44 protein-coding genes (1 of these 44 only partly in view) are annotated in these 54,390 nt (G+C 72.3%); 34 read left to right on the forward strand and 10 right to left on the reverse strand.

Annotated features, from left to right (window positions below):
• Both ligA and ACF1AG_RS30420 read left to right on the forward strand, forming a co-directional pair.
• Positions 1-157, forward strand: partial view of an NAD-dependent DNA ligase LigA gene (gene ligA / locus ACF1AG_RS30415; RefSeq protein WP_391810712.1) — the end only. The gene continues 2,039 nt to the left of window position 1, outside the view; 157 of the gene's 2,196 nt are visible here — the last part of the coding sequence; the start codon falls outside the window, past its left edge; the stop codon is at positions 155-157.
• 260 nt (positions 158-417) lie between these two features.
• On the forward strand, positions 418-2,670 hold the full coding sequence (locus ACF1AG_RS30420; RefSeq protein ID WP_359601809.1) for a bifunctional diguanylate cyclase/phosphodiesterase: 2,253 nt from the start codon (positions 418-420) through the stop codon (positions 2,668-2,670).
• A gap of 197 nt (positions 2,671-2,867) precedes the next feature.
• On the opposite strand, the gene ACF1AG_RS30425 is transcribed toward ACF1AG_RS30420, so the two are convergent.
• Positions 2,868-3,683, reverse strand: coding sequence for an NAD(P)H-binding protein (locus ACF1AG_RS30425; RefSeq protein ID WP_391810713.1), 816 nt, complete (start codon positions 3,681-3,683; stop codon positions 2,868-2,870).
• An 85-nt stretch (positions 3,684-3,768) separates the two neighbouring features.
• Between ACF1AG_RS30425 and ACF1AG_RS30430 the strand changes: the two genes are divergently transcribed.
• Positions 3,769-4,191: a helix-turn-helix domain-containing protein gene (locus tag ACF1AG_RS30430; RefSeq protein WP_359601807.1), complete on the forward strand. Its 423-nt coding sequence runs from the start codon at positions 3,769-3,771 to the stop codon at positions 4,189-4,191.
• A 392-nt stretch (positions 4,192-4,583) separates the two neighbouring features.
• On the opposite strand, the gene ACF1AG_RS30435 is transcribed toward ACF1AG_RS30430, so the two are convergent.
• Positions 4,584-5,780 carry an NAD(P)/FAD-dependent oxidoreductase gene (locus tag ACF1AG_RS30435; RefSeq protein ID WP_391810714.1) on the reverse strand — a complete coding sequence of 399 codons (1,197 nt, stop codon included), beginning with the start codon at positions 5,778-5,780 and terminating at the stop codon, positions 4,584-4,586.
• A gap of 518 nt (positions 5,781-6,298) precedes the next feature.
• On the opposite strand from ACF1AG_RS30435, the gene gatC reads away from it, so the two are divergent.
• The 4 genes from gatC to gatB are packed head-to-tail and all read left to right on the forward strand — an operon-like array spanning position 6,299 to position 9,862.
• Positions 6,299-6,595 carry an Asp-tRNA(Asn)/Glu-tRNA(Gln) amidotransferase subunit GatC gene (gene gatC, locus ACF1AG_RS30440; RefSeq protein WP_006130840.1) on the forward strand — a complete coding sequence of 99 codons (297 nt, stop codon included), beginning with the start codon at positions 6,299-6,301 and terminating at the stop codon, positions 6,593-6,595.
• A gap of 6 nt (positions 6,596-6,601) precedes the next feature.
• Positions 6,602-8,098 (forward strand): Asp-tRNA(Asn)/Glu-tRNA(Gln) amidotransferase subunit GatA, encoded by a 1,497-nt coding sequence (gene gatA, locus ACF1AG_RS30445; RefSeq protein ID WP_359601805.1) that lies wholly within the window; start codon positions 6,602-6,604, stop codon positions 8,096-8,098.
• Positions 8,095-8,334: a hypothetical protein gene (locus tag ACF1AG_RS30450; RefSeq protein ID WP_033276008.1), complete on the forward strand. Its 240-nt coding sequence runs from the start codon at positions 8,095-8,097 to the stop codon at positions 8,332-8,334. Before gatA ends, ACF1AG_RS30450 begins: the two co-directional genes overlap by 4 nt.
• 16 nt (positions 8,335-8,350) lie before the next feature.
• Complete coding sequence (gene gatB, locus ACF1AG_RS30455) at positions 8,351-9,862, forward strand: Asp-tRNA(Asn)/Glu-tRNA(Gln) amidotransferase subunit GatB (RefSeq protein ID WP_387798700.1); 1,512 nt, start codon at positions 8,351-8,353, stop codon at positions 9,860-9,862.
• Between the two features lie 66 nt (positions 9,863-9,928).
• On the opposite strand, the gene ACF1AG_RS30460 is transcribed toward gatB, so the two are convergent.
• Complete coding sequence (locus ACF1AG_RS30460; protein WP_359601803.1) at positions 9,929-10,732, reverse strand: methyltransferase domain-containing protein; 804 nt, start codon at positions 10,730-10,732, stop codon at positions 9,929-9,931.
• 188 nt (positions 10,733-10,920) lie between these two features.
• Here ACF1AG_RS30460 and ACF1AG_RS30465 point away from each other — a divergent pair, with 188 nt between their 5' ends.
• The 7 genes from ACF1AG_RS30465 to ACF1AG_RS30495 all read left to right on the forward strand — a co-directional run bounded on the left by ACF1AG_RS30465 (position 10,921) and on the right by ACF1AG_RS30495 (position 18,885).
• Positions 10,921-11,391, forward strand: coding sequence for a hypothetical protein (locus tag ACF1AG_RS30465; RefSeq protein WP_391810715.1), 471 nt, complete (start codon positions 10,921-10,923; stop codon positions 11,389-11,391).
• Between the two features lie 191 nt (positions 11,392-11,582).
• Positions 11,583-13,829: an MMPL family transporter gene (locus tag ACF1AG_RS30470; RefSeq protein WP_359601801.1), complete on the forward strand. Its 2,247-nt coding sequence runs from the start codon at positions 11,583-11,585 to the stop codon at positions 13,827-13,829.
• Positions 13,807-14,376 carry a GNAT family protein gene (locus tag ACF1AG_RS30475; RefSeq protein WP_359601800.1) on the forward strand — a complete coding sequence of 190 codons (570 nt, stop codon included), beginning with the start codon at positions 13,807-13,809 and terminating at the stop codon, positions 14,374-14,376. Before ACF1AG_RS30470 ends, ACF1AG_RS30475 begins: the two co-directional genes overlap by 23 nt.
• A 35-nt stretch (positions 14,377-14,411) precedes the next feature.
• Positions 14,412-14,960, forward strand: a complete 549-nt coding sequence (locus ACF1AG_RS30480; RefSeq protein ID WP_359601799.1) for a hypothetical protein — start codon at positions 14,412-14,414, stop codon at positions 14,958-14,960.
• 181 nt (positions 14,961-15,141) lie between these two features.
• Complete coding sequence (locus ACF1AG_RS30485; RefSeq protein ID WP_359601798.1) at positions 15,142-15,321, forward strand: hypothetical protein; 180 nt, start codon at positions 15,142-15,144, stop codon at positions 15,319-15,321.
• A gap of 152 nt (positions 15,322-15,473) precedes the next feature.
• Positions 15,474-18,578 (forward strand): AAA family ATPase, encoded by a 3,105-nt coding sequence (locus ACF1AG_RS30490; protein ID WP_391810720.1) that lies wholly within the window; start codon positions 15,474-15,476, stop codon positions 18,576-18,578.
• A gap of 43 nt (positions 18,579-18,621) precedes the next feature.
• Positions 18,622-18,885: a DUF6191 domain-containing protein gene (locus ACF1AG_RS30495; protein WP_359607818.1), complete on the forward strand. Its 264-nt coding sequence runs from the start codon at positions 18,622-18,624 to the stop codon at positions 18,883-18,885.
• Here ACF1AG_RS30495 and ACF1AG_RS30500 read toward each other — a convergent pair.
• Together ACF1AG_RS30500 and ACF1AG_RS30505 are read right to left on the reverse strand one after the other, a co-directional pair.
• Complete coding sequence (locus ACF1AG_RS30500) at positions 18,878-20,020, reverse strand: PQQ-dependent sugar dehydrogenase (RefSeq protein WP_359607824.1); 1,143 nt, start codon at positions 20,018-20,020, stop codon at positions 18,878-18,880. The genes ACF1AG_RS30495 and ACF1AG_RS30500 overlap by 8 nt on opposite strands.
• A gap of 124 nt (positions 20,021-20,144) precedes the next feature.
• Entirely contained in the window at positions 20,145-21,143 is a 999-nt protein-coding gene (locus ACF1AG_RS30505; RefSeq protein ID WP_359607820.1) for an aldo/keto reductase, read from the reverse strand.
• A 75-nt stretch (positions 21,144-21,218) separates the two neighbouring features.
• Here ACF1AG_RS30505 and ACF1AG_RS30510 point away from each other — a divergent pair, with 75 nt between their 5' ends.
• From ACF1AG_RS30510 to serA, 6 genes are all read left to right on the forward strand, one after another.
• Positions 21,219-22,169, forward strand: a complete 951-nt coding sequence (locus ACF1AG_RS30510) for a 2-hydroxyacid dehydrogenase (protein ID WP_359607822.1) — start codon at positions 21,219-21,221, stop codon at positions 22,167-22,169.
• A 394-nt stretch (positions 22,170-22,563) separates the two neighbouring features.
• On the forward strand, positions 22,564-25,626 hold the full coding sequence (locus tag ACF1AG_RS30515; RefSeq protein ID WP_387798694.1) for a putative bifunctional diguanylate cyclase/phosphodiesterase: 3,063 nt from the start codon (positions 22,564-22,566) through the stop codon (positions 25,624-25,626).
• 231 nt (positions 25,627-25,857) lie between these two features.
• The gene (locus ACF1AG_RS30520) at positions 25,858-27,708 is read left to right on the forward strand and encodes an acetolactate synthase large subunit (protein ID WP_359603302.1); all 1,851 of its coding nucleotides are present in this window, start codon (positions 25,858-25,860) and stop codon (positions 27,706-27,708) included.
• 21 nt (positions 27,709-27,729) lie between these two features.
• Positions 27,730-28,254 (forward strand): acetolactate synthase small subunit, encoded by a 525-nt coding sequence (gene ilvN, locus ACF1AG_RS30525; RefSeq protein ID WP_006130824.1) that lies wholly within the window; start codon positions 27,730-27,732, stop codon positions 28,252-28,254.
• Between the two features lie 117 nt (positions 28,255-28,371).
• Positions 28,372-29,370 carry a ketol-acid reductoisomerase gene (gene ilvC / locus ACF1AG_RS30530; protein WP_190005673.1) on the forward strand — a complete coding sequence of 333 codons (999 nt, stop codon included), beginning with the start codon at positions 28,372-28,374 and terminating at the stop codon, positions 29,368-29,370.
• A gap of 267 nt (positions 29,371-29,637) precedes the next feature.
• The gene (serA, locus tag ACF1AG_RS30535) at positions 29,638-31,227 is read left to right on the forward strand and encodes a phosphoglycerate dehydrogenase (RefSeq protein WP_359603304.1); all 1,590 of its coding nucleotides are present in this window, start codon (positions 29,638-29,640) and stop codon (positions 31,225-31,227) included.
• Between the two features lie 18 nt (positions 31,228-31,245).
• Here serA and ACF1AG_RS30540 read toward each other — a convergent pair whose 3' ends face one another.
• On the reverse strand, positions 31,246-32,787 hold the full coding sequence (locus tag ACF1AG_RS30540) for an MFS transporter (protein WP_359603306.1): 1,542 nt from the start codon (positions 32,785-32,787) through the stop codon (positions 31,246-31,248).
• Between the two features lie 84 nt (positions 32,788-32,871).
• Here ACF1AG_RS30540 and ACF1AG_RS30545 point away from each other — a divergent pair, with 84 nt between their 5' ends.
• Positions 32,872-33,474 (forward strand): TetR/AcrR family transcriptional regulator, encoded by a 603-nt coding sequence (locus ACF1AG_RS30545; RefSeq protein ID WP_359603308.1) that lies wholly within the window; start codon positions 32,872-32,874, stop codon positions 33,472-33,474.
• Here the strand turns inward: ACF1AG_RS30545 and ACF1AG_RS30550 are convergent.
• Positions 33,455-34,693 carry a helix-turn-helix domain-containing protein gene (locus ACF1AG_RS30550; RefSeq protein WP_359603310.1) on the reverse strand — a complete coding sequence of 413 codons (1,239 nt, stop codon included), beginning with the start codon at positions 34,691-34,693 and terminating at the stop codon, positions 33,455-33,457. The two genes, ACF1AG_RS30545 and ACF1AG_RS30550, sit on opposite strands and share 20 nt — an antisense overlap.
• A gap of 138 nt (positions 34,694-34,831) precedes the next feature.
• Between ACF1AG_RS30550 and ACF1AG_RS30555 the strand changes: the two genes are divergently transcribed.
• The 5 genes from ACF1AG_RS30555 to ACF1AG_RS30575 all read left to right on the forward strand — a co-directional run bounded on the left by ACF1AG_RS30555 (position 34,832) and on the right by ACF1AG_RS30575 (position 40,389).
• Positions 34,832-35,758: a proline dehydrogenase family protein gene (locus ACF1AG_RS30555; RefSeq protein ID WP_359603312.1), complete on the forward strand. Its 927-nt coding sequence runs from the start codon at positions 34,832-34,834 to the stop codon at positions 35,756-35,758.
• Between the two features lie 36 nt (positions 35,759-35,794).
• Complete coding sequence (gene pruA, locus ACF1AG_RS30560; protein WP_359751356.1) at positions 35,795-37,426, forward strand: L-glutamate gamma-semialdehyde dehydrogenase; 1,632 nt, start codon at positions 35,795-35,797, stop codon at positions 37,424-37,426.
• Positions 37,427-37,749: 323 nt separating this feature from the next.
• On the forward strand, positions 37,750-37,881 hold the full coding sequence (locus ACF1AG_RS30565; RefSeq protein WP_093768038.1) for a hypothetical protein: 132 nt from the start codon (positions 37,750-37,752) through the stop codon (positions 37,879-37,881).
• 88 nt (positions 37,882-37,969) lie between these two features.
• Positions 37,970-39,046 (forward strand): 3-isopropylmalate dehydrogenase, encoded by a 1,077-nt coding sequence (locus ACF1AG_RS30570; protein WP_359603315.1) that lies wholly within the window; start codon positions 37,970-37,972, stop codon positions 39,044-39,046.
• Between the two features lie 254 nt (positions 39,047-39,300).
• Positions 39,301-40,389, forward strand: a complete 1,089-nt coding sequence (locus ACF1AG_RS30575) for a branched-chain amino acid aminotransferase (protein WP_359603317.1) — start codon at positions 39,301-39,303, stop codon at positions 40,387-40,389.
• A 56-nt stretch (positions 40,390-40,445) separates the two neighbouring features.
• On the opposite strand, the gene ACF1AG_RS30580 is transcribed toward ACF1AG_RS30575, so the two are convergent.
• Complete coding sequence (locus ACF1AG_RS30580) at positions 40,446-41,879, reverse strand: cytosine permease (RefSeq protein ID WP_391810716.1); 1,434 nt, start codon at positions 41,877-41,879, stop codon at positions 40,446-40,448.
• A 154-nt stretch (positions 41,880-42,033) separates the two neighbouring features.
• On the opposite strand from ACF1AG_RS30580, the gene ureA reads away from it, so the two are divergent.
• From ureA to ACF1AG_RS30615, 7 genes are all read left to right on the forward strand, one after another.
• A complete protein-coding gene (gene ureA / locus ACF1AG_RS30585) occupies positions 42,034-42,756 on the forward strand; it encodes an urease subunit gamma (protein ID WP_359603321.1) in 723 nt (240 codons plus the stop codon).
• Positions 42,753-44,465, forward strand: a complete 1,713-nt coding sequence (locus tag ACF1AG_RS30590) for an urease subunit alpha (protein WP_391810717.1) — start codon at positions 42,753-42,755, stop codon at positions 44,463-44,465. Before ureA ends, ACF1AG_RS30590 begins: the two co-directional genes overlap by 4 nt.
• An 8-nt stretch (positions 44,466-44,473) precedes the next feature.
• Complete coding sequence (locus ACF1AG_RS30595) at positions 44,474-45,523, forward strand: agmatine/peptidylarginine deiminase (RefSeq protein WP_391810718.1); 1,050 nt, start codon at positions 44,474-44,476, stop codon at positions 45,521-45,523.
• 9 nt (positions 45,524-45,532) lie between these two features.
• The gene (locus ACF1AG_RS30600; RefSeq protein WP_359603326.1) at positions 45,533-46,048 is read left to right on the forward strand and encodes a hypothetical protein; all 516 of its coding nucleotides are present in this window, start codon (positions 45,533-45,535) and stop codon (positions 46,046-46,048) included.
• A 56-nt stretch (positions 46,049-46,104) separates the two neighbouring features.
• Positions 46,105-46,650 (forward strand): TetR/AcrR family transcriptional regulator, encoded by a 546-nt coding sequence (locus ACF1AG_RS30605; protein WP_359603338.1) that lies wholly within the window; start codon positions 46,105-46,107, stop codon positions 46,648-46,650.
• 341 nt (positions 46,651-46,991) lie between these two features.
• Entirely contained in the window at positions 46,992-48,593 is a 1,602-nt protein-coding gene (gene cimA / locus ACF1AG_RS30610) for a citramalate synthase (protein WP_359603327.1), read from the forward strand.
• An 89-nt stretch (positions 48,594-48,682) separates the two neighbouring features.
• Positions 48,683-50,035, forward strand: a complete 1,353-nt coding sequence (locus ACF1AG_RS30615) for a hypothetical protein (RefSeq protein WP_391810719.1) — start codon at positions 48,683-48,685, stop codon at positions 50,033-50,035.
• Positions 50,036-50,148: 113 nt separating this feature from the next.
• Here the strand turns inward: ACF1AG_RS30615 and ACF1AG_RS30620 are convergent, their stop codons facing one another.
• A complete protein-coding gene (locus ACF1AG_RS30620; protein WP_359603330.1) occupies positions 50,149-50,751 on the reverse strand; it encodes a YceI family protein in 603 nt (200 codons plus the stop codon).
• Between the two features lie 193 nt (positions 50,752-50,944).
• Positions 50,945-52,444 carry a hopanoid C-3 methylase HpnR gene (hpnR, locus tag ACF1AG_RS30625; protein WP_359603332.1) on the reverse strand — a complete coding sequence of 500 codons (1,500 nt, stop codon included), beginning with the start codon at positions 52,442-52,444 and terminating at the stop codon, positions 50,945-50,947.
• 290 nt (positions 52,445-52,734) lie between these two features.
• On the opposite strand from hpnR, the gene ACF1AG_RS30630 reads away from it, so the two are divergent.
• A complete protein-coding gene (locus ACF1AG_RS30630) occupies positions 52,735-53,574 on the forward strand; it encodes an SDR family NAD(P)-dependent oxidoreductase (RefSeq protein WP_359603334.1) in 840 nt (279 codons plus the stop codon).
• The last annotated feature ends 816 nt before the right edge of the window (positions 53,575-54,390 follow it).

The raw sequence follows: 54,390 nt of genomic DNA on the forward strand, positions 1-54,390 counted from the left end.
GAAGACGTCGTTCGTCGTCGTGGGTGACAACCCCGGGTCGAAGTATGACAAAGCGATGCAGTTGAAGGTGCCGGTTCTGAACGAGGACGGGTTCCAGGTGCTGTTGGAGGAGGGACCCGAAGCCGCGGCCGACGCCGCCCTTTCGGCCGAGGAGTAGCGGTTGAAGACCCCCCGATCGGCGCATATCAGATGCATACGGGTGGCTGGGGCGCATTCGGGCAACCGTCGGCGACCGGTGCCCGTACAAGCCTTCCGCGGCCTACTGTTGAGATGTGCGCCTGCCGTGCCCAGTTGCGGTCGGGGCAACCCCCGTACCCGTGACGGGTCCGGGGAAGGGCTTTCCACGGCGGAGGCGCTGAGGGATGTCGGGCATCGGGCCGCGTGGCGTGGGCACCGCCGGCTGTGAGAGGGACGGGAATGGAACCGACCGAGAGCGCCGCCCCGGGCTCACGGCTGCGCCTGGGCCGCCTTGCGGTCGTCCGGCGGCGCGGCCGTGAGGACGGGCGGCCCGCGGAGCGACCGGGCGCGCGGGGGCGCACCGGGGCACGCGCCGCGGACGCGCGCGATGCCGGCGCGGCACGCCCGGCCGGCGGGCACGGCATCGGAGAGGCCGCGACGGAGACCGAACGGCACCCGTCCTGGCCCGCGTTGCCCACCGCGGTCGTCGCGGCCGCCGGATTCGTCCTCGGCGCGGGCTTCCTGCGCGCCTTCACCGGCGGCCACGCCCTCTTCCCGTCCGGCACGGTCGGCTGGTCGCTGGCCGTGCTCACCGGCATCATCGTCGGCCACCTCGTGATGCTGGGCCGCTCCCGCTGGTGGGGCGGCACCGGCTCCGGCGCGGCCCTCACCCTCGCCGTGCTGCTGCTCTACGGCTGGGTCCCGGCGGGCATGGTCAGCCTCACCGTCGTCGTGCTCGTCGGCATAGCCCGCCGGGGCCGCTGGCGGCAGGGCGTGCTGCACGGCGCGGTCGACCTGCTCGGCATAGGCGCCGGAGCGCTCGTCCTCGCCGCGTTCGGCACCGTGCCGTCCGTCGAGTCGCCGTCCACCCCCGACACCTGGACCCTCTACACCGGTCCCGGGGTGGTGCTCGTCGCCGCCGCCTATCTCGCGGTCACCCGCACCCTGTTGTGGTACCTGCACACCCCGCGCTCGGGTCTGCCCACCGTCGCCCGCACCGCCCTGGTCCGCCAGGGGCTCGTCGCGGTCGCCCTGCTCGGCATCGCCCCGCTGGTGTGCGTGGTCGCCGACGCCAAGCCCGTGCTGCTGCCGCTGTTCTCCATCCCACTGATCGCCCTCGACTCCACCCTGTGGATAGCCCGCGCGCGGGCCGAGGAGCAGCTGCGCGACCCGCTGACCGGGCTGCCCAACCGGCAGTGGCTCCAGGAGCGCATCTGGACCGCGCTGGACGACGCCGAGCGGGCCGGCTTCCGCGCCGCGCTCATGCTCATCGACCTCGACCGCTTCCGTTCGGTCAACGACACCCTCGGCCACCTCGCCGGGGACCGGCTGCTGCTGCAGATCGCCGACCGGCTGAGAGCGGCCCTGCCGCGCGGGGCGGAGGCCGCGCGGCTCGGCGGCGACGAGTTCGCCGTGTTACTGCCCGTCGCGGACTCCACGACGTCCGCGACCCGCGCCGCCCGCGGACTCGTCGCGGCCCTCAGCTCCCCGCTCGACCTCGACGGGCTCACCCTCGTCCTGGAGGCCAGCGCGGGAGTCGCCGTCTTCCCGGACCACGCGTCCGACGCCGAAGGACTGCTGCGGCGCGCGGACGTGGCGATGTACCAGGCCAAGCGGGACCGCACGGGAGTCGAGGCGTACGAGTCCAAGCGGGACTCCAACACCCCCGACCGTCTCGGGCTGCTGGGCGATCTGCGCCGCGCCCTCGACGCGCACGAGGTGGAGCTGCACTACCAGCCCAAGGTCCGCTTCGACGGCCAGGTCTCGGGCCTCGAGGCGCTGGTGCGGTGGGTGCACCCGGAGCGCGGACGGGTCCCCCCGGACGAGTTCATAGCGATAGCCGAGTCGTCGGGGCTGATGCCCCAGCTCACCGAGTACGTGCTGGAGACCGCGCTCGGGCAGGTCGCCGCGTGGCGCTCCCAGGGGCTGTTCGTGCCGGTCGCCGTCAACGTCTCGCCGCGCGACGTCCACAGCCCCGGCTTCGCCGGCTCCGTCGCCGCGCGCCTGGCCCGGCACGGGGTGCCCGCGGGAGCGCTCCAGCTGGAGATCACCGAGCACGTGCTGCTGGAGGACCCCACGCGGGCCGCCGACACCCTCAACGCGCTGACGGGCCACGGTGTGAAGATGTCCCTCGACGACTTCGGCACCGGTTACTCCTCGCTGGTGCACCTGCGACGGCTGCCGGTGAGCGAGCTGAAGATCGACCGCTCGTTCGTGGCCCGGCTGGCGGTCGACACGGAGGACGCGGAGATCGTGCGCTGCACGATCGACCTGGCCCACTCGCTGGGCCTGCTCGTCGTCGCCGAGGGCGTCGAGGACGACGAGACATGGGAACGGCTGCGGGATCTGCGGTGCGACGCGGTCCAGGGGTGGCTGGTCGCGGCCGCGATGCCGCCGGACGAGACCACTGCGTGGCTGCTCGCGCGGGGGTCACGGGGATGGCAGCGGCCGGCGGCCGCGTTGCCCGCGGCGACGGGTACGGCGGAGGACTAGGCCCACGACGTCAGGCTGTCGGCCACGCCATCTCGAAGTCGGGCCGCCGGGGGACCGGTTCCCGACGGAGGTGTGGGCCGGTGGTGGTGGTCGTGGATTTCCGGACGCCGAGAGCCTCGCGGCGTCGGTCTTCCGATGTCCGGGTGCGGGCGCGCGGGAACGCTCGGAGGGACGGGCGGCGCGGTGAACCGTCCGCGTCAGCGTGCGCCGGGACGCATCGTCGCCGCGGTGTCCGCCGCGACGGCCAGCGCGTCGGTGAGCGGTCGGTCGAGCAGTCCCGCGAGGTCGGGACCGGAACCGCCGAGGAACCCGTGGCGGACGCTGGTGGCGATCGAGGCGAGCATCGGCGGCTGGAACGGCAGCAGCGTGTCGTCCGCGAGAAGCCGGGCGCGGTACTCGCCGAGCCCGATCGTGCGGTGGACGATGTCGAGACGCATCGCGACGTCGCCGGCGGTGATCGGGTCGCCGACCAGATCGTAGGTCCTGCCGGCGTGTGCGGCCGGGTGGCCGGCGACGACCGCCGCGGCTGCGGCCAGGTCCGTCCGAGCCACCGCGGAGAGGGCGCCGTCGCCGAAAGCCGACTCCAAGCCGGCGGGGGTCCACGTCAGCAACGCTCCGAAGAGCTCGGCGTAGAGTCCGTTGCGCAAGATCGTCCATCCGAGGCCGCTGGTTCTGACCAGGTTCTCAGTGGCGCGGTGGGCGAGTGCGAACGCCAGGTGATCCCCGGCGCCGGTCAGGCTGGTGTAGATCACGTGCGCGACGCCGTCACGCACCGCGGCGTCGACAAGCGCCCGGTGCCGGGCGATGACCCGGTCGTCCTCGGCGTACCCGGCCGAGACCAGGACCAGCGTCGAGACACCGGTGAGGTCCAGGCCGGCGGGATCGTCGAAGTCCAGGTGACGTTGCCCGTCCGCGGGGGTTCGACTGGCGCCGAGGGCGGGCACCCGCCGGTCGGCCAGATCCTGGAGCGTGAGGGAGGCGAGCTGTCCGTTCGCGCCGGTCACCATGATCATTGCGGTTCGGTCTCCTGCCGTGGTTCTCTTCCGTAACTACGGCGATCCTGAACCGGCCGTATCCGGCCCACAAGGAGGCAGTTTCATGTCAGTGACGCACACTGATGTAACCGCTGGAGCCGCGGAGCTGGAACCGTGCGGGCAGCCGGACCACCCCGACTGCGGTATCCGCGACGTCCTCGACCGCGTGGGCGACAAGTGGTCCGTCCTCGTGATCGTCGAGCTGGCGAACGGGGCGCGGCGCTTCCGGCAGCTCCAGCGCGCCGTCGACGGCATCTCCCAGCGGATGCTGACATTGACCGTGCGCCGGCTGGAACGCGACGGCCTGGTACTGCGGACCGTCTACCCGACCGTGCCCGCCCAGGTCGACTACCGGCTCACCGAGACCGGCGCAAGCCTCACCCACCTGGTCAAAGCGCTGGCCGACTGGTCACTCGAGCACCGGGACACCATCGCCCGTGCCCGCCAGGCCTACGACGCGGAACATCCCGGCAACGACATCCGATGACCGCCGGCGTCGCGACGTCACGGCCCGCAACAGTCGTCCCGGGCGCGCGGCAGCCACGGGCGGCAGGGACATCGGCGCACTGTCCTCCACGGCCGGAGCATGCGCGGACCCGCGTGCGCGAGGCGACCGTGCACCAGTCCCGGCCGCCCCGGACGGACCGGAGCAGAAGAACGGCCCGGAGACGAGGAACGCGGAGCCGGTCACCGTGACCCGTCGGTGTGTGCTCCTTCGGGACGATGCGCGCGTGACGGCAACGCGTCCGGCCCGCCGGGCCGGTGGCGTCTCCCCCTCGGCTCCTGCGGCGGCCCTCCGGTGCCCCGCGGTCGGCCGCGCCGGCCGACCGCGTGCGCGCGTCACGCGAGGATCCCAGCGGGGCCGGGCCGGACCGCGCGTCAGGGCAGGACCGCTTCGCCGCCCTGCCGGGCCCGCAGCAGTTCCCGGCGCTTGGCGACGCCTCCTGGAACACGGTGCAGCCGGAACGTGCCCGGCCGCTTCGCCTCCTTGACCAGATGGCCGAGGATGCCCGTGCAGACCGATTCCTTGATCCTTGCGCCCAGGCCGGCGCCGATGTGGAGTCCCACCGCAACGTCGGACCTGGTGGCGAACTGGTAGACGCCCGCCTTCCGGCCCAGGCTGATGCACTGGGCGTAGAGGCCCTGGTGCAGAGGGTCCGGCTGCTTGCCCGCGAGCCGGCTGAGCACCGTGTCGGCGGCCCGCGCCCCGAGCGGTGTCGCGTTCAGGCAGCTCATGCGCAGTGGCAGATCCGACGGGGCTGCCGAGTCCCCGGCCGCGAGGACACGTTCGTCGTCCACGCTCGTCAGCGTCTCGTCCGTCAGCAGACGGCCCAGCGCGTCGGTGCTCAGCCCGCTGCGGGCGGCCAGGTCCGGCACAGCGAAGCCCGCAGTCCAGATGGCGACCTCGGTCGGCAGCTCACGGCCGCTCACGAGCCGCACGGCGTCGGGGGTGACGGCGCTCACCTCGGCGCCGGAGCCCTCGAGGACCGTCACCCCCAGCTCGGCCAGTCGCCCGGCGACCGAGCGCCTGCCCCGGTCGTGCAGGTACGGACCGAGAGTGCTGCCGCAGACCAGGGTCACGGCGCGGCCCTCCTCCGCCAGCTCGGCGGCGGTCTCGATGCCGGTGGGGCCGGCGCCGACCACCGTCACGCGGGCTGTCGCGGGCATGCGGTCGAGGACCGCCCGCAGCCGCTGCGCCTCGTCCAGGACGGACATCGGGTAAGCGAACTCGGTGGCCCCGGGAACACTCGGTTCGGCACTCCTGCTGCCCACTGCGTAGATCAGGTAGTCGTAGCCGAGCCGGTCACCGGCCGCCAGTGTCACGCGGCGTCCGGCCGCGTCGATCCGGGTGACGGTGTCGGCCACCAGCCGGACCCCCTCGGCCAGGACGTCCCGATAGGCGACGAGCGCGTCGTCGGACCCGCCCACCAGCTGGTGCAGGCGGACCCGGTGGACGAGTTCCTCGCGTGGGTTGATCAGCGTCACGCTCACGTCGTCGCGCTGTGTCAGCCGGTTCGCGGCCATGACGCCCGCGTAGCCTCCGCCGACCACCACCACATGCGTGCTCCCCGTCATGGTGCCTCCTCCGTCTCAAGGTGTCGGCCTCAAGACGCCGCGCTCCGGGCCGTTGTGACGTGGTGTGACACACGTCTCACTGCTGCCTGTCGGGGGCGCACGCTGCGTCGGCCCGCCGGGCGCCGGGGGGTCGTGCTGGTTCCTCCGGTCCCGGCCGGTCCCGGTCAGACCCCGGCCGGGTCCTGGGAGACGGGCAGGCGCGGGGAAAGGGGCGGACGGCCGCGCGGTCGCCTGCGGCGGTCGGCGGGCAGCGTGGTCAGGTCCCGCAGCCGCCCGTCCTCGCCCGCTCCACCACGGCACCGGGCCCCGCCCTGCTCCTGGCCCGTTCCGAACCGGATCCGCACGGAGAACCCCTGGTACGCCCGAGGAACGGGACCTGCGGGAGCCGTTGGGGCCGCCGTTCGTGAGGGCCCGGTCCGCAGTGCCGCCCGGTGCCGGGCAAAGGGTTTCACGGGCATGGGCGCACGCCCCATAGGATTGGTCCCAAACCACACACTCTCACCCCAGAGGATCGCTGCATGCCTGGCATCACGCGCGAGGAGGTCGCCCACCTCGCCCGGCTGGCGCGTCTGGAGCTGAAGCCCGAAGAGCTCGACCACTTCGCGGGCCAGCTCGACGACATCATCGGCGCGGTCGCCCGCGTCAGCGAGGTCGCCGACCAAGACGTACCGCCGACCTCGCACCCGCTCCCGCTGACGAACGTCATGCGGGCCGACGAGGTCCGTCCCTCGCTCACCCCCGAGCAGGCGCTCTCCGGCGCCCCGGCCCAGGAGCAGCAGCGTTTCAAGGTGCCGCAGATCCTGGGGGAGGAGTAAACCGCCATGAGCGATCACATCATCAGGCTCACCGCGGCCGAGACCGCCGCGAAGATCGCCTCCGGCGAGCTCACCGCGGTCGAGGTCACCGAGGCCCATCTGGCTCGTATCGAGGCCGTCGACGAGAAGGTGCACGCCTTCCTGCACGTCGACCGTGAGGGCGCCCTCGCGCAGGCCCGCGCCGTCGACGCCAAGCGCGAGCGCGGCGAGAAGCTCGGCCCGCTGGCCGGTGTGCCCCTCGCGCTGAAGGACATCTTCACCACCGAGGGCATCCCGACCACCGTCGGTTCCAGGATCCTCGAGGGCTGGATCCCGCCGTACGACGCGACGCTCACCCAGCGCCTCAAGGCCGCCGACGTCGTCATCCTCGGCAAGACCAACATGGACGAGTTCGCCATGGGGTCCTCCACCGAGAACAGCGCCTACGGCCCGACCGGCAACCCGTGGGACCTCACCCGCATCCCCGGCGGCTCCGGAGGCGGCTCCTCCGCCGCGCTCGCCGCGCACATGGCGCCGCTCGCCATCGGCACCGACACCGGCGGCTCCATCCGTCAGCCGGCCGCCGTCACCGGCACGGTCGGCGTGAAGCCGACGTACGGCGCGGTGTCCCGGTACGGCATGGTGGCGTTCTCCTCCTCCCTGGACCAGGGAGGCCCCTGCGCCCGCACGGTCCTGGACGCGGCCCTGCTGCACGAGGTGATCGCCGGTCACGACCCGATGGACTCGACGTCGATCGACGAGCCGGTCCCGCCGGTCGTGGAGGCCGCCCGCAACGGCAGCGTCCAGGGCATGCGCGTCGGCGTCGTCAAGCAGTTCCGCGGCGAGGGCTACCAGGCCGGCGTCGTCCAGCGGTTCGACGAGTCGGTCGAGCTCCTCAAGGAGCTGGGCGCCGAGATCGTCGAGCTGGACTGCCCGTCCTTCGACCTGGCGCTCTCCGCGTACTACCTGATCGCGCCGTCCGAGTGCTCCTCCAACCTCGCCCGCTTCGACGGCCTGCGCTACGGCGCGCGCGTCGGCGACGACGGCACGCACTCCGCCGAGGAGGTCACCTCGCTGACCCGCGAGGCCGGCTTCGGCGACGAGGTCAAGCGCCGCATCATGCTCGGCACGTACGCGCTCAGCTCCGGCTACTACGACGCGTACTACGGCAGCGCCCAGAAGGTCCGCACGCTCATCAAGCGGGACTTCGACAAGGCCTTCGAGCAGGTCGACGTGATCGTCTCCCCGACGACCCCGACCACCGCCTTCCCGATCGGCGAGCGCGCCGACGACCCGATGGCGATGTACCTCGCGGACCTGTGCACCATCCCGACCAACCTGGCGGGCAACGCCGCCATGTCGCTGCCCTGCGGCCTCGCGCCGGAGGACAACCTGCCGGTCGGCCTGCAGATCATCGCCCCGGTCATGAAGGACGACCGCCTCTACAAGGTGGGTGCCGCCGTCGAGGCCGCCTTCGTGGAAAAGTGGGGCCACCCGCTGCTCGAGGAGGCTCCGTCGCTGTGAGTGCACTGACCAAGGCCAAGGGATTCAAGAAGTCCCGGTCCGGTACGTACCTGTCCATGGCCGCCACCGCGTTCGGCGCGTTCGGCGTCGCCAAGCGGCTGAAGACGGCGCGCGCCGAGAAGGACACCCTGGTCCTGATCGACGCGACCGTGTCCGCCGCCGCCATCGTCACCGGCCTCGCCATCCTCTACCGCGAGCTGAAGCGGCTGGGCGACGACGACGTCCTGCTGGGCTGAGAGGGAAGTTTTCACCGTGACCACCACGACCGACCTGGTGTCGTACGAGGACGCGCTCGCGTCGTACGACCCCGTCATGGGCCTCGAGGTCCATGTCGAACTCGGCACCAACACCAAGATGTTCTGCGGCTGTTCGACGGCCCTCGGTCAGGACGCCAACACCCAGACCTGCCCGGTCTGCCTCGGCCTGCCCGGCGCGCTCCCGGTCGTCAACGCGACCGGCGTCGAGTCCGCGATCAAGATCGGCCTCGCGCTGAACTGCGAGATCGCCGAATGGTGCCGCTTCGCCCGGAAGAACTACTTCTATCCGGACATGCCGAAGAACTTCCAGACCTCCCAGTACGACGAGCCGATCGCCTTCAACGGCTACCTCGACGTGCAGCTGGAGGACGGCGAGGTCTTCCGCGTGGAGATCGAGCGCGCCCACATGGAGGAGGACACCGGCAAGTCGACGCACGTCGGCGGCGCCACCGGCCGTATCCACGGCGCGTCCCACTCCCTGCTGGACTACAACCGCGCGGGCATCCCGCTCATCGAGATCGTCACCAAGCCGATCGTGGGCGCGGGCGAGCGGGCTCCCGAGGTCGCGCGGGCGTACGTCCGTGAGCTGCGTGAACTCATCCGTGCGCTGGGCGTGTCCGAGGCCCGCATGGAGATGGGCCAGATGCGCTGCGACGTCAACCTGTCGCTGCGCCCGCACGGCACCGAGAAGTTCGGTACGCGTTCGGAGACGAAGAACGTCAACTCGCTGCGTTCCGTCGAGCGCGCCGCGCGCTTCGAGATCCAGCGGCACGCGGCCGTGCTGTCGTCCGGCGGCACGATCGTCCAGGAGACCCGGCACTTCCACGAGGACACGGGGTCCACGACCTCGGGCCGCGTGAAGGAGGAGGCCGAGGACTACCGGTACTTCCCCGAGCCGGACCTGGTGCCGGTCGCCCCGGCCCGCGAGTGGGTCGAGGAACTGCGCGCGGGCCTGCCCGAGCTGCCGCTGGTGCGCCGCAGCCGGCTCCGCGAGGAGTGGGGTGTCTCCGCCACCGACATGCAGGCGATCCTCAACGCCGGTGCGCTGGACCTGATCGTCGCCACGATCGACGCCGGCGCCGACGCGGCCTCCGCCCGCAAGTGGTGGATGGGCGAGCTGGCCCGCGCGGCCAACGAGTCGCAGAAGGCGCTGGACGAGCTGGCGATCACCCCGGCGCAGGTGGCCCGCGTCACCGAGCTGGTGGCCAAGGGCGACCTGAACGACAAGCTGGCCCGTCAGGTCATCGAGGGCGTCCTCGCGGGTGAGGGCACCCCGGACGAGGTCGTCGAGAAGCGCGGCCTGAAGGTCGTCTCCGACGAGGGCGCGCTCACCGCCGCCGTCGACGAGGCGATCGCCGGCAACCCGGGCGTCGCGGACAAGATCCGCGGCGGCAAGGTCGCGGCGGCCGGCGCGCTGGTCGGCGCGGTCATGAAGGCCACGCGCGGTCAGGCGGACGCGGCCCGGGTGAAGGAGCTGATCCTTCAGAAGCTGGGCGTCGAGGGCTGAGCCCGTACGGCACGAGGGAAGGGGGCGCACCCGCGGGGTGCGCCCCCTTCCCGTGTCACGAGCGGGTCAGCGGCGGCGGCCCACCACGCGGGTGAAGCCCAGTGTGCGGCCCTGGTCGGCGCGCACCAGTCGCGCGTTCTCCCGGCTCATCCGCACATGGAACTCGTCCGGGTGGTGCTCGGCGACGGCCTCGCTCCACAGCAGCCACTCCCGCCAGCCGTCCTCCAGCCAGTCGGCCGCCAGGACGTCCACGGCGCCGCTGCGGGTCCAGTGGCGGCGCCACCAGGCAGGGCTGTGGAAACACCAGAACGCGGGCTCCCAGAAGGGCAGCAGATGCTCCGGCGGCTCACTGCCCTCGATCTCCTCGGACAGGGACGGGACGACGACCCCGATCCGCCCGCCCGGCTTCAGCAGCCGGGTCAGCGTGGGCAGGTACAGGTCGTCGGTGCCGAAGTACTGGTAGGCGTCGACCGAGACGATCGCGTCGAAGGTCTCCGCCCCGAAGGGCAGGTCGTGCGCCTCCGCGAGGACGGGCTGGACGCGGTCGGCGACGCCGGCCTCGGCGATCCGGACGGCGTTCTCGTCCGGCTTGATCCACAGGTCGGCGGCGGTGACCTGGACGTCGTACTCCCTGGCGAGGAAGACGGACGTCATGGCGCGGCCGCAGCCCAGGTCGAGCACCCGGGCGCCGGGACGCAGGGTGTCCAGGCCGAGGGCGGGGGCCAGCCACTCCAGCAGCCACAGGGCGTGCGGGCCCATGTGGTTGTCGACGGTCCACTGCGGGTCGTAGGCGCTGCTGCGCGGGTAGCGGGGCAGACTCAGGCGGCTAGCGAGGTCGTCGTGCGAGGTGTTCGGTGTGATGTCCGACATCGGTGAACGGGCTCCTTGAGGCCGTGAAGAGGGAAGGGGTCGCGTCGGAGGTCGGACGGACAAGCATCAAAGCACCTGCTTCGGCCGGCGGCGGAATGCCGCGGGGGTGTCGGACCGTCGGACGCTAGCAGCCGTCCGGGCGGACCCGCATCTGTGTTTCCGGAGGTGAGGCGCTACGCTCCGGCGCCATGAGTGGACGCCCTTATTCCGACCTGCCCCCGGACACTCAGACCGCAGAGGACCTCCCCGAGAGTTTCGCCGAGACCGAGACCGAGACCCAGACCGGGACCGGGACCGGGACCGGGACCGAGACCGGGACCGGGACCGAGCCAGGGGCAGGGACCGGGACCGGGACCGGGCCAGGGGCGGGGGCGGGGACCGAGGCCGAGCTTCCCGACGACGACCTCCTCGACGAGCAGGCCCGCCGCGCCCGCTGGGCCGCCGTCGGCACCGGCGTCGTGCTCGCCCTCGCCGGAACGGCCGCCGCCGTGCTCCGCGCCTCCGGGGCCGCCCCGGCCCTCGTCCCCGTCGCGTACGCCTGCGGGGCGGCCGTCTGCGCCCTCGCGGCTGTGCTGGGCGCGCGCGGACGCACCCGCAGGGCGCTGTGGGCCGCCGTCGCGGGCGTCATGATCATGGCGCTGGGCGACCAGTTCGACTGAGACGAGCGGTCGGCGAACCGCCTGTGACCGGCCCGAAGAATAAATGTGACTTAGTCAACGAAGGCGACAAACGATCATTTTCGCCTGCAACAGTGGCAGGGCATTGCTCATGCGTTCTTTGCGGGCCGTTCGGCCGTCCGCCACCGGTGCCCGCTCAAAGATCCACCCCGAGCCATACCGGGAGCACGCCTGTGGCAGCCCTTGCACGCTGGTGCGTCCAGCGCCGTCTCTCCACCGTTCTGCTGTGGCTGCTCGCCCTGGTCGGAATCGCGGCCGGCGCCTTCGTCGCCGGTTCCGCCTACTCCAACGACTACAAGGTCCCCGGCACCGAGTCGGGGCGCGCCACCGAGCTGCTGAAGGAAGGCTTCCCCTCACTGGGGGGCGACAGCGACAGCGTGGTCTGGCACACATCCTCCGGCACCGTCCGGGACAGCGGCGTCGAGCAGACCATGACGCGCACCCTCGACCGGATCGAGGAACTGCCCGGCGTCGCCTCCGTGAGCGGCCCGTACGGCGACGGGGGCGCCGGACGCATCAGCGCCGACGGCCGTACCGCCTACGCCACCGTGACCTTCGAGCACTCCGGCAAGGACATCACCAGCGGTGAGGCCGGGGCTGTGGTCAAGACGGCGAAGGCCGCCGAGTCCGACGGGCTGGACGTCGAGCTGGGCGGCAGCGCCGTCGAGCTGAGCGAGCCGTCCGGCGGGCACACCGCCGAGATCGTCGGCGTGGCCGTCGCCGCCGTCGTGCTGTTCCTCGCCTTCGGCTCCCTCGCCGCCTCCCTGCTGCCCATCGCCACCGCGCTGGTGAGCGTGGGCACCGCCTACGCGGGCATCGTGCTGCTCGGCCATGTGATGACCGTCGCGGACTTCGCGCCGATGCTCGGCCTGCTGATCGGGCTGGGCGTGGGCATCGACTACGCGCTGTTCATCGTGACCCGACACCGGCGCGGACTGAAACGCGGCCTGAGCGTCACCGAGGCAGCCACCAACGCCGTCGCCACCACCGGCCGGGCCGTCGTGTTCGCGGGTGCGACCGTCTGCATAGCCCTGCTCGGCATGCTGATCCTGCGCCTGAACTTCCTCAACGGCGTCGCCGTGGCCGCCTCGCTCACCGTGGTGCTCACCGTCGCGGCGTCCGTCACCCTGCTACCCGCCCTGCTGTCGCTGATCGGCACCCGCGCCCTCAGCCGCAAGGAGCGGCGCCGGCTCGCCGAGCACGGACCGGAACCCGAGATGCCCACCGGGTTCGCCGCCCGCTGGTCGGCGTTCGTGGAGCGCCACCCCAAGCTGCTCGGCGCGGTCGCCGTCGTCGTGATGGCCGTCCTCGCGCTGCCCACCTTCTCGCTGCACCTGGGCACCTCCGACCAGGGCAACGACCCGAAGACATCCACCACCCGCCAGGCCTACGACCTGATCGCCGACGGCTTCGGGCCGGGCGTGAACGGACCGCTCACCCTCGTCACCGAGGTCGGCGACGCCCAGGACCGGCTCGCCCTGGACAACCTGGGCTCCACCCTGCGCACCACCGAGGACGTCGCCTCCGTGTCGCCGGTGACGTTCAACCAGGCCGGCGACACCGCCTTCCTCACCGTCGTGCCGGAGTCGTCCCCGCAGTCGAAGCAGACCAGCGACCTGGTGGACCGGCTGCGCGAGGACGTGCTGCCGCGCGCCGAGTCGGGCACCTCGCTCGACGTGCACGTCGGCGGCGTGACGGCCGGCTACGACGACTTCGCCTCCGTCATCGTCGAGAAGCTGCCCCTGTTCGTCGGGGTGGTGATCGGCCTGGGCTGTCTGCTGCTGCTCCTCGCCTTCCGCTCCATCGGCATCCCGCTCAAGGCCGCCGCGATGAACGTGGCCGCGGTCGCCGGCGCGTTCGGCGTGGTCGTCATGATCTTCCAGTGGGGCTGGGGGAGCGACCTGCTCGGCCTCGGCAGAGCGGGCCCCATCGAGCCCTTCCTGCCCGTGATCATGGTGTCGGTGCTGTTCGGGCTGTCCATGGACTACCAGGTCTTCCTGGTGAGCCGCATGTACGAGGAATGGCTGGAGACCGGCGACAACCGGCGGGCCGTGCGCGTGGGCCTCGCCGAGACCAGCCGCGTGATCAACTCGGCCGCCGTCATCATGATCTCGGTCTTCCTCGCCTTCGTGCTCAGCGGCGACCGCGTGATCGCCATGTTCGGCATCGCCCTCGCCGCGGCCGTGGCCCTCGACGCCTTCGTGCTGCGCACCCTGCTCGTGCCCGCGCTGATGCACCTCCTCGGGGGCGCCAACTGGTGGCTGCCGAAGTGGCTGGACCGGATTCTGCCCCGGATCAGCATCGAACCGCCCGAGTGCCGTGCCGCCCATGAGAGGCTGGCCGCCGTCACGGACGCCGAGGTCGCGGACGTGCTGGCGGAGGAGGAGCGGCAGCGGGATGTACGCGATACGACTGGGTGACGACGGCGCGGAGATGCGCCCCCTGGAGGTCTGGCACGCCGAGGAGTTCCTCGCGCACCTGGAGCGGGGCCGTGAGTTCATCAACCGGTTCGTCCCCTTCGGCTCCCGTGCCACCGACCCGGACAGCGCGCGGGAGGCGCTCCAGCGGTACGCCGACCTGCGCGCCGCCGACACGGCCTCCCTGCACGGGCTGTGGCTCGACGGCACACTGGTCGGCGGGGTCCTCACCCTGAACTTCGACGCGGCGGCCGGCACCTGCGAGGTCGGCTGCTGGCTGGAGCCCGCGGGCACCGGACGCGGACTGGTCACCCGCGCCATGCGCGTCCTGATCGACTGGGCCGTCGAGGAGCGCGGCATCCACCGCGTCGAATGGGTCGCCGCGTCCGGCAACACCGCCAGCGTCGCCGTCGCCCGCCGGCTCGGCATGACCCGCGACGGCGTCCGCCGCGAGGCCCACCTCCACCACGGCGTACGCCACGACCTGGAGGTCTGGTCCCTGCTCGCCCCAGAGTGGCGCGTTTCGCGCGAACAGCTCGAAAGGCATTAAGCGGAATCTCAGACGGCATCCGTACGGTGCGGAGCATGGCTGAGAAAACAGAGGACGAGACCGTAACCGGAACCACCACCGCGACGGCGTTGGAACCCGATGCGCAGACGGCGGAGCGGCCCGAGGACGCCGCCGCCGGGCCGGACGACAGCGCCGGCGAGAAGCACGCCGAGCCGGCCGAGGCCCCTTCCGGGACCGGACAGGGCGCGGCGGCGGTCGTCTCCGCGGCGCTCGGCCTGGTCTCCCTCACCGGTGGCTGGCCGGGTACGGTGGCCGCCGCCCGCGAGACCCTGGTGGGCCAGCTGCGCACCGCCGCCGACGCGAGCGTCGCCACCCAGATCAAGGAGGTCTACGGCGACGCCTGGGACACCACCGCCCTGTGGGGCGGCCTGTTCGCCCTCGTCGCGCTGATCACCGGCGCGGTGGTCCTGGTCCGGCCCGCGTTCGGCGCCCCCGGCCGCACCGCGCAGGCGCCGTGGATCAAGTCGGTCGCCTGGGCCGGCGTCACCCTCGGCGTCATCGGGCTGCTGCTCGCGGTGCTCAAGTACACGGGCGTGCTGCTGGGTCTGCCCGCCGCCTCCTGAGGGGCCTTAGGCACCCTCTTAGACGCCGGCTCCATGGTGCGCGCGCCTCACGGCGCGACTTCTAAGGCGTCAGCGCCCGCGAAGATATGGAACCCTCCCGATGCGGCTCAACCGCCTTGGAGACGAAGGTGGAGGCATCGCAGAACGCGATACCGACACCGGATCCGAGGGGGAAACCATCATGTTCGAGATCGAGCTGCACCGGCTCCGCCACGACGAACTGGTCCGCCGGGCCGAGGCGGAGCGCCAGGTCCGCGAGGCGGTACGGGTCCGCCGCGCCGCCCGCCGGGGAGCCGCCGCACGCCACGCCGGACCCGGGAGCCATACCCGGCGCCGGTCCTGGTTCGCCCGGGCCGCATGAACACCGCCCGGGGCGGCGGCCGCACGGAAGCGGCCGCCGCCCCGTCGTCGCTGCGCACGGCCGGGGGAGACGTCCGGCACAAGAGGGAAGGGGGCGCCGTGCCGGTGCACCAGGAGACGAAAACCGCTGCGCCGTCGCCGCGGGCGCGTGCGATGCTCGGGGACGTGGAGACCAAGTCCGTCAGTCCCGTGTTCGTCGGCCGCACCGGTGAACTCGCCACCCTGATCGATGCGTTCGTCCGGGCCGGAGCCGGTGAACCGCAGGCGCTGCTGGTCGGCGGCGAGGCCGGGGTGGGCAAGACCCGCCTCGTGGAGGAGTTCGCCGCCGCCGTCCGCGACCGGGGCGGGGTCGTCGCCCTCGGCGGATGCGTGGAGATCGGCGCCGACGGCCTGCCCTTCGCCCCCTTCTCCACGGCCCTGCGCCAGCTGCGCCGGGAACTGCCCGAACAGCTCACGGCCGCCGCCGAGGGGCAGGAGGAGGAGCTGGCCAGGCTGCTGCCCGAACTCGCCGTCGCCGCCGCCCGCGAGGCCCGCCGCGACGAACAGGGCATGGCCCGGCTCTTCGAGCTCACCGCCCGGCTGCTGGAACGGGTCGCCGCCGAGCACACCGTCGTCCTCGTCCTGGAGGACCTGCACTGGGCCGACGCCTCCACCCGCCATCTGCTCGCCTATCTCTTCCGCACCCTGCGCACCGGCCGTCTCGTCGTCCTCGCCACCTACCGCTCCGACGACATCCACCGGCGTCACCCGCTGCGCCCCCTCCTCGCCGAACTCGACCGGCTGCGCACCGTCCACCGTGTCGAGCTGGGCCGGTTCAGCCGCGAGGAGGTGCGCCGGCAGATCGCCGGCATCCTCGACCGCGAACCCGAAGCGGACCGCGTCGACGACATCTTCGAACGCTCCGACGGCAACGCCTTCTTCGTCGAGGAACTCGCCGTCGCCGCCGACGAGGGCTGCCGCACCGGCCTCACCGACTCCCTGCGCGACCTGCTCCTGGTCAGGGTCGAGAATCTGCCGGACAGCACCCAGCGGGTCGTCCGGATCGTCGCCGAGGGCGGCTCGACCGTCGAGGACCGGCTGCTCGCCGCCGTCGCGGGACTCGGCGAGGACGACCTCATCGAGGCTCTGCGCGCCGCCGTCAACGCCGGCATCCTCACACCGGCCCCCGACCGCGACGGCTACCGCTTCCGGCACTCCCTGGTCCGCGAGGCCGTCAGCGACGACCTGCTGCCCGGCGAACGCTCCCGGCTCAACCGCCGTTTCGCCGAGGCCCTGGAGGCCGACCCCGCGCTCGTCCCCGCCGACGAGCGTCCCACCCGGCTTGCCAGCTACTGGTACCACGCCCATGACGCCGCCAAGGCCCTGCCCGCCGTCCTCGACGCCTCCGTCGTGGCCCGCCGTCGCCACGCCTACGCCGAGCAACTCCGCCTGCTGGAACGGGCGATGGAGCTGTGGGACGCCGTTCCCGACACCGTGCGCGCCGGACTGCGGCCGCTCGACCAGGCAGAGGCCTACCCGCCACCGCCGCCCGGCTGCGACGACCCCGCCGCCGACGACGCCGCCACGCGGCCGCTGCGCCACCTCGACCTGCTGGCAGAGGCCGCCGTCGCCGGCCGCCTCTGCGGCGAACGCGAACGTTCCCTGAAGCTCACCAGACGGGCGCTGCGCCTGCTCGACGAGGACCCCGACCCGCTGCGCGCCGCCTGGTTCTGGGTGCAGCGCTCCCGGCTCACCCAGGCACTCGCCCGCGGCGACGGCTGGGAGGAACTGGGCACCGCGCAGGAACTGGTGCGCGGACTGCCGCCCTCCGAGGTGCACGCCGAGGTGCTCGCCGCCGTCGCCGGCTGGTCGATGCTGCACGACCTCGGCCCCGACGCCATGGCCGACGCGGAACGCGCCGTCGAGTACGCCCGCATGGTCGGGGCCCACGACATCGAGCTCAACGCCCGGCTCACCCTCGGCGGCCTCATGGTCGACGCCGGGGACATCGAGGCCGGACTCGCGGAGATGTACGAGGTCAAGCAGCGGGCGACCGAACTGGGCGTCGACATGGTGGTGGCCCGCGCCTTCGTCAACCTGCCCTCCGTGCTGGAGGGGGTCGGCCGCTCCGAGGAGGCCGTACGGCTCCTCGAGGAAGGCGTCAGGGTCACCCGGCGGCTCGGTCTGCTGGACTCCGAGGGATGGGTGTGGGGCAACCTCGCCGAGTCCCTGCTGTCCGTCGGGCGCTGGGAGGACGCCGCCCGCGCCGCGGCCGACGCGCAGCGGATCGAGCAGAGCGCCAAGCCGCGCGCCGGCGGCTCGATGCGCCTGGCGCATCTCGCCCACCTGCGGGGGGACACCGCCGAGGCGGCCCGCTGCCTCGCCGAGGCCCGCGCCCACTTCGGCACCCACGACCCGATGCCCCAGTACGCACTGCCGATGAAGTACGTCGCCATCCGCGTCGCCGCCGCCGAGGGCCGCCCCGAGGAGGCCCGCGCCGAACTGTTCGCCGCGCTCGACGCCGGCTTCCCGCCCGGCACCCAGCGTTACGCCTGGCCCCTGCTGCTTGCCGCTACCACCGCCGAGGCCGACCGGTACGGCGACCCCGCCGCCGAAGCGGGCCGCCCGGAGGTACTGGACCGGATCCGCGAGGCGGCGAGGAACCTCGCCACAGGGGTGCCCCTGTGGCGGGCCCACGACCGGTGGCTGCGCGCCGAACTGCTGCGCGCCGACGGCCGCGGCGAGCCGGACGCCTGGTCCGAGGTCGTCGCCGCGCTGGAGCCGCTGGGACGGCCCCACGACCTCGCATCCGTCCGCCTCCGGCTCGCCGAGGCGCTGCTGGCCGCCGGCGGGGGCGAGGACGATCGGGCCCGCGCCACCGAGCTGCTGCGCCTGGTCGACGCCGTCGCCGCCCACCTGGGCGCCGCGCCACTGGCCCGGGACGCGGCGCTGCTGGCCCGCCGGGGCCGCCTGGCGCTGGCGCCCGCCCCGCGGGAGGAGCCGGCCCCGGCGCCCGCAGACCCGGCCGAGGCGCTCGGCCTGACCAGCAGGGAGCGTGACGTGCTGCGCCTGGTGGCGGCCGGGCACACCAACCGGCGGATCGCCGAGGAGCTGTTCATCTCGCCGAAGACGGCCAGCGTCCATGTGTCGAACATCCTCGCCAAACTGGGCGTCTCCGGCCGCGGCGAGGCGGCGGCGGTGGCCCACCGCCTCGGTCTGTTCCCGGACGGTTCTGCCGACGGATCCGGAAATCTCGCCACCGCGCGACAATCGGTGTAGGACACAGCGGCCCGGCACCGGGGCGCCCTGCGAAAGGGGAGCGATGTTCAACGCCTTCGAGGAACTGTTCTCCCCCGGGCGCAAGCACACCCAGGACGAGCAGAAGCGCCTGGCGCTGTCCCGGGAGGACGTCGGCGACGCCGACCCCGGACGCGGGCCGATAGACCTCGCCTCCGGCAAGGTCACCGTCCGCCGCCCGGCCCCGGCGGACGAGACGACGGACGGCGGCGACGCCCCGGACGCCTCCGGCGGCACCGGTGACGCCCCGGACGCCTCCGCGGGAGGCCGGGCCACGCCGGCTAGCTGACCCGCAGCTCCAGCACGCGGTCGTCCTCCGGCTCCGGGTCGCCCCGGCCGTCCGTGTTGCTGGTCACGAGCCACAGCCGGTCGCCGCCCGCCGCGACCACGGTGCGGAGCCGGCCGTACTCGCCCTCCAGGAACGCCTGCGGCTCGGCGGAGGCCTCCGTGCCCTTCAGGGGTATCCGCCACAGCCGCTCGCCCCGCAGCCCCGCCATCCAGACGGACCCCTCGGCGTACGCGATGCCGCTCGGCGAGGCGTCCTCGGTGCTCCACTGGGCGATCGGGTTGTGGAAACCGCCCTCGTCCGCGTGGCCCTCGGCCTCCGGCCAGCCGTAGTTGTCGCCCGGCGCGATCGCGTTCAGCTCGTCCCAGGTGTTCTGCCCGAACTCCGACGCGAACAGCCGCTGTTCGCCGTCCCAGGCCAGGCCCTGCACGTTGCGGTGGCCGTAGGAGTACACGGGGGAGTCGGGGAACGGGTTGCCCGGGGCCGGCTCGCCGTCCGGGGTCATCCGCAGGATCTTCCCGCCGAGGGACTTCTTGTCCTGGGACAGCCCGGTGTCGCCGCTCTCGCCCGTGCCCGCGTACAGCATGCGGTCCGGGCCGAAGGCGATCCGGCCGCCGTTGTGGATCACGCCCTTGGGGATGCCCCGGAACACCGTGTCGGGCGCCCCGAGCTGCTCGCCCGCCAGCTTCCGCTCGTTGTACAGCATCCGCACGATTCGGTTGTCGGAGGCCGAGGTGAAGTACGCGTAGATCATGTGGTCCGAGGCGAAGTCGGGGGAGAGGGCGATGCCCAGCAGGCCCCCCTCGCCGTCGGGCGCCACTCCGGGCACCTCGCCCAGCTCGGTCTTCTTCCCCGTCTTCCCGTCGATCCGGGTGATCGTGGCCTCGTCCCGCGAGGACACCAGGAGGTCGCCGTCCCCGACGGGGGCGAGACCCCAGGGGGAGGCCAGCCCCGTGGCCACCGTGCGGACCACCGTCACCGAGCCCTTCGCGGGCGGGGTCTCCTCCGCCTTCCCGGACGGGGAGGACGGGGCCGCGGCGGCCGAGGAGGAGGCGGCGTCCTTCTCCGGCGGCGCTCCGTCGTCGGAGGAGCAGCCGGCGGTCAGCAGGAGCGCGGCGGCGGCCAGCACGGCCGGCACGGCTCGTCGTTGCACGATCTCGTCCCTTCGACGCGGCGGGTTCTGTCTGTCATACACCGCTCGCGCCTCACAGGTTCCCGCTTCGCCGACCCCGAACCCCGGGACACCGCGGAGGGCGGGACGCTCAGTCCCACGACCCCTGGGCGGGCGGCAGGCCCGCGATCTCCGCCAGGTCCCCGTCGGTCAGCCGGAGCCCGGCCGCCGCCGCGTTCTCCGTCACCCACCGCTCCCGCTTGGCGCCCGGCACCGGGACCACCTGCCGGCCGCGGCTCAGCACCCAGGCCAGGGCGACCTGCGCCGGGGTGACGTGCTCCCCGTGCCGGCGCGCGACCCGGCGCAGACCGACCACGATCGGCTGGTTCGCGGCCATCATCTCGGCCGTGAACCGCGGGTGCCGGGCCCGCAGGTCGTCCGCCTCGAACCCCTCGCCCGGCGTCAGCGTCCCGGTCAGGAAGCCGTTCCCCAGCGGCATCGCCGCCAGAAAACCCACGCCCCGCGCCTCGCACCAGGGCAGCAACGTCTCCAGCGCCTCCGGCGACCACACCGACAGCTCCGCCTGCACCGCGCTCACCGGGAACACCTGCTGCACCCGCTCCAGCTGCCGGACCGTCGCGTCGTGCAGCCGCGCCCCCGGCCGCCGCGACGAGCGCGCCCCGACCGCGCACAGGCCCAGCGCCCGCACCTTGCCCGCCCGCACCAGCTCCGCCATCGCGCCCCAGGTCTCCTCGACGGGGACCTCCGGGTCGGCGCGGTGCAGCTGGTAGAGGTCGATCACGTCGGTCTGCAGCCGCCGCAGCGACGCGTCGCAGGCCCGCCTGACGTACCCGGGACGGCCGTTGGCCACGATGTGCTGGTCGCCCACCAGCAGCCCGACCTTCGTCGACACGAAGGCGTCGGCACGCCGCTCCTTCAGCACCCGCCCGAGCAGCAGCTCGTTGGTGAACGGGCCGTACATGTCGGCGGTGTCGAGGAGGGACGAGCCCGCGTCCAGCGCCCGGTGCACCGCCCTCAGCGACTCCTCGCCGCGCTGCCTGGACGTGCTGTAGGCCCAGCTCATCGGCATGCATCCGAGGCCTACCGCGCCCACCGAGAGCGCCGCCGCGCCGATCGTCCTGCGCTCCACCTGCTCGTGACCCTCCCTCTCCGGTCCCCCAACCTAACCTCTGCCGTCCGGACGGCCTGAACTAGCCTCCGTGGCATGACTCCTGACGTGTGGCTTCCCATCCCCCCGGACGAGATCGACGGACTCCCCGAGGGGCCGCGCTACCACTTCTGGGACGGCGGCGAGACCTACCCGGCCGACCCGGAGGAGTGCGACTTCTACGTCGTGCCGTACATGAAGCCCGCCGAGGTGTGCCTGCGTCCGCTGCCCCGGATGCGGTCCGTGCACGTGGTGCAGACCTTGTCGGCCGGCATCGACCATGTGCAGCCCGGCCTGAAGGATCTGCCCTCCGGAGTGCGGCTGTGCAACGCGCGCGGGGTGCACGAGGCCAGCACCGCGGAGCTCACGCTCACCCTGATCCTCGCCTCCCTGCGCGGCATCCCCGGCTTCGTGCGCGCCCAGGACCGGGGGGAGTGGCAGGGCGGCTTCCGGCCGGCGCTCGCCGACCGGACCGTGCTGATCGTCGGGTACGGCTCGATCGGCGCGGCCGTCGAGGACCGGCTCGTACCGTTCGAGGTCGCGCGGGTGGCGCGCGTCGCGCGCTCCGCGCGCACTACGGAGCGCGGGCCGGTGCATCCGCTCACCGAACTTCCCTCCCTGCTTCCGGAGGCGGACGTCGTCGTCCTGACCACCCCGCTGACCGAGGGCACCCGGCACCTCGTGGACGCCGCGTTCCTGGCCCGGATGAAGGACGGCGCCCTCCTCGTGAACGTCGCCCGCGGCCCCGTCGTCGACACCAAGGCCCTGCTCACCGAGGTGGAGAACGGCCGGATCACCGCGGCCCTCGACGTCACCGACCCCGAACCCCTCCCCGCCGACCACGCGTTGTGGCGGGCGCCCGGCGTGCTGATCACCCCGCACGTCGGCGGACCCACGTCCGCGTTCCTCCCCCGCGCGAAGCGCCTGCTGCGCGACCAGTTGCGCCGATACGTGAACCACGAGGAGCCCGGGAACGTGATCCTGGTAACGGGAACGGAAGACGTGTAGTCCGCTTCGAGTACCGTCCGCGACCCCTCGGGAGCGGTGGGTACCCGACGGCCCGTTGATCGTCACGGAGCGTAGAGGACCTATGTCCCTGAGTGACGATACTGGTGTATCGTCCGGACAGGGGCTGCGCCGCCGACCACCGGCGCGGGGGAGCGACACGGAGACTGTGAGGGGGGCGACGGGCGATGCACGGCCAGACGACCACCGATCCGACGCGGCGGATGCGTCGGCGGCGACACCGGCACGCGGACACGCACGGTCAGCACATCCGGCGCGGAGGGCGGACCGACGGCGCCGGCCCTCACGACCCGCTCCGGCGGACGAGCCGCCCGACCCGGGCCCAGGCGCACCGGGGCCCCTGGAGCGCGGAGGCGGCGCGGACCGGGAGGGACCGGTGAGCGCGCCGCCGACCCCCACCCTCGACGGAGCGCTGCGTCCCGCGTCCGCCCCGCGGACCCTGCGGCCGGCGAAGGACGCAGGCTGCCGCCCCGGCCCCGCGGCCCAGCTGGTGCTCGCCCTGGTCTGCGGCGCCTACGCCGTCGGCGCCGCGTTCGGCTGGGGGTCGGAGCGACTCGCCCTGATCATGGGGGACTTCGGGCTGAGCGCCGCCGCCGCGGCCGCCGCCGTGTCCTGCGTGGTCTACGCCCGCAACCGCCGCACCCGGTACCGGTCCGCCTGGATGCTGTTCGGTATCTCCTCGGCCATGGCATCCCTGGGCAACCTGGTCTGGGGCTGGTACGAGGTCGTGCTGCACCGCGAGGTGCCGAGCCCCAGCTACGCCGACCTGTTCTTCCTCTGCTTCGCGCCGCCCGCCATCGTGGGACTGCTGGTGCTCGCCAAACGGCCCGTGACCAAGGCCGGCTGGGTGTGCCTCGGTCTCGACGCCTGGCTGATCGGCGGCTCGCTGCTGACCCTGGCGTGGAGCCTCGCCCTCGCCCAGGCCGCCCAGGCCGAGGGGCCGAGCGTCGCACACACGGCGCTGTCCCTGGCGTATCCGCTGCTCGACATCGCCCTCGTCAGCATGGTCCTCGCGCTGCACTTCCGGCGCTCGTCGGTCAACCGCTCGGCGGTGAACACCGCGATCGGGGCGCTCGCGCTCACCGTGATGTGCGACGCCCTGTTCACCTCCCCGCTGCTGCACGCCGACTACCGCTCGGGGCAACTGCTCGACGCGGGCTGGTTCGCCGGGTCGCTGCTGCTGGCCTACGCCCCCTGGACCGCGCCCCGCCGCGGCGGACCCGACCGGGAGACGTCCACGCGCGTGGTCCGTGAGCACCTGCCCGGGCGGCGCGCCGCCCCCGACCACCAGCCCGGACCGCCGGCCGGCGGGGGAGCGGCGCGGTACCAGCTCTCCCGGCCCATCACCGGATCCCTCGCCGCGCTCACCCCGTACCTGGCGGCGGCCGTGTGCACCCTGGGCATCCTCTACAACGTCCTCAACGGCCGCAGCGTCGACCGGGTCGTGCTGATCACCGGGGGCACCGTGGCGCTCGCACTCGTCGTGCGCCAGGGCATCATGCTCCTCGACAACATCACCCTCACCCAGGAACTGGCCCAGGCGGAGAACCACTTCCGCTCCCTGGTGCAGGGCTCCAGCGACGTCATCATGATCGCCGCCCCCAGCGGCGTCCTGCGCTACGTCTCCCCGGCCGCCGCCGGGGTGTACGGCCGCCCGGCGGAGGACCTGGTCGGCACCGAGCTGGCCTCCCTGATCCACCCCGAGGACCTCGGCTGCGTGGTGCACGAGATTCGGCGGTTCCTCGCCGCCGACCCGGTGGAGGAGCCCACCACACGCATCGAGTGCCGCTTCCGCTTCGGCGGAGGGGGCGCCTCCCGCTCTGGGGGGTCCCTCGATTCGAGCGGAGCCGGGAGCGGGGGAGAGGCCGGGAGCGGGGGAGGCTGGCTCAACGTGGAGTCCACCGTCAACCGGCACCACGGCGGCCTCATCTTCAACAGCCGTGACGTCACCGAGCGGGTCCGCCTCCAGGCCCAGCTCCAGCACAACGCGGAGCACGACCCGCTGACCGACCTGCCCAACCGGGCCCTGTTCACCCGGCGCGTGCAGCAGGCCCTCTCCGGCCGCCGCGCCTCGGACCGGGGCGCCGCCCTGCGCGGCACGGCGGTGCTCTTCATCGACCTCGACGGTTTCAAGGGCGTCAACGACACCATCGGCCACCAGGCCGGGGACGAACTGCTCGTGCAGGCCGCCCGCAGACTCCAGGACGCCGTCCGCAAGGGAGACACCGCATCCCGGCTCGGCGGCGACGAGTTCGCGGCGCTCATCGCCGGCGACGGGGTACGCGACCGGGACGCGCGCGAGCGGCACATCCTCGAACTGGCCGACCGGCTCAGAGTCACGCTCTCCCAGCCCTACCTCATCGACGGCAACGATGTCCGCGTCAACGCCTCCATCGGCGTCGCCTTCGCCGAACCCGGCATCGGTGCCGGCGAGTTGCTGCGCAACGCCGACCTCGCGATGTACCGGGCGAAGGCCGCGGGGAAGGGCCGTGTCGAGCTGTACAAGCCGCACATGCAGCAGGACGTCGTCCGCAAGGCCGAGCTGGCCACCCGGCTCCGCGCGGCGCTGCACCACGGCGAGTTCGCCCTGCTGCACCAGCCCGTGGTGAGTCTGGCGGACGGCCGGATCACCTCCGTGTGTGCCCAGGCGCGCTGGCGCTCCTCCCAGGGCGTGCTGTTCACGCCCGCGGAGTTCCTGCGCGTCGCCGAGGACAGCGAGAAGACCGCGGAGCTGGGCCGCTGGGTGCTGGAGGAGGCCGTCGAGCAGGCCGCCGAACGGCACGCCACGGGCCTGCCCCTGCCGGTCGCCGTACGGCTGAGCGCGCGCCGGCTGCTGGACCGCTCGCTGCCGCTCGGCTCGGTCGAGGCGCTGCTCACCCGGCACGGCCTGCCGTCCGGCTCGCTGATCGTGGAGCTTGCCGACACCGACCCCCGGGTGTCCCTCGACGAGCTGGAGCGGCGGCTCACCGTGCTCAAGCGGCTCGGCGTACGGATCTCCCTGGACGGCTTCGGCAGCGGACGCGCGGCGATCACGGCACTCCGACGGCTGCCCGTCGACATGCTGAAGATCGACCGCAGCCTGGTCGACGGGGTGGCGGAGTCCGCCCGGTTGTACAAGATCACCCACGGGCTGCTGCGGATCGCCTCCGACCTCGGACTGCAGACCGTGGCCGACGGCGTGGACCTGCCCGAGCAGGCCGAGGCGCTGCGCGCGATGGGCTGCACCCACGGGCAGGGACTGGCCTTCTCGGGGCCGCTCGACGAGTACCGGCTGCGCCGGGCGCTGGCCGCCGGGCACTACCCGGTGCCGCACGCCCCGGCCGAGCCGGTGCTGGCCGGCGCAGGCGGTTCCCCCGTGTACTCCGCGGGAGTGACCGCGGTGCTCAAGAGCGCCACGACACTCCGCTCACATAATGAGACTCCCGTCCCACCCACTTGACACCGAGTGTGCGCCGGGGGGAGGGTCAGTGCCATGCGCACCCGAATTCTCGTACTTGGACAGCGCGTCGGCTGACGCTGAGCGACGAACGCTCAGCGACCCACCACCCGGCGCGCTCCCCTCGCTTGCCTTATGGCACGAGGGGTTTTTTGTTGCACAGGCACCTGCCGAGCAGCACGCGTAACCCGCACGAACTTCGCAAAAACCCTCAGCATCGAGAAGAGAATGCCGATGACCGAGCAGGCCACCGGGGCCCATCACCCGCAGCCGCGGCCCCGTACCGGAGGACAGCAGTCCGCCCCCGTCGAGCACGTCACGGGCGCGCAGTCCCTCATCCGCTCTCTCGAGGAGGTCGGCGCCGACACGGTATTCGGCATTCCCGGCGGTGCGATCCTTCCGGCGTACGACCCGCTGATGGACTCCACGCGGGTGCGCCACGTGCTGGTCCGGCACGAGCAGGGCGCGGGTCACGCGGCCACGGGTTACGCGCAGGCCACCGGCAAGGTGGGCGTCTGCATGGCGACCTCGGGTCCCGGCGCCACCAACCTGGTGACGCCCATCGCCGACGCGCACATGGACTCCGTCCCGATGGTGGCCATCACCGGCCAGGTCGCCTCCAAGGCGATCGGCACGGACGCCTTCCAGGAAGCGGACATCGTCGGCATCACCATGCCGATCACCAAGCACAACTTCCTGGTCACCAAGGCCGAGGACATCCCGCGGGTCATCGCCCAGGCGTTCCACATCGCCTCCACCGGCCGCCCCGGTCCGGTGCTGGTCGACATCGCCAAGGACGCCCTCCAGGCGAAGACCACCTTCTCCTGGCCGCCCGTCATGGACCTGCCCGGCTACCGGCCCGTCACCAAGCCGCACGCCAAGCAGATCCGTGAGGCCGCCAAGCTCATCACCTCCGCGAAGCGACCGGTCCTCTACGTCGGCGGCGGGGTCGTCAAGGCCCAGGCCACCGCCGAGCTGAAGGTCCTCGCCGAGCTCACCGGAGCGCCCGTCACCACCACCCTGATGGCGCTCGGCGCATTCCCCGACGGCCACCCGCTGCACGTGGGAATGCCGGGCATGCACGGTGCGGTCACCGCCGTCACCGCGCTGCAGAAGGCCGACCTGATCGTCGCCCTCGGAGCCCGCTTCGACGACCGCGTCACCGGCAAGCTGGACAGCTTCGCCCCGTACGCCAAGATCGTCCACGCCGACATCGACCCGGCGGAGATCGGCAAGAACCGCGCCGCCGACGTGCCGATCGTCGGTGACGCCCGCGAGGTCCTCGCCGACCTCGTCCAGGCCGTCCAGAAGGAGCACGCCGACGGCCACCGCGGCGACTACTCCGCCTGGTGGAAGGACCTGAACCGCTGGCGCGACACCTACCCGCTGGGCTACGACCAGCCCGCGGACGGCTCGCTCTCCCCGCAGCAGGTCATCGAGCGCATCGGACAGCTCGCGCCCGAGGGCACGGTCTTCGCGGCCGGCGTCGGCCAGCACCAGATGTGGGCCGCGCACTTCATCCAGTACGACAAGCCCGCCACCTGGCTGAACTCCGGCGGCGCCGGAACCATGGGCTACGCGGTCCCCGCCGCCATGGGTGCCAAGGCGGGCGTGCCCGACCGCACGGTGTGGGCGATCGACGGCGACGGCTGCTTCCAGATGACCAATCAGGAGCTCACCACCTGCGCCCTGAACAACATCCCGATCAAGGTCGCCGTCATCAACAACGGCGCCCTCGGGATGGTCCGCCAGTGGCAGACCCTCTTCTACAACCAGCGGTACTCCAACACTGTCCTGCACTCCGGCCCCGACGACGTCAACCCGCAGGCGAGGGGCACCCGCGTCCCCGACTTCGTGAAGCTGGCCGAGGCCATGGGCTGCCACGCCATCCGCTGCGAGGACCCCGCCGACCTCGACAAGGTCATCGAGGAGGCCAACTCGATCAACGACCGCCCGGTCCTGGTGGACTTCATCGTCCACGAGGACGCGATGGTCTGGCCGATGGTCGCCGCCGGCACCTCCAACGACGAGATCATGGCCGCCCGGGACGTGCGCCCCGACTTCGGCGACAACGAAGACGACTGAGCGAGAGAGACCGAAGAGATCATGTCCAAGCACACGCTCTCCGTCCTGGTGGAGAACACCCCCGGCATCCTGGCCCGGATCGCCGCCCTGTTCTCCCGCCGCGGCTTCAACATCGACTCGCTCGCCGTGGGTGTCACCGAGCACCCCGACATCTCCCGCATCACCATCGTGGTGAGCGTCGACGAGTTCCCGCTGGAGCAGGTCACCAAGCAGCTCAACAAGCTCGTCAACGTGCTGAAGATCGTCGAGCTCGAACCCGGGCAGGCCGTCCAGCGCGAACTCGTCCTGGTGAAGGTGCGCGCCGACAACGAGACGCGCTCCCAGATCGTCGAGATCGTCCAGCTCTTCCGCGCCAAGACCGTGGACGTCTCCCCGGAGGCCGTGACCGTCGAGGCCACCGGGAGCAGTGACAAGCTGTCCGCCATGCTCAAGATGCTGGAGCCGTTCGGCATCAAGGAGCTGGTCCAGTCCGGCACCATCGCGATCGGACGTGGTGCCCGTTCGATCACGGACCGGTCGCTGCGCGCCCTGGACCGGTCGGCGTAAGACATGGAACGGGCGGCCGGGACACGGCCGGCCGCCCGCATCGCGAGACCCTCAACCTTCCCCCTCCCTCACCGTCATACGGTGGGACGCAACACCTGCACACAAGGAGAGAACCCAGTGGCCGAGCTGTTCTACGACGCCGACGCCGACCTGTCCATCATCCAGGGCCGCAAGGTCGCGGTCATCGGTTACGGCAGCCAGGGCCACGCCCACGCCCTGTCGCTGCGCGACTCCGGCGTCGACGTGCGCGTCGGTCTGCACGAGGGCTCCAAGTCCAAGGCCAAGGCCGAGGAGCAGGGCCTGCGCGTGGTGACGCCGTCCGAGGCCGCCGCCGAGGCCGACGTCATCATGATCCTCGTCCCGGACCCGATCCAGGGCCAGGTCTACGAGGAGTCCATCGCCCCGAACCTGAAGGACGGCGACGCGCTGTTCTTCGGCCACGGCTTCAACATCCGCTTCGGCTTCATCAAGCCCCCGGCCGGCGTCGACGTCTGCATGGTCGCCCCCAAGGGCCCGGGCCACCTGGTGCGCCGTCAGTACGAGGAGGGCCGCGGCGTCCCCTGCATCGCGGCCGTCGAGCAGGACGCCACGGGCAACGCCTTCGCGCTGGCTCTGTCGTACGCGAAGGGCATCGGCGGCACCCGCGCCGGCGTCATCAAGACCACCTTCACCGAGGAGACCGAGACCGACCTGTTCGGTGAGCAGGCCGTCCTCTGCGGTGGCACCGCGGCGCTGGTCAAGGCGGGCTTCGAGACCCTGACCGAGGCCGGCTACCAGCCGGAGATCGCCTACTTCGAGTGCCTGCACGAGCTGAAGCTGATCGTGGACCTCATGTACGAGGGCGGCCTGGAGAAGATGCGCTGGTCGATCTCCGAGACCGCCGAGTGGGGCGACTACGTCACCGGCCCGCGGATCATCACCGACGCCACCAAGGCCGAGATGAAGAAGGTCCTCGCCGAGATCCAGGACGGCACCTTCGCCCAGACCTGGATGGACGAGTACCACGGCGGCCTGAAGAAGTACGACGAGTACAAGAAGCAGGACTCCGAGCACCTCCTGGAGACCACCGGCAAGCAGCTGCGCAAGCTGATGAGCTGGGTCGACGAAGAGGCCTGAGTCCGACCGTCCTGAGGGCCGGGGCGCCACGCCCCGGCCCTTCGGGCGAACCAGGGGTAACGTCGGAAGTGCGGCGTTGTCCATCCCGTCCGCCACGGACGGGTGATCCTTCCGAAGCGGCGTAAGACGACGCCCTCGGCGCCACTACACTGCTGCACTACATACGCGTCAGGCCCACAGCGTCGTGCGTCTTCCACGCGGCTAGCACTTCTTCACCGCCTGCGGCCGTCGGGACGGCCGTCCGCATTGGGACTTGTGAGGACTCACGTGAGCTCGAAACCCGTCGTACTCATCGCTGAAGAGCTGTCGCCCGCCACCGTCGACGCACTCGGCCCGGACTTCGAGATCCGCCACTGCAACGGCGCGGACCGAGCCGAACTGCTCCCCGCCATCGCCGACGTGGACGCGATCCTCATCCGTTCGGCCACCAAGGTCGACGCCGAGGCGATCGCCGCCGCCAACAAGCTGAAGGTCGTCGCACGAGCCGGCGTCGGCCTCGACAACGTCGACGTCTCCGCCGCCACCAAGGCCGGCGTGATGGTCGTCAACGCCCCCACGTCCAACATCGTGACCGCCGCCGAGCTCGCCTGCGGTCTGATCCTCGCCACCGCGCGCAACATCCCGCAGGCCAACGCCGCGCTGAAGAACGGCGAGTGGAAGCGCAGCAAGTACACGGGCGTCGAGCTCGCCGAGAAGACCCTCGGTGTCGTGGGTCTGGGCCGCATCGGCGCCCTCGTCGCGCAGCGCATGTCCGCCTTCGGCATGAAGGTCGTCGCCTACGACCCCTACGTGCAGCCCGCGCGGGCCGCGCAGATGGGCGTCAAGGTGCTGTCGCTGGACGAGCTGCTCGAGGTCTCCGACTTCATCACCGTCCACCTGCCGAAGACCCCCGAGACCCTCGGTCTCATCGGCGACGAGGCGCTGCGCAAGGTCAAGCCGACCGTGCGTGTCATCAACGCCGCGCGCGGCGGCATCGTCGACGAGGAGGCGCTGTACTCGGCGCTCAAGGAGGGCCGCGTCGCCGGCGCCGGCCTCGACGTGTACGCGAAGGAGCCCTGCACGGACTCCCCGCTCTTCGAGTTCGACCAGGTCGTGTGCACCCCGCACCTCGGCGCCTCCACGGACGAGGCCCAGGAGAAGGCCGGCATCGCCGTCGCCCGCTCCGTGCGCCTCGCGCTCGCCGGTGAGCTGGTCCCCGACGCGGTGAACGTCCAGGGCGGCGTCATCGCCGAGGACGTCAAGCCGGGTCTGCCGCTCGCCGAGCGCCTCGGCCGCATCTTCACCGCGCTCGCGGGCGAGGTCGCGGTCCGCCTCGACGTCGAGGTGTACGGCGAGATCACCCAGCACGACGTGAAGGTGCTGGAGCTGTCCGCGCTCAAGGGCGTCTTCGAGGACGTCGTCGACGAGACCGTCTCCTACGTCAACGCCCCGCTGTTCGCGCAGGAGCGCGGCGTCGAGGTACGGCTGACGACCAGCTCGGAGTCGGCCGACCACCGCAACGTCGTCACCGTGCGCGGGACCCTGGCCGACGGCGAGGAGATCTCGGTCTCCGGCACGCTGGCCGGTCCCAAGCACGTCCAGAAGATCGTCGCGGTCGGCGAGTACGACGTCGACCTGGCGCTCGCCGACCACATGGTCGTCCTGCGCTACGAGGACCGCCCGGGTGTCGTCGGCACCGTCGGCCGCATCCTCGGCGAGGCCGGCATCAACATCGCCGGCATGCAGGTCGCCCGTGCGACGGTCGGCGGCGAGGCGCTCGCCGTGCTGACCGTCGACGACACGGTGGCCCCCTCGGTGCTGGGTGAGCTGGCCGCGGAGATCGGGGCGACCTCCGCGCGGTCCGTGAACCTGGTCTGACCGCCCCTTCGTCAGGGCTCACACGCCGGACGGGCTGAGACTCTCAGCCTGTCCGGCGTTTTCCGTGTCCGGACGTACCCCGATGTGCCGCAGGCCCGCTGCCGCGATCCCCGCCGCGACCATGAGCAGGGCCGCGCCGGCGATCGCGGCGCCCCGCATTCCGTCGGTGAACGCCTCCCGTGCCGCAGTGGCCAGGGCGTCCCCCGCGCGCCCCGGCAGTTCGGCGGCGACGGCGAGCGCCCCGCCGAGGGTCTCCCGCGCCGGCCCGGGCGCGGTGTCCGGCATCGCGTGCCGGTAGACGGCCGCGCCGATCGACCCGAGGGCGGCCATGCCCAGGGCCCCTCCGAACTCGGTGCCGGTCTCCAGCAGGGACGACGCCGAACCCGCCCGGTCCACCGGGGCCGAGCTGAGCGCCAGGTCGGTGAGCAGGGACATCACGACGACGATGCCCGCGGCCATCACCCCGCACGCCGCAAGCACCAGCCACAGGGAGTCCGTCCCGGCCAGGGCGAGCAGTCCGTAGCCGCAGGCGGAGATCACGAACCCGGCGGTGACGACGTGCGCGCGCTCGGCCCCGCGCTGCACCAGCGTCGCAGCGGCCGGGGCGGCGACGCCGATGAGCACCGACGGCAGCAGGCTCCACAGCGCGGCCTCCAGCGCGCTCTTGCCGAGCACCGACTGCAGGTACTGCGTGGTGAAGATCGCGGAGCCCATCATCCCGAGCGCCGCCAGGGCGTTGAGGACGAGCGCGGGACTGAAGCCGTGCCCGCGGAACAGGGCGGGCGAGATCATCGGGGACCGCGCGGTGCGCTGCCGGTGCACGAACAGCGCGCCGAACAGCAGCCCGACGGTGATCGAGACGACGTACCGGACGTTCCAGCCCTCGGAGGGCAGTTCCTTCAGGCCGTAGACCACGGGGAGCACTGCGGCCAGGGACAGCGGGACGCTTCTCCAGTCGAAGCGGCCGGGGGAGGGGTCCCTCGACTCCGGCAGCAGCAGCGGGCCGAGGACCAGCAGCAGCGCCATCGCAGGCAGGTTGACCAGGAAGACGGAGCCCCACCAGAAGTGCTCCACGAGCACCCCGCTCATCACCGAGCCGAGCGCGATGCCGCCCGTCATCACCCCGGACCACAGCCCGATGGCCTTCGCCCGCTGGCCGGAGTCGGTGAACATCGTGCGGACCAGCGCCATGGTCGACGGCATCAGGGTCGCGCCGCCGATGCCGAGGACCGCGCGGGCCACGATCAGCGTCTCCGCGGACTGCGCGTAGGCCGCGAGCAGGGAGGCCGCGCCGAAGGCGGCCGCGCCGAACAGCAGCAGCCGACGGCGGCCGATCCGGTCGCCGAGCGCGCCCATGGTCATCAGCAGGCCGGCCAGGACGAAGCCGTAGATGTCGAAGATCCACAGCTGCTGGGTGCCGGTCGGCTCCAGGTCGGCGCTGATCTCCGGGACGGCGAAGTAGAGGACGGAGACGTCCATCGAGACCAGCAGCAGCGGAAGCATCAGGACGACGAGTGCGGTCCACTCACGGCGGCCGGCCCGGTTCGGGTTCGGTGTCATGACGCCGACTGTACGCACGTCTTATACGACTGTCTAGAACATATGTATAAGACGGCTGTATGGGGTGCAGGGTAGGCTGCGGCCATGGGACACCGTGAGGATCTGCTCGAGGGGGCCAAGCGCTGCCTGCTCGCCAAGGGATTCGTGCGCACCACGGCGCGCGACATCGTCAAGGAGTCGGGTACCAACCTCGCGTCGATCGGCTACCACTACGGCTCCAAGGACGCGCTGCTCGCGCAGGCCTACGTGTCCCTCGTGGAGAACATGGGCGGCGCCTTCGAGGGCGACGGGACGGTGGACGATGCCGCGCCCGGATCGCTGGAGCGGTTCGAGCAGGTGTGGGCGAACATCATCGCCACCATGAAGGACCCCGGCTCGGTGTGGCGGCTCAGCATGGAGGTGCTCGCCATGGGCGACCGGATGCCCGAGGTGCGTGCGCACCTCGCGGCGGCCCAGCGCGAGGCCGGGCGCGGTCTGGTGCCGCTGCTGATGGGCGGCCGGGAGGAGGACGTGTCCGACGCGACCGCCGACACCGTCGGCGCGTTCTACGTGACCCTGATGACCGGCCTCATCGCCCAGTGGACCTTCGACCCGGCCGGCGCGCCCGACGCGGAGCAGCTCACCGCCGGTCTGCGCCGGGTGGTCGAGGCGGCCGCGGACGGGGTCCCTACAGGCGGTGCGCCTTGAGCGCCATGTGCAGCAGCAGGCGGTCCTCGCCGTCGTCCAGGTCCAGGCCGGTGAGCCGCTCGATCCGCGACAGCCGGTAGTACAGCGTCTGCCGGTGCACGCCCAGCTCCGCCGCCGTGCGCCCGGCCTGGCCCGCGCAGTCGAGGTACACCTCGGCGGTGCGGGCCAGTTCCGTGTGGGCGGGGGAGAGCAGCGGGCTGACGGCGGGGTCGTGGGCGGCGCCGGGGGACAGCGCGGTCAGCAGACGGTACGGGCCGATCGACGCCCAGCGGGCCACCGGTCCGAGGCGCGGCTCGGCCAGTGCCGCCCGCGCCGACGCCGACGCCTCGTCCCAGGCGGTGCCCAGATCGGCCAGGCCCGTGCGCGGCGCGGCGATCCCCGCGGCCGCCGGCGGTGGTCCGGACCGCCCCGCCGCCCCGCCGTCCCCGGCCCGCTCCAGCAGCCGCCCGGCCGCGGTCTCCGCCGGCGTCAGCACGTCGGCGGAGCGCAGCCGCAGCAGCAGCGCCAGGGACACGGCCGTCGCGCCCCACGGCAGGGTGCACAGCGCGGTGGCCCCCGGCACCGTGCGGACCGAGGGCGCGTCGTCGGGGTCGGCGGACGGCCAGGGCGCGACGCAGACCACCGTGTGCAGGCCCTCCGCGCGGGTGCCGAGCGCGGTACGCAGCTCGGCCACCGCCATGTCCCGCTGCCAGCCGCGCTCCGCCGTCAGCACCGCCCGCAGCTCCCGGGTGAGGTCCGCGCCGTGCTGCGCCTCGTCCGCGAGCAGCGCGCCGATCCGCGCCGTCACCCGCATGGCCGCGTCGAGCTGCTCCGCCGTGGGCCCCGGGTCGTCCTCCAGCAGCCACACATAGCCGAGGGCCACCCCGCGATGGCGTACTGGAAGACACACGCGTCCCCGGTGCACGCCCGCCTCCGGGGTGCGCGGGATGTGGACCGGGCCGGTCGCGCGGGTGATGCCGAACCCCTCGAACCAGGCGCGGACGGCGGGTGTGGAACGCCGGGTCAGGATCGAGCGGGCCCGCACCGGGTCCAGCGCCGACGGGTCGAGGTCGCCCTCGCTGTCGTACGCGCCGAAGGCGATCAGCTCGAAGTCGCGGTTCTCCAGGGTCGCCGGAGCGCCGAGGAGCTCCGAGATCTCGTCCACCAGCTCCTGGTAGTCGTCCCTGTATTCCGACGTCACCCGGGCATTCTGCCGCAAGAACCGGCCACCTTCATACATCTGTCTGAGATCTCGCTCGGGGATGCGTGACGTCTGTCGATGGCCCAGGATCGGCGTCATCCTTAGGTTTCACGGTGGTTCTCCGTGCCGTCCCCGAACCGTCGGGCGGCGGCCTCTCGCAGCTTGTGGAGGTGCCCCGTGCTGGGTCCCGTGATTCTCGCCGCGTCGCGCAGCGACCGGATGCGACGCCTGATCTCGGCGGCCCCGGTGACCAAGCAGGTCGTCGACCGCTTCATCCCCGGTGAGACCGTGGACGGGATCCTGCCGATCGTGCGCGAGCTCACCGACCGCGGCCTCGAGCTGACCATGGACGTCGTCGGCGAGGACATCACCACCCCGGAGCAGGCCGAGAGCGCCCGCGACGCCTACCTGGAGCTGATCGACCGGCTCAAGCCGCTGGAGCTCGGCGAGCGCGCCGAGATGTCCGTGAAGCTGTCGATGTTCGGCCAAGCGCTGCCGGGCGGCCACGAGCTGGCCCTCGCCAACGTCCGCCCGGTCGTCGAGGCCGCCGCGGAGATCGGCACCACGGTCACCCTGGACGCGGAGGACCACACCACCCTCGACTCGATGTTCGCCATCCACGAGGAACTGCGGAAGGACTTCCCGGGGACCGGCTGCGTCATCCAGGCCTACCTCTTCCGCACCGAGGAGGACGCGCGCCGGCTCGCCGCCGCGGGCAGTCGCGTACGGTTGGTGAAGGGCGCCTACAAGGAGCCCGCCGAGGTCGCCTACCAGCAGAAGCACGAGATCGACAAGGCGTACGTGCGCATCCTGCGGACGCTGATGGAGGGCGAGGGCTACCCGATGATCGGGTCCCACGACCCCCGTCTGATCGCCATCGCCCAGGAACTGGCCCGCACCGCCGGACGCAAGCTCGACGAGTACGAGTTCCAGATGCTCTACGGCATCCGCAGCGAGGAGCACCTCCGGCTCGCCGCGGAGGGCCACCGCATGCGCGTCTACACGGCCTACGGCACCGACTGGTACGGCTACTTCATGCGGCGCCTGGCGGAGAAGCCGGCCAACCTCCGGTTCTTCGCCCGCAGCATGATCACCAAGGGCTGACACCACACCCCGCTCAGACAAGGAGTTACGGAACCCATGGACGCTGTGACCCAGGTCCCCACCCCCGTCAACGAGCCGGTGCACGGCTACGCCCCCGGAAGCCCCGAGCGGGCCCGGCTGGAGGCCAAGCTCAAGGAGCTGGCCGACAACCCGATCGAGCTGCCCTGCACCATCGGCGGCGTCAGGCGGATGGGCGGCGGCGAGCGCTTCGACGTCGTGCAGCCGCACAACCACAAGGCCCGCCTCGGCACTTACGCCAACGCCACCCAGCAGGACGCCCAGGACGCCATCGACGCGGCCCTCGCCGCCGCCCCGGCCTGGCGCGCCATGTCCTTCGACGACCGCGCCGCGATCATCCTGCGCGCCGCCGAACTGCTGGCCGGCCCCTGGCGCGAGACCATCGCCGCCTCCACGATGCTCGGCCAGTCCAAGACCGCGCAGCAAGCCGAGATCGACAGCCCCTGCGAGCTGGTCGACTTCTGGCGCTTCAACGTCCACTACGCGCGCGGCATCCTCGCCGAGCAGCCCCCGGCCAACTCCCCGGGCGTGTGGAACCGCCTCGACCACCGGCCGCTGGAGGGCTTCGTCTACGCGATCACGCCCTTCAACTTCAGCGCCATCGCGGCCAACCTGCCCACCGCGCCCGCGCTGATGGGCAACGTCGTGGTGTGGAAGCCGTCCCCGACGCAGACCCACGCCGCCGTGCTGCTGATGCAGCTCCTCGAGGAGGCCGGGCTGCCCAAGGGCGTCATCAACCTGGTCACCGGCGACGGCCTCGAGGTCTCCGCGGTCGCACTGGAGCACCGCGACCTGGCGGGCATCCACTTCACCGGCTCCACCAAGACCTTCCAGCACCTGTGGAAGACGGTCGGCCAGAACATCGAGAAGTACCGCACCTACCCCCGTCTCGTCGGCGAGACCGGCGGCAAGGACTTCGTCGTCGCCCACCCGAGCGCCGACCCCGCGATCCTCAGGACCGCGCTGACCCGCGGCGCCTTCGAGTACCAGGGCCAGAAGTGCTCGGCCACCTCCCGTGCGTACATCCCGGCCTCGATCTGGAACTCCGGCTTCAAGGAGGAGTTCGCGGCCGAGGTGGACGGCATCAAGATGGGTGACGTCACCGACCTGTCCAACTTCATCGGCGCCGTCATCGACGAGCGGTCCTTCGCCAAGAACAAGGCCGCCATCGACCGCGCCCAGGAGGACCCGGCCTGCACGATCGTCGCGGGCGGCTCCTACGACGACTCGGTCGGCTACTTCGTCCGCCCGACCGTCATCGAGTGCACCGACCCGGAGAACGAGGTGTTCCGCACCGAGTACTTCGGCCCGATCCTCGCCGTCCACGTCTACGAGGACGACAAGTACGAGGAGATGCTGACCCAGATGGAGTCGGTGTCGGACTACGCCCTCACCGGCTCGGTGATCGCCAACGACCGCGCGGCGGCGGCGTACACGATGGAGAAGCTGCGCTACGCGGCCGGCAACTTCTACATCAACGACAAGTCGACCGGCGCCGTGGTGGGCCAGCAGCCCTTCGGCGGCGGCCGTGCCTCCGGCACCAACGACAAGGCCGGCGCCCCGCAGAACCTGATGCGCTGGACGCTGACCCGCGCCATCAAGGAGACGCTGGTCCCGCCGACCGACTACACGTACCCGCACATGGGCTGACGCCCACCCGATCGCGAACGGGCCAGGTCACCCCCCGACCTGGCCCGTTCGTGTATCCGCATTCGGAGAAACCCCAGGTCAGGAGGGTGTGATCCACTCCACCGTCTCAGATAGTAGGAAGCCCAAGTAATTGTGCAGACAGATGCGGGCGGCGCCCTTACTTTTGTAGGAGCCGAACGCATCGCTCGATCCAGCGAACGGCGGTTGTGAGCAGGCCCCGTGCAGGCGACCCCTGCGGCCGTGGCTCCCCGCCTCTTCCGGCGTCTCGTCACCCTCCGCGCATCTTCGAGTCCGCGCGTTTCATCCGAAGGAGTCGATCCGCCATGCCCGAGACGACCGCCCGCCGCCGTGTCCGCCGCTCCGTCCGCAGCGCCGAGAGCGACCGCAAGAACGCCGCGGCCGCCCTGCAGCGCGCCCTCGACCGCCGGGACAACGGCGGCTCGACCGGCCACTGAGCGGCCCCGGCCGGCCTCTGACACGCCCGAGGCGTCCGTATGCCGGACGCCGCATGTCATCCCGTGGGACGAGGAGTAGGGTGCCCGCATGTCTCGCAGCATCGATCTCGCAGTGATCCCCGGTGACGGCATCGGCCAGGAGGTCGTGGCCGAAGGCCTGAAGGTCCTCTCCGCCGTCCTTCCGCAGGATGTGAAGCTGGAGACCAAGGACTACGACTTCGGCGCCCGGCGCTACCACGCCAGCGGGGAGACCCTCACCGACGCCGACCTCGACGCCCTCAAGCAGCACGACGCGATCCTGCTCGGCGCCATCGGCGACCCGAGCGTCCCGTCCGGAGTCCTCGAGCGGGGCTTCCTGCTGAAGCTCCGCTTCGCCTTCGACCACCACGTCAACCTGCGCCCGTCCAAGCTTCTGCCGGGCGTCGCCACCCCGCTCGCCGGACAGCCCGAGATCGACTTCGTGGTCGTCCGCGAGGGCACCGAGGGCCCCTACACGGGCAACGGCGGCACCATTCGCAAGGGCACCGAGCACGAGGTCGCCACCGAGGTCTCCGTCAACACGGCCTTCGGGGTCGAGCGCGTCGTCCGAGACGCCTTCGCCCGCGCCCAGGCCCGCCCGCGCAAGAAGCTGACGCTGGTCCACAAGAACAACGTGCTGACCTTCGCCGGCCACCTGTGGACGAACGTCTTCAACAAGGTGGCAGCGGAGTACCCGGACGTCACCACCGACTACATCCACGTCGACGCCGCGACCATCTACCTGGTCACCGACCCCGGCCGGTTCGACGTGATCGTCACCGACAACCTCTTCGGCGACATCATCACCGACCTCGCCGCAGCCGTCTCCGGCGGCATCGGCGTCGCGGCCTCCGGCAACATCAACCCGAGCCGCGAGTTCCCGTCCATGTTCGAGCCCGTGCACGGCTCGGCCCCGGACATCGCGGGACAGGGCAAGGCGGACCCCACCGCCACCGTCCTGTCCGTCGCCCTCCTGCTGCGTCACCTCGGCCACGACACCGAGGCGGCCCGCATCGAGGACGCCGTCTCCGCCGACCTCGCGGAGCTCCCCCGTAGCCTCAAGGGCACGGGAGGTACCCCCACCGGCCTGCCCGCCCGCAGCACCTCTCAGATCGGCGACGCCCTCGCCGCACGAGTAGCCGGCTGACCCGGCGCCCATATCGACACACTCGAAGCCGCCGGGTCGCATCCGCACCCGGCGGCTTCGACGTGTTCCTCCGCCGGGTGTGGCGTCAACGACCACCGGGCCGCATTCACCCTGTTTCTTCCGCCGCCTCCGCCGGGCGATAATCGAACGCGGAGCCGCGGATTGAGGGAATGCTCGGACGTCCTAGTACTGGCCACAGGCCGTACAGGCGTGTGCGCGGCCCGTCACTACAACCGGTGAAGGACGAACCACTCATGACGACGCCCACGATCGAGCTCAAGCCCTCGGCCCACCCGCTCTCCGCCGCGGAACGCGAAGCGATCCTGGCCAACCCCGGCTTCGGCCGCCACTTCACCGACCACATGGTGACGATCAAGTGGACCGAGGGCCGCGGCTGGCACGACGGCCAGCTCGTCCCGTACGCGCCGATCTCCCTCGACCCGGCGACCACGGTGCTGCACTACGCGCAGGAGATCTTCGAGGGCCTCAAGGCCTACCGGCAGCCCGACGGGTCCGTCGCCACGTTCCGCCCCGAGAAGAACGCCGAGCGGTTCCAGCGGTCCGCCCGCCGTCTCGCCATGCCGGAGCTTCCGGTCGAGACGTTCATCGAGGCGTGCGACGCCCTGGTCGCCCAGGACCAGGCGTGGGTGCCCGCGCATGGCGGCGAGGAGTCCCTCTACCTGCGCCCCTTCATGATCGCGACCGAGGTCGGGCTGGGTGTGAAGCCCGCCAACGAGTACCTGTTCCTGGTGATCGCCTCCCCGGCCGGCGCGTACTTCCCGGGCGGCGTGAAGCCGGTCTCCATCTGGGTCTCCGAGGACCGCGTCCGCGCCGTCCCCGGCGGCATGGGCGACGCCAAGACCGGCGGCAACTACGCGGCCTCCCTGCTCGCCCAGGCCGAGGCGGCTGCCAAGGGCTGCGACCAGGTCTGCTACCTCGACGCCGTCGAGCACACGTGGGTCGAGGAGCTGGGCGGCATGAACCTGTACTTCGTGTACGGGAACAAGATCGTCACGCCGGCCCTCTCCGGATCGATCCTGGAGGGCGTCACCCGTGACTCCCTGCTGGGCGTGGCCCGAGACCTCGGCTACGACGCGGTCGAGGCGCGCGTCTCGGTCGAGCAGTGGCAGCGCGACTCGGAGAACGGCGCGCTGACCGAGGTGTTCGCCTGCGGCACCGCGGCCGTGATCACGCCCGTCGGCACGGTGAAGCGCGCGAGCGGCGAGTGGCAGCAGGGCGGCGGCGAGCCCGGCGAGGTCACCCTCCGCCTCCGCCAGGCCCTCCTCGACATCCAGCGCGGCACGGCGGAGGACAAGCACGGCTGGATGCACAAGCTGGCCTGACGGGTGAGGGGTCCGGAGCCGCGGTTCCGGACCCCTGCTATCCCCGCACTGAGCCGCTAGACCCGCTCGTCCTCCAGCGCCCGTACGGGCGTCACGGGCGCCGTGGTCCCCCGGGCGCGGCGCGTCGCCAGGACGTACGCCGCCCCGCCCACCGCGCCCGAGAGCAGGAAGCTCGCGTCGACCCCTCCCGTGAGGGCGACGAGAGGGCCCTCGTAGGAGGGCAGGGAGACGGCCAGGAGGCCCACCGCCGAGCCCAGGGCCCAGGAGGCCGTCGCCGGGATGTTCCAGCCGGCCGTGTACCAGTACGCGCCACCCCGCGTGCGGCGGTTGAAGACCTGGAGGGCGTCCGCGTCGTAGACCCCTCCGCAGCGGACCGAGCCGATCAGGGTGATCACCGCCCACGGAGTGCCCACGGCCGTGAGCAGCAGCACGAACGACGTCATCGCGTCCTGCGCGGTCGAGAGATGATGGCCGGCGAAGACGCAGACCGTCGCGACGGCCGCGACGACGTACGTCGCCGTCGTCCGGGACGCGCGCGGCAGGATCGCGTCCAGGTCCAGCCCCATCGAGTACAGCATCAGCCCCGCGTTCCCCACCGACCCCGCGGACGCGGCCAGCAGCAGCGGCAGCAGGTACCAGCCGGGTGCCGCGTCGACCAGCGGCCCGGCGTAGTCGAGGGCGGCGCGGGCCGCGTACGCGGTGAACGTGCCGAACAGCTGCGGCACCAGCAGGCCCAGCAGCAGCCCCGACCAGGTCGCGCGCAGCACGCGCCGGGAGGAGAAGCGGGCGGGGGAGATGTAGCGGGTGTAGTCGCCGAGCAGCGTGATGAAGGCGATCGGCCCGGACAGCCCCGCGGCGACCGCGGCCAGCAGCCATGTCGGCCGGTACCCGTCCAGCAGGTAGCCGCCGGTCTCCGGCAGCGCCTCGGTGGTGAAGTGCGGCGCGTACGCGAACACGCCCAGCACCAGCAGCGCCGTCATGCCGAACGCCAGCACCCGGGACATGGCGAGCAGCACCCGGTACCCGTACACCGCGCCCGCCACCGTCGCCGCCGCGAGCAGGGCGTAGACCACGGTGTACACCGTCCCGTCGGACGGAAGCCCGAACAGCCGCCCCAGCACGCCCACCATCACGTCCCCGCCGATCCACACGGTCAGCGCGGTGTAGCCGAGCGCCAGCAGCAGCCCCACGACCGACCCCACCAGCCGCCCCCGCACTCCGAACTGGGCGCCGGACGAGGTGGACAGGTTGGTCGCGGTGCGCAGCGAGACCAGGGCCAGTGGTGCCGTGAACAGCGTGCCCACGACGGTGCCGGCCACCACCGAGGTGACGGACGACCACCAGTCCAGGCCGAAGGACGGCGGCAGCCAGCCGAAGACGATCACGCCCAGGCAGAGGTTGGATCCCAGCAGGATCGAGACGAGGTCGCGCGGGCCGCTGGTGCGTTCCGCCTCGGGGATGGTGTCGACTCCGCGCAGTTCCCTCCGCATGGGCAGCTCTCCTTCAACAGTGCGTCGACAAGTTTTGAGTGACGCTCAATGTGACTTCTTCGATGTCCTACGTCAATGGTTCCGTTCGGCTGTGCGCAGCTTTAGAGTGATGCTCTAATCGTGGGACGAGGAAAGGCAAGGAGGTGTTCACGGCGTGAGACTGACCCCGACGGAACGCGACCGGCTGCTGCTCTTCGGTGCGGCCGAACTGGCCCGGGCCCGGCGTGCCCGGGGCCTCAGGCTGAACGTCCCCGAGGCGACGGCGCTGATCGCCGACACGGTCTGCGAGGCCGCCCGGGACGGCGCGCGCCTGGCGGAGGCCGTCGAGCGGGCCCGCTCGGTGCTGGGCCCGGACGACGTGCTGCCCGGGGTGGCGGACGTCGTCACCGAAGTCCACGTGGAGGCCGTGTTCGACGACGGCTCCAGGCTCGCGATCGTCTCCGACCCCATCGGGGGCGGCCTGGGCGACCACGCCCCGGGCGCCCTGCTGCCCGGTCCCGCGCACAGCGACCCCGAGCCGGCTGTCACGCTGACGGTCACCAACACCGCCGCCGTGCCCGTCTCGGTCACCTCCCACTTCCACTTCTTCGAGGCCAACCCCCGCCTGGACTTCCCCCGCGCCGACGCCTACGGCATGCGACTCGCGGTGCCCGCCGGCTCGTCCGTCCGCTTCGCTCCCGGCGAGACCCGGCAGGTCGGTCTCGTGCCGATCGGCGGGGACCGCGTCGCCGTCGGCTTCGCCGGGCTCGTCGACGGCCCGCTCGACGCGCCGGGCGCCGAGGCGGAGGCGCTGCGCCGCGCGGCGGCCTGCGGCTACCTGGGCGCCACCGCCCCCGACGACGACCGCCCCGACGCCCCGGAAGGAGCGACGCGATGAGCCGCACCCTCGGCCGCGAGGCCGGCGAGTACGAGGGCCTCGACCCTCATGCCTATGCGGCGACCCACGGCCCCCGCGCCGGCGACCGGCTCCGCCTCGGCGACTCGGGCCTGGTGATCCGGGTGGAGTCCGACGCCCAGCGGTACGGCGACGAGTTCCTCGCCGGGTTCGGCAAGACCGCCCGCGACGGACTGCACCTCAAGGCCGCCTCGGTACGCGAGACCTGCGACGTCGTCATCAGCAACGTGGTCGTGATCGACGCCGTCCTCGGCATCCGGAAGGTGTCCATCGGCATCCGCGAGGGGCGGATCAGCGCGGTCGGGCGCGCCGGCAACCCCGACACCCTCGACGGCGTGGACGTCGTCGTCGGCACCGGCACCACGATCGTCTCCGGCGAAGGGCTCGTCGCCACCGCCGGCGCCGTCGACACCCACGTCCATCTGCTGTCGCCGCGCGTCATGGAGGCGTCCCTCGCCTCAGGGGTGACCACGATCATCGGGCAGGAGTTCGGCCCGGTGTGGGGTGTCGGCGTCAACTCGCCCTGGGCGCTGCGCCACGCCTTCTCCGCCTTCGACGCCTGGCCCGTCAACATCGGCTTCCTCGGCCGGGGTTCGTCCTCGCACGAGGCCCCGCTGGTCGAGGCGCTCGCCGAGGGCGGTGCGTGCGGTTTCAAGGTGCACGAGGACATGGGCGCCCACACCCGCGCCCTGGACACCGCGCTGCGGGTCGCCGAGGAGTACGACGTCCAGGTGGCCCTGCACAGCGACGGGCTGAACGAGTGCCTGTCCGTGGAGGACACCCTGAAGGCGTTGGAGGGCCGCACCGTGCACGCCTTCCACATCGAGGGCTGCGGCGGCGGCCACGTCCCGAACGTGCTGAAGATGGCGGGTGTCCCGAACGTCATCGGCTCCTCCACCAACCCCACCCTGCCCTTCGGCCGGGACGCGGTCGCCGAGCACCACGGCATGATCGTCTCCGTCCACGACCTCAAGCCGGACCTGCCCGGCGACGCCGCCATGGCCCGCGACCGGGTGCGCGCCGGGACCATGGGCGCCGAGGACGTGCTGCACGACCTGGGCGCCATCGGCATCACCTCCTCCGACGCGCAGGGCATGGGCCGCGCCGGGGAGACCGTCCGCCGTACCTTCGCCATGGCAGGGAAGATGAAGGCCGAACTGGGCGCGGACGGCGACGACGACAACGAGCGGGTGCTGCGGTACATCGCCAAGCTCACCGTCAACCCGGCGATCGCGCACGGCCTCGCCCACGAGGTCGGCTCCCTCGAACCGGGCAAGCTCGCCGACATCGTGCTGTGGCGCCCGGAGTACTTCGGCGCGAAGCCGCAGCTGGTGCTCAAGTCCGGCTTTCCCGCGTACGGCGTCACCGGCGACCCCAACGCGGCCACCGACACCTGCGAACCCCTCGTGCTCGGACCGCAGTTCGGCGCGTACGGCGCCACGCCCGCCGAGCTGTCGGTGGCATTCACGGCCCGCGCCGCCGTCGAGCAGGGCCACGACACGATGCCCACCCGGCGCCGCCGCGTCGCCGTGCGCGGCACCCGCGGCATAGGCCCCGCCGACCTGCTGCACAACTCCCGCACCGGCGCCGTCGACGTCGACCCGCGCACCGGTCTGGTCACCCTCGACGGGGAGCCGCTGCGCTCCGAGCCCGCCGGCTCGGTCTCCCTCAACCGCCTCTACTTCCTCTGAGGACCCGGATGAACACGCCCGCCGCCGACGGCTTCCGCATGCCCGCCGAGTGGACCCCGCACGAGCGCACCTGGATGGCCTGGCCAGGACCCAACCCCACGTTCGCCGACCCCGCCGCCCTCGCCGCCGCCCGCACCGCCTGGGCCGCGGTCGCCCGAGCCGTGCGGCGCTTCGAGCCGGTCACCGTGGTGTGCGGACCCGGCCAGTCGGCGCGGGCGCGCGAAATGCTCGGCCCCGGCGTCGACACCGTCGAGCGGGAACTGGACGACGCGTGGATGCGGGACGTCGGACCCACCTTCCTCACCGACGGCACCGGCCGGCTGGCGGCCGTCGACTGGACGTTCAACGGCTGGGGCGCCCAGGAGTGGGCCCGCTGGGACCACGACGCGAAGATCGCCGTGTACGTCGCCGACCTCGCCGGGGCACGGACGTACGCGACGGACCTCGTCAACGAGGGCGGCGGGATCCACGTCGACGGGGAGGGGACCGTGCTGCTCACCGAGACCGTCCAGCTCGGCCCCGAGCGCAACCCCGGCCGGACCAGGGAGGAGGTCGAGGCGGAGATCCACGCCCATCTCGGCACCCGCAAGGCGATCTGGCTGCCGCGCGGCCTCACCGCCGACTATCCGCCCTACGGCTTCGGCACCCTGGGGCACGTCGACATCGTCGCCGCGTTCGCCCGGCCGGGCGTGGTCGTCGCCCACCACCAGCCGGACCCGGCCCACCCCGACCACGAGGTGACCGAGGAGGTGATCGGCATCCTCCGCTCCGCGACCGACGCCCTCGGCCGCCCCCTGGAGGTCGTCCCGGTCCCCGCCCCCACCGTGCTGGAGGCGGACGGTCACTGGGCCGACTACTCCTACATCAACCACTACCTGTGCAACGACGGCGTGGTCCTGTGCGCCTTCGACGACCCCCGCGACGAGGAGGCGGCCGGCCTGTTCCGCCGCCTCTTCCCCGCCCGCACGGTCACCCGGGTCGACGCCCGCCCGGTCTTCGCGGCCGGCGGCGGCATCCACTGCATCACCCAGCAACAGCCGCGCACGCCGGTCCGGTAGAACGTACGGGTGAACGTACTGCTCTGCGCGACCCGCGGCACCCGGCTGACCGGACCGGCCGGCCCGCTCGAAGAGATGCCCGACCGCCCGGGCCGGAGCGGGCTTCCGGGCCGGGACGGCGGGCGGCACGGCCCGCCGAGCGTCCCGCGCGGGACGTCCGTCGTCGATCCGCCGTCCTTCGGGACGCCGTTCGTCCCCGCCGGCCCCGACGCGGAGTACGACGGCGGCGTGCCGGGTGGCGTACGGACGTCCGGCGAGCGGGGCTTCCCGGTCCCCGCCGGGCCGCGCGGTACCCGCGTGCTGCACCCGGACGACGTCGTGGACACCCACCCGCATCCCGGCCCGGGCCGCCTCGGCGGGTGCTGCGGTCACGACGGGCGGAAGGGTGGCAACCACGTCTGCGCGTGCGGGGCGGAGGTGGCGATCATGTGCGGAGCCCCCCGCAACGGCTACAGCGGGGACCCCCGCAGCGGCCACGGGACCCGGCTGGTGCCGGACGCCGTCCGGGTGGAGGCCGCTCCGTGACCGCCGCCCGTCGTCGCACCCCCGCGCCGCCCCGTGAGGACGTGCTCTCCGCCGCCATGGCGATGATCGCCGAGCGAGGGCTGGAGAAGCTCACCATGGCCGCGCTCGGGCGGGAGGTCGGGATGAGCAGCGGGCACCTGCTCTACTACTTCGGCTCCAAGGACGAGCTGCTGCTGCGCACCCTGGAGTGGAGCGAGGGGCGGCTCGGGGCAGAGCGTGCGCGGCTGCTCGCGCGTCCGGGCACCGCCCGCCGGCGCCTCGACGGCTACGTCGAGCTGTACGTGCCCGACGGGCACCGCGACCCGCACTGGACGCTCTGGCTGGAGGTGTGGAACCGCTCTCAGAACGCGGAGGCCGAGGCGCGCGACCGGCAGGCCGCCATCGAGGGAGCCTGGCACCGCGATCTGGTGGCGCTGCTGGCCGAGGGCGTCTCGCGGGGCGAGTTCCGCCCGGTGGACGCCGACCGTTACGCCGTCCGGCTGCGCGCCCTGCTCGACGGTCTCGCCATCCACGTGGCGATCGGCCTGCGCGGCACCGGCCGGTCCCAGGTCCTCGACCACGTACGGGAGTTCCTCGACGGGACGCTGGCCGCGGGCGCCTGAGACCCGGCCGGAAACCGCCGCCCGCGTCTCACCGCAGCGCGCCGGACGCCCGCATCCTGAGACGGGCGGTGAGCGGGCGGGCGGCTTGTGCCAAAATCCCCCCGTGCTCTCGTTCGCCACGATTATTGGCAGCAGGCGCGCCGGTCCGCAGTGACCGCACGTACGACACCGTACGGGCGGACACCGTCGTCCTCGACCCGCGCGCAGACCTCTCGCACCCGCGAGAGGTTTTTCTGTTTCCCGGCCCACCCGCAGCCGGGAACCGGGCGCGAGGGACCATGGGGGAACGGTGGAACCGGTCATTCCGGTAGACCGAGATCCAATACAGGAGCCTTCAGACCATGACCGCAACCAGCGAGCCCGACGACTCGTTCCACGTCTTCGACACCACCCTGCGCGACGGCGCCCAGCGCGAGGGCATCAACCTCACGGTCGCCGACAAGCTGGCCATCGCACGGCACCTGGACGAGTTCGGCGTGGGCTTCATCGAGGGCGGCTGGCCCGGCGCGAACCCACGTGACACCGAGTTCTTCGCCCGCGCCCGGCAGGAGATCGAGTTCCGCCACGCCCAGCTGGTCGCTTTCGGCGCCACCCGCCGCGCCGGCACCACCGCCGACCGGGACCCCCAGGTCAAGGCGCTTCTCGACTCCGGCGCGCCGGTGATCACGCTGGTCGCCAAGTCCCACGACCGGCACGTCGAACTCGCCCTGCGCACCACCCTCGACGAGAACCTGGAGATGGTCCGCGACACCGTCTCCCACCTCCGCTCCCAGGGTCGCCGCGTCTTCGTCGACTGCGAGCACTTCTTCGACGGCTACCGCGCCAACCCCGAGTACGCCAAGGCCGTCGTGCGCACCGCCCACGAGGCCGGCGCCGACGTGGTGATCCTCTGCGACACCAACGGCGGCATGCTCCCCGCGCAGATCCAGGCCGTGGTCGCCACCGTCCTCGCCGACACCGGCGCCCGGCTCGGCATCCACGCCCAGGACGACACCGGCTGCGCGGTCGCCAACACCCTCGCCGCCGTCGACGCGGGCGCCACCCACGTCCAGTGCACCGCCAACGGCTACGGCGAGCGGGTCGGCAACGCCAACCTGTTCCCCGTCGTCGCCGCCCTGGAGCTGAAGTACGGCAAGAAGGTCCTGCCCGAGGGCCGGCTGCGCGAGATGACCCGCATCTCCCACGCCATCGCCGAGGTCGTCAACCTCACCCCCTCCACACACCAGCCCTACGTCGGCGTCTCCGCCTTCGCCCACAAGGCCGGACTCCACGCCTCCGCGATCAAGGTCGACCCCGACCTCTACCAGCACATCGACCCCGAGCAGGTCGGCAACACCATGCGGATGCTGGTGTCCGACATGGCCGGCCGCGCCTCCATCGAGCTCAAGGGCAAGGAGCTCGGCATCGACCTCGGCGACGACCGCGAACTGGTCGGCCGGGTCGTGGAGCGGGTCAAGGAGCGCGAGCTCAAGGGCTACACCTACGAGGCCGCCGACGCCTCCTTCGAGCTGCTGCTGCGCTCCGAGGTGGAGGGCGGGCCGCTGAAGTACTTCGAGGTCGAGTCGTGGCGCGCGATCGTCGAGGACCGCCCCGACGGCACCCACGCCAACGAGGCCACCGTGAAGCTGTGGGCCAAGAGCGAGCGCATCGTCGCCACCGCCGAGGGCAACGGCCCCGTCAACGCCCTCGACCGCGCCCTGCGCGTCGCTCTGGAGAAGATCTACCCGCAGCTCGCCAAGCTGGAGCTCGTCGACTACAAGGTCCGCATCCTGGAGGGAAAGCACGGCACCCAGTCCACGACCCGGGTGCTGATCTCCACCTCCGACGGGGCGGGGGAGTGGTCGACCGTCGGCGTCGCGGAGAACGTCATCGCCGCCTCCTGGCAGGCCCTCGAGGACGCCTACGCCTACGGACTGCTGCGCGCCGGGGTGGAGCCCGCCTGAGGTCCTGAGACATCCGGAGCGGAGGGGGGAGAAGGACTTCCTCCGGTCCGGATGTCCGTTTCGCGGCGTATTCCGGTAGCGTCGAGGATATGAAGGCCGCACCGATGCGCACCCTCGTACGTCTGCTGCTCGTGCCGGTGGCCGCCCTGCTGGCGGTCCTGATGGTCGGCACGCCGGGGGCGCAGGCGGCCACGGACGTCTCCGTCGTCGCCGAGAAGCTGCGCGAGAGCCCTGTCTACGTCGATCCAGAAGCCCGGGACATCCTGTCGGAGTCCGACGCCGAGGCCCTCGCCGACAAGATCGAGGACGCCGACAAACCCATCTTCGTCGCCGTCCTCCCGGCCGACTTCCCCACCCAGAACCTCTTCCGCGACCTGCGCACCGAGACGGGCGTCACCGGCCTGTACGGCGTCCGCCTCGGCGACCGGTTCGACGCCCGCGCCGACAGCGGCGTGCTCAGCCGGCAGGGCGTGTCCAACCTGGTCGGGTCCGTGCAGGGGGCCGGGGACGCCAAGGCCCAGCTCAACGACTTCGTCGACACCGCGATCCGCAGTATCGGGGGCGGGGCGCCCAACTCCTGGAACGACGGCTCCGGTGACGTGCCGGTCGGCGGGCTGATCACGGTCGGCGCGCTGGTGGCGGCCGGCGGAGCGGGCGCGTACGCGGTGACCCGCCGCCGCAGGCGCCGTCACGAGGAGGAGCAGGCGGCGGCCCTGGAGAAGCTGCGTGTCGTGGTGGACGAGGACATCACCGCGTTCGGCGAGGAGCTGGACCGCCTCGACTTCCACCCCGGCGAGCCCGGCGCGGACGACGCCATGCGCGCGGACTACACACGCTCGCTGGACGCCTACGAAGAGGCCAAGTCGTACATGGCGGCGGCCACCAAACCGGAGGACGTCCGTGCGGTGACGCAGGCCGTGGAGGACGGCCGGTTCGCGCTCGTGTCGCTGGCCGCCCGCCGTGAGGGCAGGCCGGTGCCGGAACGCCGCCCGCCGTGCTTCTTCGATCCGCGCCACGGCCCCTCCGTGGCCGACGTCCGGTGGACCCCGCCCAACGGGGCGGAGCGCGAGGTGCCGGTGTGCGCGGCCGACCGGGCCCGGCTGGCCGAGGGCCGCGACCCGGCGGTCCGCGAGGTCGACACCGAGTACGGCCGCCGCCCCTACTGGGAGGCGGGGCCGGCGTACGGCCCCTGGGCCGGCGGCTACTTCGGCGGCGGGCTGCTGCCCGGACTGCTGGTCGGCACCCTGCTCGGCAGCATGATGTCCGGCCCCGGTTACGCCTCGGACTACGGCTCCGGATACGGCGACTTCAGCGGCTACGGAGGCGGTGACGTCTCCGGCGCCGATTTCGACCCCGGTGACTTCGGCGGCGGGTTCGGCGGAGGCGACTTCGGCGGGGGCGGTGGCTTCGGAGGCGGCGGGGACTTCGGCGGAGGCTTCTGACCGCCGGAGGCTTCTGACCCCGGGGCGCGCCTCGGGCCTGCGGGCCGTCGAACACACCGAGCGCCCGTCCTCCTGTACCGGGAGGAGCGGGCGCTCTCGGGTGCTGCGGAGCGTCAGCCCTTGCGGATCGCCGAGATGTCGAAGACCAGCTTGATCTTGTCGGAGACCAGCATGCCGCCGGTCTCCAGGGCCGCGTTCCAGGTCAGACCCCACTCGGAGCGCAGGATCTCGGTCTTGCCCTCGAAGCCGACGCGCTCGTTGCCGAACGGGTCCTTCGCGGCGCCGTTGAACTCCAGGTCGATGGTGATCGGCCTGGTGGTGCCGAGGATCGTCAGGTCGCCGGTGATGCGGTAGTCGTCGCCGCCCAGGGCCTCCGCCTTGGTGGAGCGGAAGGTCATGTTCGGGAACTCGTCGGTCTTGAAGAAGTCCGCGCTCTTCAGGTGACCGTCACGGTCGGCGTTGCCCGTGTCGATGCTGTCCATCACCACGTCGATGGAGGCCGTGGAGCTGCTCGGGTCGGCGCCGTCGAGGTGCAGCGTCCCGGAGAAGTCCTTGAAGTGGCCCTTCACGTTGGTGACCATCGCGTGGCGGGCGACGAAGCCGATGGTGGTGTGCGCCGGGTCGAGCTCGTAGTCGCCGGTCAGTGCTGCCAGGTCCGGGCTCACCGCGGAGTCGGTGGCGCCCTTGTCGTCGTCCTTGCGGCCGAAGAGACCCATGGTGTTCCTCCTGGGGACGGGGATGTCAACGAGATGATCCCGTTGAATGTTCAACTACTCAACACGGCTCACCGTAGACCCATTCCCTTCAAAGTTCAACATCTTTCGGGGAAGGTGTCGCGATCCGTTCGCTCGGACGAGTGAGAACGAGCGGTCGGGGGTGTGAGCGCCCCGGGCGTGAGGCCCGCCCGGCCTAGTCCGGCAGCCGGCGGGTCGGGGCGCCCTGGGTCGCACCGCGGGTGTGGATGTACAGCTGGCGCCGGTCGCCCACGTCCAGACGCTGGGGGAGCGGCAGCTCGTGACGCACCGGACGCGCGTGGTCGGCGAGCTGCCGGCGCGGGTTGTAGACCTGGTTGAACTTCCACAGCATCCGGGCGAAGTTCGTCTGCCCGTGCGCCAGGTTCCTGGCCAGCACCCTGGCCGCCCCGAACGCCGTGCGCAGCCCCAGGTGCTTGCGGTTGATGACCGCCTGGGTGCGCACCAGCTCCTCGTAGAACCGGTCCAGCGGCAGAGTGGTGGGCACCACCGCGTGCTGGATGTCGAACAGCCGGTAGTCGCGGGTGGTGAGCCGCCGCGACTCGGTGTGCCAGATCTCCGTGCCCGGGTACGGCGTCATCACCGTGAAGTGCACGATCTCCGGCACGGCTGTCGCGAACTCGCGCACCACCCGGAAGCGTTCCTCGTCCCAGGCCGGGTCCACGATCAGGTTGATGGCGACCCTGATGCCCATCCGCCGGGCCGTCTCCAGCGCCTTCAGGTTCTCGTCCGGGCTGACCCGCTTGCGGTACAGGTCCAGCCCTTCGGCGTCGATCGCCTCCATGCCGAGGAACATGTACCGCAGCCCCAGCCGCGCCCAGCGCTCGAACACCTCCGGGTGGCGCAGCAGCACGTCGGAGCGGGTCTCCAGGTAGTACTGCTTGCGGATGCGGCGCCGCTCCACCTCCGCGGCGATGGCGTCGCCGTGCTCCGGCCGGATGAAGGCCACGTCGTCCACGATGAACACGTTCGGCTCGCGGATCGCCGCCAGGTCGTCCGCCGCCGCCTCCGGGGACGCCTTGCGGTAGCTGCGTCCGTAGAACGTCCACGCGGAGCAGAACGAGCAGTCCCAGGGACAGCCCCGGGTGAACTCGATCGACGCGCACGGGTCCAGCTCGCCGATGAAGTACCGGCGCCGGCTGCGCATCAGATCCCGGGCCGGCAGCGGCTCGTCGATGCTGTGCAGCATCAGCGGGGCGGGGCCGCGCCCCGACGCCGTGACGACACCCGGCACCCCGTCCACACCGCCGTCCCGCACCGCCTCGAGCAGCGGCCCGACGGCGGGCTCGCCCTCACCCTTGACCACGGCGTCCACGGCGCCCTTCGCCTGCTCGATGACCTCCTGGGCGACGAACGAGACGCTGTGGCCGCCGAGGAACACGAAGCAGTCCGGCAGCTCCTCCTTGACCCGCTCGGCCATCCGGATCGCCTCGGGAATGTTCGCCAGGTAGTTCAGCGAGATGCCGAGCGCCTCCGGGCGGAACGACCGCACCTCGTCGCGCAGCCGCCGCACGCTCAGCACCTGGAGGTCGACCACCCTCACCTCGTGCCCCGCCTCGCGCGCGGCACCGGCCACGCGCTCCAGCCCCAGGGGTTCGAGCCTGAGGAAGATCTCGGAGTACATCAGGGCGCTGGGGTGGACGAGCAGCAGACGCATGAGGGGACCTCGTCACGGTGCCGGGAACAGGGCGGGACGTCCCTTTCGTAACCCGTCGCGCCGGGTCGCGTACTGCCCATACGCCCGCATGGCCCACCCGGCGGCACGCAGGAGTGGTTGCGCGTCGCGGCGCACCGGCCCCCGAGACCCCCGCGATTACCGGTGCCCCCGCCCGCCGGAGGGCCGCCACCGGGGCTGCCGCGAACGGGGCGCTGCGCTGGCGCGGTCCCCCGGACCGGGGGTGTCCTGGATGGCGAGGCCCGCAGCGAAGCGCATGGGAGACCGTACTCGTGACCACCACCGGCTCCGATTCCACCTACGACCCCCCGGCGGACCCCGCCGCCTCCGCCGCGGCCGCGGCGGTCGAACAGACCCCGCCCCGCACTGACCGCCGCGTCGCCCTCGTCACCGGCGCGTCCTCGGGCATCGGCGCGGCCACCGCCCGGCGCTTCGCCACCGGCGGGTGGCACCTGCTGCTCAGCGGACGCGACCGGCGGCGGCTGGAGGAGACCGCGTCCGGCACGTCCGCGGTCCTGCTGCCCGCCGACCTCGCCGCCCCCGACGGGGCGAAGATGCTGGCCGAGGCCGCGCTGCGGGAGGCCGGACGGATCGACCTGCTGGTCGCAGGGGCGGGCATCGGCTGGGCGGGCCCCTTCCTGACCATGCCGCACACCGACATCGACCGGGTGCTCTTCCTCGACCTCAACGCCACCCTCCACCTCGTGCGGGAGGTGCTGCCCGCGATGGTGGCGGCCGGGAGCGGCCGCGTGGTCCTCGTCGGGTCGGTGGCCGGCGTGGTGGGTGTCCGCGAGGAGGCGGTGTACTCCGCCGCCAAGGCGGGCCTCGCCGCGTTCGCCGAGGCGCTGCGGCAGGAGCTGCGCGGCACCGGCGTCGGCGTCACGCTGGTCGTGCCCGGCCCCGTCGAGACGGGCTTCTTCGTCCGCCGCGGCCGCCCCTACCACCGCTCCCACCCCCGCCCCACCTCGGCGGGACGCGTCGCGGCGGCGGTCTGGGACGCGGTGAGCGAGTCCCGCGACGACACGTACATCCCGTCATGGCTGACGCTCCCGTCCCGCGTGCGCGCACTGACGCCCGGCCTCTACCGGAGGCTCTTGGACCGCTTCGGCTGAGACGGAACGCTTCCGCCGACGGGGGTGACCAGGAAGGCCCTTCCGGGGGGCTGCGGCGCCGTTGCGGCGGAACGTGCGTGTCCTCTGCCGCGCGGGCAGGCGCAAGCCGGTCCCGGCAGGGGGAGGTGGCGCGTGCGTCCGCGTCCTCGGCCGAGGATCCGAGTGATGCGGCGACGGGGAGCACGCTCGCGTCCGGCACACCGACGCCGGGAGGGCCCCGGCGCCACCCTGGACATCGACGTGGTGACGCCCTGAGGGGCCTCGCCCGACGACGCCTTCCCGGTAGGCCCGCGCTCACCGTCTCCCGCACGGCAGCCGCGCTGCTCCGTCACCAGGGACGTACCGCTACGCTCTGCTCTGCGTGAGCGACCCGACCCGAACGGGCGAACCCCCGGAACTTGAATGGGAGCACCCCGTACGAGGGTGCCGGACGCCATGGGGATTCCGGTTGCCGGGCCCCGGCCGTGGCTGCGCGTCACTCCGGGGGAGGCATGCGCGACCCGCGTGTGTGAGGCGGCTCTCAGCCGCTGAGCTTTGTGCGACTCCCACAAGCAGCAGGCCCTCTGAGCAGTCGGAACGCCTGCACGGCCCTCTGGTTCTGTTCAGTGCTACCAGGAAAACACCCCGAGGACTGTGAGGAGTCGACGGCTCGCAATCAGCGGCGGGCTTCGTAAGGTCACTACATGACCGTTTTGGATGAGGCGCCGGGTGAGCCGACCGACGCGCGCGGACGCGTGGCCGAACTGCACGGGATCCGTGCGCGGGCACTGGCCGGCCCGGGCGAGAAGGCGACCCGGGCGCAGCACGCCAAGGGCA

The sequence above is a fragment of the Streptomyces sp. NPDC014764 genome (assembly GCF_043082785.1).
Taxonomy (GTDB): Bacteria; Actinomycetota; Actinomycetes; order Streptomycetales; family Streptomycetaceae; genus Streptomyces; species Streptomyces althioticus.

Bases quoted from the DNA above. Each gene is read 5' to 3' on its own strand.
- ACF1AG_RS30550 (WP_359603310.1), bottom strand. From the start codon at position 34,693: ATGTATGAAGGTGGCCGGTTCTTGCGGCAGAATGCCCGGGTGACGTCG.
- ACF1AG_RS30425 (WP_391810713.1), bottom strand. From the start codon at position 3,683: ATGATCATGGTGACCGGCGCGAACGGACAGCTCGCCTCCCTCACGCTC.
- ACF1AG_RS30595 (WP_391810718.1), top strand. From the start codon at position 44,474: ATGAACACGCCCGCCGCCGACGGCTTCCGCATGCCCGCCGAGTGGACC.
- pruA (WP_359751356.1), top strand. From the start codon at position 35,795: ATGGACGCTGTGACCCAGGTCCCCACCCCCGTCAACGAGCCGGTGCAC.
- ACF1AG_RS30465 (WP_391810715.1), top strand. From the start codon at position 10,921: ATGAGTGGACGCCCTTATTCCGACCTGCCCCCGGACACTCAGACCGCA.
- hpnR (WP_359603332.1), bottom strand. From the start codon at position 52,444: ATGCGTCTGCTGCTCGTCCACCCCAGCGCCCTGATGTACTCCGAGATC.
- cimA (WP_359603327.1), top strand. From the start codon at position 46,992: ATGACCGCAACCAGCGAGCCCGACGACTCGTTCCACGTCTTCGACACC.
- ACF1AG_RS30480 (WP_359601799.1), top strand. From the start codon at position 14,412: ATGGCTGAGAAAACAGAGGACGAGACCGTAACCGGAACCACCACCGCG.
- ACF1AG_RS30520 (WP_359603302.1), top strand. From the start codon at position 25,858: ATGACCGAGCAGGCCACCGGGGCCCATCACCCGCAGCCGCGGCCCCGT.
- ACF1AG_RS30510 (WP_359607822.1), top strand. From the start codon at position 21,219: ATGACTCCTGACGTGTGGCTTCCCATCCCCCCGGACGAGATCGACGGA.
- ACF1AG_RS30565 (WP_093768038.1), top strand. From the start codon at position 37,750: ATGCCCGAGACGACCGCCCGCCGCCGTGTCCGCCGCTCCGTCCGCAGC.
- ACF1AG_RS30485 (WP_359601798.1), top strand. From the start codon at position 15,142: ATGTTCGAGATCGAGCTGCACCGGCTCCGCCACGACGAACTGGTCCGC.
- ACF1AG_RS30460 (WP_359601803.1), bottom strand. From the start codon at position 10,732: ATGTCGGACATCACACCGAACACCTCGCACGACGACCTCGCTAGCCGC.
- ACF1AG_RS30605 (WP_359603338.1), top strand. From the start codon at position 46,105: ATGGCGATGATCGCCGAGCGAGGGCTGGAGAAGCTCACCATGGCCGCG.
- ACF1AG_RS30590 (WP_391810717.1), top strand. From the start codon at position 42,753: ATGAGCCGCACCCTCGGCCGCGAGGCCGGCGAGTACGAGGGCCTCGAC.
- ACF1AG_RS30430 (WP_359601807.1), top strand. From the start codon at position 3,769: ATGTCAGTGACGCACACTGATGTAACCGCTGGAGCCGCGGAGCTGGAA.
- ACF1AG_RS30575 (WP_359603317.1), top strand. From the start codon at position 39,301: ATGACGACGCCCACGATCGAGCTCAAGCCCTCGGCCCACCCGCTCTCC.
- ACF1AG_RS30475 (WP_359601800.1), top strand. From the start codon at position 13,807: ATGTACGCGATACGACTGGGTGACGACGGCGCGGAGATGCGCCCCCTG.
- gatC (WP_006130840.1), top strand. From the start codon at position 6,299: ATGCCTGGCATCACGCGCGAGGAGGTCGCCCACCTCGCCCGGCTGGCG.
- gatA (WP_359601805.1), top strand. From the start codon at position 6,602: ATGAGCGATCACATCATCAGGCTCACCGCGGCCGAGACCGCCGCGAAG.
- ACF1AG_RS30420 (WP_359601809.1), top strand. From the start codon at position 418: ATGGAACCGACCGAGAGCGCCGCCCCGGGCTCACGGCTGCGCCTGGGC.
- ACF1AG_RS30490 (WP_391810720.1), top strand. From the start codon at position 15,474: ATGCTCGGGGACGTGGAGACCAAGTCCGTCAGTCCCGTGTTCGTCGGC.
- ACF1AG_RS30435 (WP_391810714.1), bottom strand. From the start codon at position 5,780: ATGACGGGGAGCACGCATGTGGTGGTGGTCGGCGGAGGCTACGCGGGC.
- ACF1AG_RS30570 (WP_359603315.1), top strand. From the start codon at position 37,970: ATGTCTCGCAGCATCGATCTCGCAGTGATCCCCGGTGACGGCATCGGC.
- ACF1AG_RS30620 (WP_359603330.1), bottom strand. From the start codon at position 50,751: ATGGGTCTCTTCGGCCGCAAGGACGACGACAAGGGCGCCACCGACTCC.
- ACF1AG_RS30540 (WP_359603306.1), bottom strand. From the start codon at position 32,787: ATGACACCGAACCCGAACCGGGCCGGCCGCCGTGAGTGGACCGCACTC.
- ACF1AG_RS30615 (WP_391810719.1), top strand. From the start codon at position 48,683: ATGAAGGCCGCACCGATGCGCACCCTCGTACGTCTGCTGCTCGTGCCG.
- ilvN (WP_006130824.1), top strand. From the start codon at position 27,730: ATGTCCAAGCACACGCTCTCCGTCCTGGTGGAGAACACCCCCGGCATC.
- ACF1AG_RS30580 (WP_391810716.1), bottom strand. From the start codon at position 41,879: ATGCGGAGGGAACTGCGCGGAGTCGACACCATCCCCGAGGCGGAACGC.
- ACF1AG_RS30545 (WP_359603308.1), top strand. From the start codon at position 32,872: ATGGGACACCGTGAGGATCTGCTCGAGGGGGCCAAGCGCTGCCTGCTC.
- ACF1AG_RS30495 (WP_359607818.1), top strand. From the start codon at position 18,622: ATGTTCAACGCCTTCGAGGAACTGTTCTCCCCCGGGCGCAAGCACACC.